The organism is Actinokineospora enzanensis DSM 44649, assembly GCF_000374445.1.
In the GTDB taxonomy this organism is placed as follows: domain Bacteria; phylum Actinomycetota; class Actinomycetes; order Mycobacteriales; family Pseudonocardiaceae; genus Actinokineospora; species Actinokineospora enzanensis.
Genome location: NZ_KB894440.1, coordinates 1 through 57,671, shown reverse-complemented (window position 1 = coordinate 57,671; position 57,671 = coordinate 1). Strand labels below are relative to the sequence as shown.

The 57,671-nt window shown below is 71.5% G+C and carries 50 protein-coding genes (1 of these 50 running past the window's edge); 34 read left to right on the top strand and 16 right to left on the bottom strand.

Going from position 1 to position 57,671, the window contains the following annotated elements:
• From C503_RS0131735 to C503_RS0131725, 3 genes are all read right to left on the bottom strand, one after another.
• Positions 1 to 289, bottom strand: partial view of a hypothetical protein gene (locus tag C503_RS0131735; RefSeq protein WP_156893649.1) — the beginning only. Its footprint begins 1,121 nt before the window's first position; 289 of the gene's 1,410 nt are visible here — the first part of the coding sequence; its start codon is at positions 287 to 289; the stop codon falls past the left edge of the window.
• Between the two features lie 76 nt (positions 290 to 365).
• Entirely contained in the window at positions 366 to 1,883 is a 1,518-nt protein-coding gene (crtI, locus tag C503_RS0131730) for a phytoene desaturase family protein (protein ID WP_018686264.1), read from the bottom strand.
• Between the two features lie 2 nt (positions 1,884 to 1,885).
• On the bottom strand, positions 1,886 to 3,007 hold the full coding sequence (locus tag C503_RS0131725; protein ID WP_425393548.1) for a polyprenyl synthetase family protein: 1,122 nt from the start codon (positions 3,005 to 3,007) through the stop codon (positions 1,886 to 1,888).
• 153 nt (positions 3,008 to 3,160) lie between these two features.
• On the opposite strand from C503_RS0131725, the gene metF reads away from it, so the two are divergent.
• Positions 3,161 to 4,045 carry a methylenetetrahydrofolate reductase [NAD(P)H] gene (metF, locus tag C503_RS0131720; protein ID WP_018686262.1) on the top strand — a complete coding sequence of 295 codons (885 nt, stop codon included), beginning with the start codon at positions 3,161 to 3,163 and terminating at the stop codon, positions 4,043 to 4,045.
• A gap of 15 nt (positions 4,046 to 4,060) precedes the next feature.
• On the opposite strand, the gene C503_RS41545 is transcribed toward metF, so the two are convergent.
• Positions 4,061 to 4,708, bottom strand: coding sequence for a DUF3153 domain-containing protein (locus C503_RS41545; RefSeq protein ID WP_018686261.1), 648 nt, complete (start codon positions 4,706 to 4,708; stop codon positions 4,061 to 4,063).
• A gap of 132 nt (positions 4,709 to 4,840) precedes the next feature.
• Here C503_RS41545 and C503_RS0131710 point away from each other — a divergent pair, with 132 nt between their 5' ends.
• A complete protein-coding gene (locus C503_RS0131710) occupies positions 4,841 to 6,523 on the top strand; it encodes a DUF885 domain-containing protein (RefSeq protein ID WP_018686260.1) in 1,683 nt (560 codons plus the stop codon).
• A 21-nt stretch (positions 6,524 to 6,544) separates the two neighbouring features.
• On the opposite strand, the gene C503_RS0131705 is transcribed toward C503_RS0131710, so the two are convergent.
• Entirely contained in the window at positions 6,545 to 7,111 is a 567-nt protein-coding gene (locus C503_RS0131705) for a GNAT family N-acetyltransferase (RefSeq protein WP_018686259.1), read from the bottom strand.
• Entirely contained in the window at positions 7,108 to 7,629 is a 522-nt protein-coding gene (locus tag C503_RS0131700; protein WP_018686258.1) for a YbaK/EbsC family protein, read from the bottom strand. The genes C503_RS0131705 and C503_RS0131700 overlap by 4 nt, the downstream gene beginning before the upstream one ends.
• A 335-nt stretch (positions 7,630 to 7,964) precedes the next feature.
• On the opposite strand from C503_RS0131700, the gene C503_RS0131695 reads away from it, so the two are divergent.
• The 6 genes from C503_RS0131695 to C503_RS0131670 all read left to right on the top strand — a co-directional run bounded on the left by C503_RS0131695 (position 7,965) and on the right by C503_RS0131670 (position 11,834).
• The gene (locus C503_RS0131695; RefSeq protein ID WP_018686257.1) at positions 7,965 to 8,375 is read left to right on the top strand and encodes an SAV_6107 family HEPN domain-containing protein; all 411 of its coding nucleotides are present in this window, start codon (positions 7,965 to 7,967) and stop codon (positions 8,373 to 8,375) included.
• Complete coding sequence (locus C503_RS0131690) at positions 8,372 to 9,154, top strand: maleylpyruvate isomerase family mycothiol-dependent enzyme (RefSeq protein WP_018686256.1); 783 nt, start codon at positions 8,372 to 8,374, stop codon at positions 9,152 to 9,154. Before C503_RS0131695 ends, C503_RS0131690 begins: the two co-directional genes overlap by 4 nt.
• Before the next feature lie 87 nt (positions 9,155 to 9,241).
• Positions 9,242 to 9,949, top strand: a complete 708-nt coding sequence (locus C503_RS0131685; RefSeq protein ID WP_018686255.1) for a VOC family protein — start codon at positions 9,242 to 9,244, stop codon at positions 9,947 to 9,949.
• A 66-nt stretch (positions 9,950 to 10,015) separates the two neighbouring features.
• On the top strand, positions 10,016 to 10,519 hold the full coding sequence (locus tag C503_RS0131680; protein ID WP_018686254.1) for a SigE family RNA polymerase sigma factor: 504 nt from the start codon (positions 10,016 to 10,018) through the stop codon (positions 10,517 to 10,519).
• The gene (locus C503_RS0131675) at positions 10,516 to 11,088 is read left to right on the top strand and encodes an META domain-containing protein (protein WP_018686253.1); all 573 of its coding nucleotides are present in this window, start codon (positions 10,516 to 10,518) and stop codon (positions 11,086 to 11,088) included. Before C503_RS0131680 ends, C503_RS0131675 begins: the two co-directional genes overlap by 4 nt.
• A 17-nt stretch (positions 11,089 to 11,105) precedes the next feature.
• Positions 11,106 to 11,834 carry a VOC family protein gene (locus C503_RS0131670; RefSeq protein WP_018686252.1) on the top strand — a complete coding sequence of 243 codons (729 nt, stop codon included), beginning with the start codon at positions 11,106 to 11,108 and terminating at the stop codon, positions 11,832 to 11,834.
• A 521-nt stretch (positions 11,835 to 12,355) separates the two neighbouring features.
• Here the strand turns inward: C503_RS0131670 and C503_RS0131665 are convergent.
• A complete protein-coding gene (locus C503_RS0131665) occupies positions 12,356 to 16,993 on the bottom strand; it encodes an ATP-dependent helicase (RefSeq protein WP_018686251.1) in 4,638 nt (1,545 codons plus the stop codon).
• 334 nt (positions 16,994 to 17,327) lie between these two features.
• Here C503_RS0131665 and C503_RS0131660 point away from each other — a divergent pair, with 334 nt between their 5' ends.
• The 9 genes from C503_RS0131660 to C503_RS0131620 all read left to right on the top strand — a co-directional run bounded on the left by C503_RS0131660 (position 17,328) and on the right by C503_RS0131620 (position 28,103).
• A complete protein-coding gene (locus tag C503_RS0131660; protein ID WP_018686250.1) occupies positions 17,328 to 19,340 on the top strand; it encodes an Hsp70 family protein in 2,013 nt (670 codons plus the stop codon).
• Between the two features lie 2 nt (positions 19,341 to 19,342).
• Complete coding sequence (locus C503_RS0131655) at positions 19,343 to 21,160, top strand: Hsp70 family protein (RefSeq protein ID WP_018686249.1); 1,818 nt, start codon at positions 19,343 to 19,345, stop codon at positions 21,158 to 21,160.
• Between the two features lie 37 nt (positions 21,161 to 21,197).
• The gene (locus C503_RS0131650) at positions 21,198 to 21,392 is read left to right on the top strand and encodes a DUF3046 domain-containing protein (protein ID WP_018686248.1); all 195 of its coding nucleotides are present in this window, start codon (positions 21,198 to 21,200) and stop codon (positions 21,390 to 21,392) included.
• Positions 21,393 to 21,557: 165 nt separating this feature from the next.
• On the top strand, positions 21,558 to 22,598 hold the full coding sequence (gene recA / locus C503_RS0131645) for a recombinase RecA (RefSeq protein ID WP_018686247.1): 1,041 nt from the start codon (positions 21,558 to 21,560) through the stop codon (positions 22,596 to 22,598).
• Complete coding sequence (locus tag C503_RS48780) at positions 22,598 to 23,794, top strand: RecX family transcriptional regulator (RefSeq protein WP_018686246.1); 1,197 nt, start codon at positions 22,598 to 22,600, stop codon at positions 23,792 to 23,794. The genes recA and C503_RS48780 overlap by 1 nt, the downstream gene beginning before the upstream one ends.
• 424 nt (positions 23,795 to 24,218) lie before the next feature.
• Complete coding sequence (locus C503_RS0131635; protein ID WP_026316899.1) at positions 24,219 to 24,500, top strand: hypothetical protein; 282 nt, start codon at positions 24,219 to 24,221, stop codon at positions 24,498 to 24,500.
• Positions 24,501 to 24,531: 31 nt separating this feature from the next.
• Positions 24,532 to 25,314 carry a hypothetical protein gene (locus C503_RS0131630; protein WP_018686244.1) on the top strand — a complete coding sequence of 261 codons (783 nt, stop codon included), beginning with the start codon at positions 24,532 to 24,534 and terminating at the stop codon, positions 25,312 to 25,314.
• A 36-nt stretch (positions 25,315 to 25,350) separates the two neighbouring features.
• Positions 25,351 to 27,261 carry a fumarate reductase/succinate dehydrogenase flavoprotein subunit gene (locus C503_RS0131625; protein WP_018686243.1) on the top strand — a complete coding sequence of 637 codons (1,911 nt, stop codon included), beginning with the start codon at positions 25,351 to 25,353 and terminating at the stop codon, positions 27,259 to 27,261.
• A gap of 80 nt (positions 27,262 to 27,341) precedes the next feature.
• The gene (locus C503_RS0131620) at positions 27,342 to 28,103 is read left to right on the top strand and encodes a succinate dehydrogenase/fumarate reductase iron-sulfur subunit (RefSeq protein WP_018686242.1); all 762 of its coding nucleotides are present in this window, start codon (positions 27,342 to 27,344) and stop codon (positions 28,101 to 28,103) included.
• Between the two features lie 46 nt (positions 28,104 to 28,149).
• Here the strand turns inward: C503_RS0131620 and C503_RS0131615 are convergent, their stop codons facing one another.
• From C503_RS0131615 to C503_RS0131595, 5 genes are all read right to left on the bottom strand, one after another.
• A complete protein-coding gene (locus tag C503_RS0131615) occupies positions 28,150 to 30,057 on the bottom strand; it encodes a multicopper oxidase family protein (protein WP_018686241.1) in 1,908 nt (635 codons plus the stop codon).
• A 253-nt stretch (positions 30,058 to 30,310) separates the two neighbouring features.
• A complete protein-coding gene (locus C503_RS0131610) occupies positions 30,311 to 31,195 on the bottom strand; it encodes an amino acid ABC transporter permease (RefSeq protein WP_018686240.1) in 885 nt (294 codons plus the stop codon).
• Complete coding sequence (locus tag C503_RS0131605; protein ID WP_018686239.1) at positions 31,192 to 31,839, bottom strand: amino acid ABC transporter permease; 648 nt, start codon at positions 31,837 to 31,839, stop codon at positions 31,192 to 31,194. Before C503_RS0131605 ends, C503_RS0131610 begins: the two co-directional genes overlap by 4 nt.
• A gap of 72 nt (positions 31,840 to 31,911) precedes the next feature.
• Positions 31,912 to 32,793 carry a glutamate ABC transporter substrate-binding protein gene (locus C503_RS0131600; RefSeq protein WP_026316898.1) on the bottom strand — a complete coding sequence of 294 codons (882 nt, stop codon included), beginning with the start codon at positions 32,791 to 32,793 and terminating at the stop codon, positions 31,912 to 31,914.
• A 91-nt stretch (positions 32,794 to 32,884) separates the two neighbouring features.
• Positions 32,885 to 33,613: an amino acid ABC transporter ATP-binding protein gene (locus tag C503_RS0131595; RefSeq protein ID WP_018686237.1), complete on the bottom strand. Its 729-nt coding sequence runs from the start codon at positions 33,611 to 33,613 to the stop codon at positions 32,885 to 32,887.
• Between the two features lie 192 nt (positions 33,614 to 33,805).
• Here C503_RS0131595 and C503_RS0131590 point away from each other — a divergent pair, with 192 nt between their 5' ends.
• Both C503_RS0131590 and C503_RS0131585 read left to right on the top strand, forming a co-directional pair.
• Positions 33,806 to 34,483: a response regulator transcription factor gene (locus C503_RS0131590; RefSeq protein WP_026316896.1), complete on the top strand. Its 678-nt coding sequence runs from the start codon at positions 33,806 to 33,808 to the stop codon at positions 34,481 to 34,483.
• Positions 34,484 to 34,518: 35 nt separating this feature from the next.
• On the top strand, positions 34,519 to 35,931 hold the full coding sequence (locus C503_RS0131585) for a sensor histidine kinase (RefSeq protein WP_018686235.1): 1,413 nt from the start codon (positions 34,519 to 34,521) through the stop codon (positions 35,929 to 35,931).
• On the opposite strand, the gene C503_RS0131580 is transcribed toward C503_RS0131585, so the two are convergent.
• Positions 35,928 to 36,869, bottom strand: coding sequence for a TAXI family TRAP transporter solute-binding subunit (locus tag C503_RS0131580; RefSeq protein ID WP_033401256.1), 942 nt, complete (start codon positions 36,867 to 36,869; stop codon positions 35,928 to 35,930). The genes C503_RS0131585 and C503_RS0131580 overlap by 4 nt on opposite strands.
• Before the next feature lie 94 nt (positions 36,870 to 36,963).
• On the opposite strand from C503_RS0131580, the gene miaB reads away from it, so the two are divergent.
• Together miaB and C503_RS0131570 are read left to right on the top strand one after the other, a co-directional pair.
• Positions 36,964 to 38,424, top strand: a complete 1,461-nt coding sequence (miaB, locus tag C503_RS0131575; protein WP_018686233.1) for a tRNA (N6-isopentenyl adenosine(37)-C2)-methylthiotransferase MiaB — start codon at positions 36,964 to 36,966, stop codon at positions 38,422 to 38,424.
• Entirely contained in the window at positions 38,421 to 38,900 is a 480-nt protein-coding gene (locus tag C503_RS0131570; protein ID WP_018686232.1) for an Rv2732c family membrane protein, read from the top strand. Before miaB ends, C503_RS0131570 begins: the two co-directional genes overlap by 4 nt.
• A 237-nt stretch (positions 38,901 to 39,137) precedes the next feature.
• Here C503_RS0131570 and C503_RS0131565 read toward each other — a convergent pair whose 3' ends face one another.
• Complete coding sequence (locus C503_RS0131565; RefSeq protein WP_018686231.1) at positions 39,138 to 40,628, bottom strand: DUF349 domain-containing protein; 1,491 nt, start codon at positions 40,626 to 40,628, stop codon at positions 39,138 to 39,140.
• Between the two features lie 238 nt (positions 40,629 to 40,866).
• Here C503_RS0131565 and C503_RS0131560 point away from each other — a divergent pair, with 238 nt between their 5' ends.
• The 3 genes from C503_RS0131560 (at position 40,867) to dapF (ending at position 44,320) form a co-directional block, all read left to right on the top strand.
• Entirely contained in the window at positions 40,867 to 41,580 is a 714-nt protein-coding gene (locus C503_RS0131560) for a class III extradiol ring-cleavage dioxygenase family protein (protein WP_018686230.1), read from the top strand.
• Positions 41,577 to 42,494 carry a tRNA (adenosine(37)-N6)-dimethylallyltransferase MiaA gene (gene miaA / locus C503_RS0131555; protein ID WP_033401261.1) on the top strand — a complete coding sequence of 306 codons (918 nt, stop codon included), beginning with the start codon at positions 41,577 to 41,579 and terminating at the stop codon, positions 42,492 to 42,494. Before C503_RS0131560 ends, miaA begins: the two co-directional genes overlap by 4 nt.
• Positions 42,495 to 43,486: 992 nt before the next feature.
• Complete coding sequence (dapF, locus tag C503_RS0131550; RefSeq protein ID WP_425393547.1) at positions 43,487 to 44,320, top strand: diaminopimelate epimerase; 834 nt, start codon at positions 43,487 to 43,489, stop codon at positions 44,318 to 44,320.
• Positions 44,321 to 44,451: 131 nt separating this feature from the next.
• Here dapF and C503_RS0131545 read toward each other — a convergent pair whose 3' ends face one another.
• The gene (locus C503_RS0131545) at positions 44,452 to 45,702 is read right to left on the bottom strand and encodes an MFS transporter (protein WP_018686227.1); all 1,251 of its coding nucleotides are present in this window, start codon (positions 45,700 to 45,702) and stop codon (positions 44,452 to 44,454) included.
• A gap of 119 nt (positions 45,703 to 45,821) precedes the next feature.
• On the opposite strand from C503_RS0131545, the gene C503_RS0131540 reads away from it, so the two are divergent.
• The 3 genes from C503_RS0131540 to C503_RS0131530 all read left to right on the top strand — a co-directional run bounded on the left by C503_RS0131540 (position 45,822) and on the right by C503_RS0131530 (position 49,027).
• Entirely contained in the window at positions 45,822 to 46,286 is a 465-nt protein-coding gene (locus tag C503_RS0131540) for an ArsR/SmtB family transcription factor (RefSeq protein WP_018686226.1), read from the top strand.
• A 109-nt stretch (positions 46,287 to 46,395) separates the two neighbouring features.
• Positions 46,396 to 47,850, top strand: coding sequence for a GTPase HflX (hflX, locus tag C503_RS0131535; RefSeq protein WP_051114989.1), 1,455 nt, complete (start codon positions 46,396 to 46,398; stop codon positions 47,848 to 47,850).
• A gap of 187 nt (positions 47,851 to 48,037) precedes the next feature.
• Positions 48,038 to 49,027, top strand: a complete 990-nt coding sequence (locus tag C503_RS0131530) for an SdiA-regulated/phytase-like domain-containing protein (RefSeq protein ID WP_051114988.1) — start codon at positions 48,038 to 48,040, stop codon at positions 49,025 to 49,027.
• Here the strand turns inward: C503_RS0131530 and lexA are convergent.
• Complete coding sequence (gene lexA, locus C503_RS0131525) at positions 49,024 to 49,674, bottom strand: transcriptional repressor LexA (protein ID WP_169514636.1); 651 nt, start codon at positions 49,672 to 49,674, stop codon at positions 49,024 to 49,026. The two genes, C503_RS0131530 and lexA, sit on opposite strands and share 4 nt — an antisense overlap.
• 358 nt (positions 49,675 to 50,032) lie before the next feature.
• On the opposite strand from lexA, the gene C503_RS43750 reads away from it, so the two are divergent.
• From C503_RS43750 to C503_RS41530, 7 genes are all read left to right on the top strand, one after another.
• Positions 50,033 to 50,509 carry a LysM peptidoglycan-binding domain-containing protein gene (locus C503_RS43750; protein ID WP_018686222.1) on the top strand — a complete coding sequence of 159 codons (477 nt, stop codon included), beginning with the start codon at positions 50,033 to 50,035 and terminating at the stop codon, positions 50,507 to 50,509.
• Positions 50,510 to 51,017: 508 nt separating this feature from the next.
• Entirely contained in the window at positions 51,018 to 51,494 is a 477-nt protein-coding gene (gene nrdR, locus C503_RS0131515) for a transcriptional regulator NrdR (RefSeq protein ID WP_018686221.1), read from the top strand.
• Positions 51,495 to 51,606: 112 nt separating this feature from the next.
• Positions 51,607 to 54,411: a vitamin B12-dependent ribonucleotide reductase gene (locus tag C503_RS0131510; protein WP_018686220.1), complete on the top strand. Its 2,805-nt coding sequence runs from the start codon at positions 51,607 to 51,609 to the stop codon at positions 54,409 to 54,411.
• Between the two features lie 95 nt (positions 54,412 to 54,506).
• Positions 54,507 to 55,661, top strand: coding sequence for a hypothetical protein (locus tag C503_RS0131505; RefSeq protein WP_018686219.1), 1,155 nt, complete (start codon positions 54,507 to 54,509; stop codon positions 55,659 to 55,661).
• Positions 55,662 to 55,760: 99 nt separating this feature from the next.
• On the top strand, positions 55,761 to 56,885 hold the full coding sequence (locus C503_RS0131500; protein ID WP_018686218.1) for a hypothetical protein: 1,125 nt from the start codon (positions 55,761 to 55,763) through the stop codon (positions 56,883 to 56,885).
• 21 nt (positions 56,886 to 56,906) lie between these two features.
• Entirely contained in the window at positions 56,907 to 57,422 is a 516-nt protein-coding gene (locus C503_RS41535; protein WP_018686217.1) for a hypothetical protein, read from the top strand.
• Positions 57,423 to 57,458: 36 nt separating this feature from the next.
• Positions 57,459 to 57,671, top strand: a 213-nt coding sequence (locus C503_RS41530) for a helix-turn-helix domain-containing protein (protein ID WP_211222442.1), incomplete at its 3' end; no start/stop codon positions are given.

The window sequence follows — 57,671 nt, the reverse complement described above, 5'->3', positions numbered from 1 at the left end:
CGTTGATGGTCATCGACCCGGCGATCTCGCCGCTGCTCGCGGCCGCCACGTCGAAGCCCACCAGGTCGCCGGAGGCGGCCGTGAGCGTGCCCTTGAACCGCAGCAGACCCGCCTCGGCCAGGTCGCGCGCCGCCTGCAGCGCCGCGTCGGACACCGTCGGCGGGGTGATCGGGGCGGGCACCGCCGCGCCGGGCACCTCGTTGCTGCAGCCCGCCACCAGGGCCGCGGCGCAGGCCAGGGTGATCACCGCCCGGACACCCGGCCGTCCTCGTCGCACTGCCCCGCGCATTCGCCGCTCCCCGTCCGCGCCCAGCTCACCGCGTCGCATTATCGCGGCAGGACAAGGCGAATACCTGCAAGTAAGTTCACAGTCCGCTTACGGATTGCCCGCGCCGCTCGGCCCCGGGCGCCCGACCGGCGATCCGCTGAGCCGCCAGTCTGCCGGAGACCAGCACCGGCGGGACGCCGACACCCGGGGTCGTGCCGCATCCGGCCAGCACCACGTTGTCCACCCCGGGCACCAGGTTCCGCGGCCGGAACGGCCCGGTCTGCGCGAACGTGTGCGCCACCGAGAACGGTGTGCCTGCCGCCAGCCCCGCCGCCGCCCAGTCCGCGGGCGTCACCAGCACCCGCGTCTCGATCGCCGCGCCCAGCCCGGTCAGCCCGCGTTCCTCCAGCACGCGCACCAGCTCGTCCCGGTAGATCGGGCCGATCCTGGCCCAGTCCACCGGGCCGGTCCGCAGGTTCGGGCACGGAGCCAGCACCGACACCTGCTGCCTGCCCTCCGGCGCCAGCCCGGGGTCGGTCGCGGTCGGCCGGGTCACCAGCAGCGACGGGTCGCTCATCAGCCTGCCCCGGCGGGTGATCTCGGCGAACGTGCGCTCCCAGGCCGCGCCGAAGAAGATCGTGTGATGGTCCAACCGGTCCCAGGACCGGGTCGTGCCGGTGTGCAGCACGACCGCCGACGGCGAGTACCGCAGCCCCAGCGGCCGCCGCGGCGTCACCCCCACCAGCCCGTACGCGGTGGGCAGGTCCGCGGTCAGCACCACCGCGTCGCACGCGATCCGCTCACCCGCCGTCGTCCGCACCGCGCGCACCCGCGCGCCCACCCGCTCCAGCCACGCCGCGCTCGTCGCATAGCGGAACCGCACCCCGGCCCGCCCGGCCGCCGCCGCCATCGTCTCGGCCACCGCGCCCACCCCGCCGCGCGGGAAGTACACCCCGGCCACGGTGTCCATGTAGGCGATCACCGCGTACGCGGCCAACGCCCGGCTCGGCGGCACCCCCGCATACAGCGACTGGAACGAGAACAGCCTGCGCAGCCGCTCGTCCCGCAGGTGCCTGCCCACCGCGGGGCCCAGCCTGCCGAACCCGCCCAGCGCGGCCAACCGGGCCAGGTCCCTGCCCAGCAGGTCCAGCGGCGAGTCGAAGTTGGCGCCGATGAACCGGTCCCGCTGCACCCGGTACAGGTCGGTCAGCCAGGCCCGCAGCCGCAGGTAGCCGCGGGCGTCGCGCGGCCCGGCCACCCGCCGCACCTCCGCGGCCATCGCCTCGGCGTCGGTGTGCACGGCGATCGTCGACCCGTCCGCGAACTGCGCCCGGTAGGCCGGGTCCAGCTTCGTCAGCTCCAGGTCGAACGGCGCGCCGACCGCCGCCAGCGCCTCCTCCACCAGCTCCGGCATGGTCAGCACGGTCGCGCCGGTGTCCACCGTGTACCCGCCGAACCGCTCCCGCCGCGCCCGGCCGCCCGGCGCCGCGGCCGCCTCCACCACGGTCACCTCACGGCCCGCGCCCGCCAGGTGCAGCGCCGCGGACAACCCGGCCAGACCCGCCCCCACCACCACGACGTGGTCGGTACGGCCCGGCACCGTGCGCGTGCCCACGCCTAGCTGGACCGGCGGGTCGCGCTGACCGCCAACCCGGCCAGCACCTCGCCCGCGGGCTCGGCCAGCTCCACCGACCCCAACGCGGCCAGCGCCGACTCGGTCAACCCGTCGATCCGCCGCTCCACCGCCGCCACCGCGCCCAGGTCCACCAGCAGCTCGCGCACCCGCGCCACCGTCGCCGAGGCCAGGTTCTCGTCACCCAGCGCCGACCGCAGCACCCGCGCGTCCACCTCCCGGCCCGCCGCGTCCGCCCGCCGCACACCCTCCGACATCAGCAGCGTCCGCTTGCCCTCGCGCAGGTCGTCACCCGCGGGCTTGCCGGTCACGTCGGTGTCGCCGAACATGCCAAGCAGGTCGTCGCGCAGCTGGAACGCCACCCCGATGTCGGCGCCGAACGCCCGCAACCCCGTCACCACCGGCTCCGGCGCCCCGGCCAACGCCGCCCCCATGTGCAGCGGCCGCTCCACCGTGTACGCGGCGGTCTTCATCCGCGCCACGCTCAGCGCCGCCTCCGCCGACTCGTCCCCCTTGGCCTGGGTCAGCACGTCCAGGTACTGCCCGGCCAGCATCTCCGCGCGCATCGCCTGCCACGGCACCAGCGCCGCCGCCCGCCGGTCCGCGGCCAGCCCGGCCGCGACGTACATGTCGTCCGCCCAGGCCAGCGCCAGATCGCCGAGCAGCACCGCGGCCGCCGCGCCGAACCGCTCCGGGTCGCCCCGCCAGCCCCGGTCCCGGTGCCGCGCGGCGAACTCCACGTGCACCGTCGGCTTGCCCCGGCGCACCGCCGAGGCGTCCATCAGGTCGTCGTGCACCAGCGCGCACGCCTGGATCAGCTCCAACGCGCTCACCGCCCGCAACACCGCGCGCGCCTGCTCGCCGTCCCCGGGACCGCCCGCGCCACGCCACGCCCACCAGGCGAACGTGGGCCGGATCCGCTTCCCGCCGCCGAGCACGAACGCCGACAGCGACGCCACCGCCGACCCGAACGAGGGCGCCATCTCGGCCATCCCCGCGTGCCGCTCGGCCAGGTACTCCGCCAGCGCCCGCTCCACATGCGCCGCCAGGGCCACGTCGATGGGTCCTTCGGTGGAGTCGGTGGGTCCTTCGGTGGAATTGTCGATCGTCTGGGTATCGCGCACAGCCCGCACGCCGCTATGGTCCGCTCCCGACGCGCGTGCCCGCCCGCCGGGGTGCGCCGATGTGACCGGTGTCCTGCGCCGCCCAGCTCCTGGGAGACCCGTCTCAGCGGGCGGACACTTCGCTACCCTGAGCACATGACGACGGTGCTGGAGCGGATCCGCGTGGGCAGGCCGGTGTTCTCCGTGGAGTTCATGCCGCCGCGCGACGAGGCCGACGAGCGACGCCTGTGGCACGCCATCCGCGAACTGGAGGGCCTCGACCCCGCCTTCGTGTCCGTCACCTACGGTGCGGGCGGCTCCAGCCGCGACCGCACCATCCGCACCACCGGCCGGGTCGCCCGCGAGACCACCCTGGTCTCCATGGCGCACCTGACCGCCGTCGACCACACCATCGCCGAGCTGCGCAACGTCATCGGCTGGTACGCCGCCCTCGGCATCCGCAACATCCTCGCGCTGCGCGGCGACCCGCCCGGCGACCCCAACGGCGAGTGGGTCGCCCACCCGCAGGGCCTGATGTACGCCGCCGAGCTGGTCCGCCTGGTCCGCGAGCTGGGCGACTTCTGCGTCGGCGTGGCCGCCTTCCCCTACGGCCACCCGCGCTCGGACGACGTCGACGTGGACACCGAGAACCTGATCCGCAAGTTCGACGCGGGCGCCGACTTCGCCATCGCCCAGCTGTTCTTCGAACCCGAGGACTTCCTGCGCCTGCGCGACCGCGTCACCGCCCGCGGCTGCGAGGCCCCCCTGCTGCCCGGCATCATGCCCATCACCACCCGCAAGACCCTGGCCAAGATGGTCGAACTGTCCGGCGCGCCGGTACCCGCCCGCATCGCCACACTGCTCGACCCACTGGCCGACGACCCCGCCGCGTTCCGCCGCGCGGGCATCGACCTGGCCACCGAGGTCAGCGAGCGACTGCTCGCCGAAGGCGTGCCCGGCCTGCACTTCTACACGTTCAACCGGTCCAAGGCGACCAAGGAGGTCGTCGGACGGCTCGGTCTCGTCCCCAGCCGCACCTGAGGCGGGCAGGCACCACTAGACCGGTTCGGTCTCCCGGCGGGCCGCGCGATCGGCTCGCCGGTGGGTGAAGTAGGCCAGGGCCAGCACCAGCAGGGCCACGCCGATCGCCGAGGAGCCGACGATCAGCACCCACTTCGTCCAGGAGACCCCGGACGTGTCGGTGTACTGGACGGTCGCGTCGAACTCGGTCACCGCGCCCGGCTTGGGCTTCCAGGTGACCGTGCCGTTGTCGTTGATGCCGTCGGTGTGTCGGATCGTGCCCGGGAACGACACCTTGATCTGCACGTCCGACCGGTCCGCCGGTAGCTCGGTGAGGTCGACCGAGCCCGCCATGGTGACCAGGTCGCCGGAGCGGCGGAAGCTGAGCCGGTACTGCTTGCCCTCGGTGATCGAGTCGCTGAGCAGGGTGATGTCGGCGAACGACAGGCCCTGGAAGGACACCGTCTGCCCCACGTAGCCGTCCGCCGTGTACAGCTGGGTGGTGACCTTGCCGTCGAGCTCCGGCGGGACCGTCAGCGTCGGTCCGGTGTCGCCCTGCTTGGCCGCCACCGAGGCGATCACCAGCTGGCCGGACACCAGGTCGTCCTCGGTCACCGCCAGCGCGGCCTGTACCCGCACGCAGCCCGACAGGGTCAACAGCGCCAGCAGCGCGAGCGGCCCCAACGCCGCCCACCTGCGCCAACCTGAGCGGGGTCGTCGAATCGCCTGGTGCACCGGGCCATCCTGCCAGTCCGGCCCGCCATGCCCGCCGCCGACTGGCGACGCCCATCCCCGACCGTTGGGTAACGTGCGGGCATGTCCTCCTCCCAGCAAGCCGGTGTGCACCACATCTGCGACACCTTCGTCGACGACTTCGCCGCCGCCGAACCCATCGTGGCGACCATCGTCGGAGTACCCGGGCACGACCGCGAGCTGCCCGACCTGTCCCCGGACGGGGTCGCCGAGCGCGCCGGGATCGCCGCCCGCGCGCTGGCCGCGGTCGCGGCGGCCGAGCCCGCGAACGACTCGGAGGCCAACGCCAAGGCCGTGTTCGCCGAGCGGATCGGGCTGCAGCTGGAACTGCACGAGGCGGGCGAGGACCTCGCCCCGCTCAACGTGCTCGCCTCCGCTCCGCAGGACCTGCGCCAGGTGTTCGACCTGATGGACACCGACACCGAGGAGGGCTGGGCCGACCTCGCCGCCCGGCTCGCCGCCGTGCCCGACTGCCTCGCGGGCTACCGGTCGGCGCTGCGCGAGTCGGCGGGCCGCGGCCGGGTCGCCGCGCTGCGCCAGGTGCGCAAGGTCGGCGAGCAGTGCCGGACCTGGGCGGGCCTGACCGACCAGCCGTCCTTCTTCACCACCAGGGTCGAGGGCGCCGAGGTGCCCGACACGCTGCGCGCCGACCTGGACGCCGCCGCCCGCGCCGCCAACCAGGCCTACGCCGACCTGGCCGCCTTCCTGGCCGACGAGCTGGCCCCGCGGGCCCCCGCCGAGGACGCCGTCGGCGAGGAGCGCTACACCCTCTGGTCCCGCGAGTACACCGGCGCCCGGCTCGACCTGCGCGAGGCCTACGCCTGGGGCTGGGAGGAGTTCGCCCGGCTGGAGGCCGAGATGGTGGAGGTGGCGGGCCGGGTCAAGCCCGGCGCCACCATGGCCGAGGCCGCCGCCGCCCTCGACGCCGACCCGCGCTACCGGCTGCACGGCCAGAAGGCGCTGGAGGAGTGGATGCAGCGCCTGTCCGACCAGGCGCTGGCCGACCTGCGCGGGGTGCACTTCGAGATCCCCGACCGGCTGATGCGGCTGGAATGCCGGATCGCCCCGCCCGGCGGGACCGTCGGCGCCTACTACACCGGCCCCAACGACGACTGGAGCCGACCGGGCCGCATGTGGTGGTCGGTGCCCGCCGACCGCGAGGACTTCGCCACCTGGCGCGAGGTCAGCACCGTCTACCACGAGGGCGTCCCCGGCCACCACCTGCAGCTGGCCACCGCCGTCCTGCAGGCCGAGAACCTCAACCGGTTCCAGCGGCTGCTCTGCTGGGTGCCCGCGCACGGCGAGGGCTGGGCCCTCTACGCCGAGCGCCTGATGCGCGAGTTCGGCTACCTGTCCGACGACGGCGACCTGCTCGGCATGCTCGACGCGCACATCTTCCGCGCCGCCCGGGTGATCGTGGACATCGGCATGCACCTGAAGCTGGAGATCCCGCGCGGCTTCGGCTTCCACGAGGGCGAGCGCTGGACGCCCGAGCTGGGCCTGGAGTTCATGCTCACCCGCACCATCACCGACCCGGCGCACGTGCACGACGAGATCGACCGCTACCTTGGCTGGCCCGGCCAGGCCGCCACCTACAAGCTGGGCGAGCGGCTCTGGCTGCAGGCGCGCGACGAGGTGCGGGCCCGCAAGGGCGCGGCCTTCGACCTCAAGGCCTTCCACCAGGACGCCCTGGAGATGGGCGCCATGGGCCTCGACACCCTGCGCGAACGGCTGGCGGCGTTGTAATTGCCTTGTGGGCGCGTGCTGTCAGAACGGCAGCGCGCGCCCCAGGACGCCGAACGGGCGCGGGTCGCCCGCGAACTGGTAATGCCGCAGCACGTCCGTGAACTCCAGCCGCCGGTACAGGTTCCACGCGCGGGACGGGCCCTCCGGCGTCGACAGCAGCACATGCGCGTTCGACGCGCCCCCGACCAGCCTGCGCAGCAGCTCGCCGCCGATGCCCTGGCCCTGGGTGTCCGGGCGCACGTGCAGCTCGGTCAGTTCGAAGTAGTCCGCCATCCACTCCTCGGCCTGCTCCAGGCCGTGCCGCTCGGTGATCCCGCGCTTCACCTGTTCGTGCCACCACTGGCCGGGCGCGCCCTGGTAGCCGTAGGCGATGCCGCACAGCCGGTCGTCGGTGTCGAACGCGCCGACGCAGCGCCAGCCCACCCGCAGGATGTGCGCCAGCCACATCGGGGCGCGCTGCTCCGCGGTGCCCCTGGGGTAGCGCATGGCCGCGACGTAGAGGGCCAGCGCCTCGCGCAGCCGGGTCCGCAGCTCGTCGCCGGTCAGCTCGGCGAAGCGGGCGACACTGGGGGAGGGAGCGGCGGTCACGTCGAGGGATCATCCTCCTCCGCGCCGACCCGCGCAGCCGTGCCCCCGGTCAGCGTCACCAGATCGGCATGGCTGGTGGGGAACACGGTCTTCGGGTGCCCGGCCGCCGCCCACACCACCGGATAGCGCTCCAGATGGCGGTCCACCAGCGTCTCCAGCGGCTCCGGGTGGCCCACCGGGGCGACCCCGCCGATGGCCTGGCCGGTGTGCGCGCGCACGAACGCCGGGTCCGCGCGGGCGATCTCGTCGGCGCCCACCAACCCGGCCACCCGGCCCGTGTCGGCCCGGTGGTCGCCGGAGGTGAGCACCAGCAGCGGCCGGTCCCCGTCCGCGCGCCGGGCCACGAACACCAGGCTGTTGGCGATCGCCCCGACCGGCACGCCGAGCGCCGCGGCCGCCGCCGCGGCGGTACGGACGTCATCGGCCAGGACCCGGATCCCGTCGGCCGCGGCGGACAGGCCCGCGGCGCGCAACGCCTCGGCGACTTCCTTGACCGCGCGGTGGTCGAGTGAGCTCACCGCACCATCCCACCATTACCCACACCCCTCCCGCCCACCCGGACATCCACCCGTCCCACCCGCCCTTCCCGCTCACCCGCCACCCGTGTGCCCACCGCTCCCGTCGACCCGACCCGCCCCGGTCGCAGATAACGGTCCACGCGTCACACCGTGGACCGCTTGAACCCCCGCCTACCACGGGTTACGCTGGCAGTGTTCGAACATCCGTTCGACATGCCCGGTGGTGGGGCGGGGGAAGCGCCTCACCACCGGGCGACGCCGGCTTCCCCTCGGCGCCGCACGTCCACCGGCACCCCCGCGTGCCGCCGTCGACGTACCCACGCGAGGAGGCCCCGATGACCAGCACGCTGGACTTCCCCGTCACCCAGGCACCGCCCGCCGCCGCGGTGCACCTGCTCCACCAGGCCGAACGCGGGTTCGCCGCGATCGACGTAGGTGCCACCCCGGCGCACCGGTTCACCGAGTCCTACCTGTGCGCGCTGCGCGCCGCCGCCGCCCTGCTCGCCCTGCGCGGCAGACCGCACCGCGGCCGCGCCAAGCCCACCAGCGTGTGGACCCTGATGTCCTCGGTCGCCCCCGAGATGCGCGAGTGGGCGGCGTTCTTCGCCTCCTGCTCGGCCACCCGCGCCGCCGTGCAGGCGGGCATCACCAGCCGGGTCGGGCCGCGCGCCGCCGACGACCTGCACCGCCAGACCGCCGAGTTCCTGCACCTCATCCGCCGTGCCGTGCACGGCGGCGGGCGGTGACCGCGCTGTCCCCGTGCACCCCGCTGATCGATCCCGACCGTCTGCTCGACGTACTGGAGACCGAGGCCACCCTGCTCGCCGCCACCGCCGAGGGCACCGACCACGACCGGCCGGTCCCCGGCTGCCCCGGCCTGACCGTCGGCGAGACCACCCGCCACCTGGGCAGCGTGCTGCGCATGGCGGTCACCTGGATCCGCTCCGGCGAACGCCCCACCCGCTGGCAACGGCAGCCCGCCGACGGCGAGACCGCGGAGAACTACCTGCGCGACGGGCTGCGCACACTGCTCGGCGAGCTGGAGGCGCACGACCCGGAGGACCCGTGCGCCACCTGGCACCCCCGGCACCGGGACTACGGCTTCTGGCGGCGCAGGCTGGCGCACGAGGCCACCGTGCACCGGGTCGACGTGCAGGCCGCGCTCGGCCTGCCGATCACCCCGGTCGCCGACGACGTCGCCATCGATGGCGTCGACGAGGCGCTCACCCTGTGGTTCACCCACCGGCTGGCCGTGCTCGGCGTCTCCGGCACCCGGCACACCACCGTCGCCGTGCGCACCGGCGGCCACACCTGGCTCGCCGAGGTCACCACCAGCCGCACCGCCGCCGTACCCGCACCGCCGCTGGCCGCCGCGACCGCCGACGCCACCATCACCGCCGACCCGCAGCGCCTCTACCTGTGGCTGTGGGGCCGGGCCGCGGTGTTCGGCGACGACATCGACCGCGAGGGCGACCTGGACGCGCTCACCCAGCTGTGGGCGCTGCTCCGGCTCGCCACCCGCTGACCCGGCCCCCGGTCCCGCCACGCGCGGGACCGGGCTGGGAAAAAGCGCGTCCCTCGGCCGAGCCACGACAGGACTACGGTGTCGGATATGTCCACCCGGTTGGCGAGCCTCGTGATCGACGCAAGCGACCCGGCGACCGCCGCCCAGTTCTGGTACATCATGCTCGGCGGCACGGCCACCCCCGGCCGCGACGGCAGCCACCGGCTGGTCGCCCCCGATCTCGGCGGCTGCGGCCTGGACCTGCTGTTCGTGCCCGCCCCCCGGGCCAAGACCGGCAAGAACCGGGTACACCTCGACCTGGCCACCGAGAGCCCGCACGAGTACCAGGTGCTCACCTCGCTGGCCGCCGACGTCGGCGCCCGCGCGGTCAACGTCGGCCAGGGCCCCGGCGTGCCGTGGACGGTGTTCCGCGACCCGGAGGGCAACGAGTTCTGCATCCTCGAACCCGGGGACCTCTACCACCACACCGGCCCGCTGGCCGCACTCGTGGTCGACGCCGTCGAACCCGCCGCCCTCGCCGGCTTCTGGTCCGCCGCCACCGGCTGGCCGCTGCTGCACGCCGAGATGAACTCGGCCGCACTGCGCGCAGGCGAGGACAGCGGCCCGTGGATCGAGTTCCTGCGCGTCCCGGAACCCAAGCGCGGCCCCAACCGGGTCCGCTTCGACGTCAGCGCCACCGAACCGGACGACGACACTGCCCGCCTGCTCGACCTGGGCGCCCGCCGCTGCGACCGGGCCCTCGCCGACCCCGAGGGCAACGAGTTCCGGGTCCTGCCCGCGCCCGTCCACACCTGATCCCGGGAAGCGTGCAGCGGATCCCGGCACCCACCCCGTCCACACGTCAGCGGCGAAAGGGTGGGGATGACCTTCGACGAGTACGTGCGGGACCAGGGGCAGTCCCTGCTGCGGTTCGCGTACCTGCTCACCGGTGACCGGCACCTGGCGGAAGACCTCGTACAGACAGCACTGCTCAAGGCCCACAGCCGTTGGCGCCTCGTCCGCGCCGCCGACCGCCCCGACGCCTACCTGCGCCGCATCCTGGTCAACGCCCACCTGGACTGGCGCCGCCGCCGCTCCAGCACCGAGACCCCCGTCGAACCCGGAGACAACTGGTTCACCCACGCCAGCACCGCCGACCACGCCGACGGCATCGCCGCGCGCGCCCAGGCCTGGGGAGCACTGTCCGCGCTACCACCCCGTCAACGCGCGGTCCTGGTCCTGCGCTTCTACGAGGACCGCGACGACCGGACGATCGCGGACATGCTGGGGTGCGCGGAAAGCACCGTCCGCTCCCAGGCCGCCCGCGCCCTGGCGACCCTGCGCACCGCGTGGGCCGAGGCCGACGAGAAGGAGCCACGGTCGTGACCGACGACGCCGAACAGCGGCTGCGCGACCTGTTCGCCGAGGGCGCGGACCACGCCCCGAGCGCCGCGGGCCTGGTCGAGGCGGTCCACCGGCGCGTCACCCGGCGTCGGCACCGTCGCATCGGGGCGGGCCTGACCGTCCTCGCCGCACTGGCGGTCGGCGGCATCGTGCTGGCACCCCTGAGCGTCACCGAGACCGCGGGCACCGCCGCGGGCGGCATGGCCGCCGAACGCCCGAACACCGCTTCCGTCGACCTGACCGGGGTGTGGGTCTCGACGGTCAAACAGACCCCGATGCCGCCGAGCCAGGTCCCCGCCAGCGTCCCACCCCCGCGCATCACCTTCACCGCCGATGGCCGCTGGGAGGCCGCGGACGGCTGCACCCGCCTGACCGGCCGCTATTCCGCCGACGGCTCGCTCTCCCCGAACCCCACCTTCGCCGCCGACTGCGCGGACAAGTCCGCCGAACCGCTCCTGCTCACCGCCGACACCTACGAACTCACCGCGGGCCGCCTGACCTTCTACGACGCCGCCCACCGAGCACTGGCGGTCTACACCCGCCCCAACTGACCGTCTACTGTCACCTCATGCCGACGCGCCTGGTCAATGTGGTCGTGGACGCCCGAGACCCGGCCACCCTGGCCAGGTTCTGGGCCGACCTGCTCGGATGGGAGATCACCCAGGGCGACGCCACCGAGGTCGACGTCACCGCCCCGGCCATGGACGGTTGGCCGCTGGACCTGACCTTCGTCCCGGTGTCGGACCCGAAAACCTCGGTCAACCCGCTGCACCTGGACCTCCCCAGCATCTCCCCGACCGCCCAGGCCGCCCTGGTGACCAAGGCACTGTCCCTTGGAGCGTCCCATGTGGACATCGGACAGGGCGAGGCCCCCTGGGTGGTCCTGGCCGACCCCGAGGGCAACGAGTTCTGCGCCCTCGACCCCCGCCCGGAATACGCCGACACGGGCGCGATCGCCGCGATCATCCTCAACGCCCTCGACCCGGGTCCGCTGGCCAACTTCTGGGCCGCCGCGACGGACTGGCCGATCGTCCGCGACGAACCCGCGTTCGCCTCGCTCCGCTCGCTCACCGGCCGTGGCCCCTGGCTCGAATTCCTCCGCGTGCCCGCGCTTCCGCCCGGCAAGAACCGGGTACACCTCGACCTTGCCCCTCGGCCCGGCGAAAGCCAAACCGCCGCCGTGTCACGCCTGCTGGCGCTGGGTGCGTCCCATGTGGACATCGAGCAGGGGGATGCGCCGTGGACGGTCCTGGCCGACCCCGAAGGCAACGAGTTCTGCGTCCTCACCCCTCGCTGACCCACGCGCTCCCCTGGTCGTCGGTGGGCTTGGCTGGTTGGCTCGGATGACTTGCTTGCCAACACGATGACCCCCAGGCCCGGCGAACTTCTCCGGCCCCGATGGGCGGTCGTGTGTAGCTGACGGCTGTCGAGGTGGACCGGGTGGTGAAGTTGGCCGGGTGGTGTGGCTGGTTCGGGCGGGAGGTGCGGTCCGTGCTGTGTTGCCTGGGGTGCTGTGTTGTCCGGGGTGCTGCGTGGTTGCTTGGGTGTGCTGGGTGGCGGCTCGGGGTGCCCGTTGGGGCGTGGTTCCTCCTTTCTGTTGGTGGGGCGGGTGGGGCGTCGAGGTGCTGGGGTGGCTTCGGCGCGCTTGAGGGGTGTGGCCCGCTTCGCCCGCACCGATTTATTAAGCGAACGCGGGTAGCCGGGTGAAACATTCCCGGTTTGGGCCATACGGTCGGGGGAATGTGGCGTTACGGGCTGGGGTCGAGGTCACTCGATGAGGGGATGAAGTGGTTGGGGGGCAAGGGAAAGGCCTCCGGCTCAGGGTCTGAGGCGGAGGCCTTGGGGGGTGGGGTGGAAACCGGCTTCGCGGAGGAGGGTGGACAGGGGGGAGGTGAGGGCTGTCTCGCCGTCTGTCTTTCGGACCGAGAGGGAGCCGAGCCAGCCGTCGTGGACGGCTTGGGTGAGGGCGGTGAGGGCGGCGCGGAGGGGTGGTTCGGCTTCGGTGAAGGTGAGGAGGGTTTTGCCGCCGCGTTCCACGTAGAGGACCGGGGTGCCGTCCACGAGTATCGTGAGGGCGCCTGCTTTGCGAGCCGGGCGGTGCTTTCCGCCGCCTACCGGGTCCGGCCAGGTGAGGGCGGCGCCGTAGGGCTGGGCTGGGTCGGCGGCGGCGAGGACCACGGCCGGTGGGGGTGGGGACTCGCGGGGGCGGGTCAGGCTCGCGGGGGTTGGCCAGCCGGGGGCCTGGACGACGTCGGTCTGCTGCATGGTGGGTTCGGGGTGGGAGTGGGCGCGGAGGCGGTCGACGGCGCCGCGGGCGGCGAACTGGGTGGCGCCCAGGCCTTCCACGACGTAGCCGCGGATGATCTGGCCGGTGTCCTCCATGGCGCGTAGCACCTTGTAGATGCCGCTGAAGCCGCCGGTGACGCGTTCGGTGTCCAGGGCGCCGCGGGTGAGGACGCCGTGGCGTTCCAGGAAGGCCTCGGCGCGGGCGTGGGCGCGGCGGGTGGGGTCGGGTTCACGCGGGGTGACCAGGGACCAGCGGCCGCCGACGGTGGGTGGGCCGGTGCGGGAGGGCATGGCGGGGCGGGCGGTGCGCAGTCGGGCGTAGCGGCCGCGGGGTGCCGTGCGGCGGGGTTTGTGGGCGGCGCCCTTGCCGGAGACCAGGGCGCGCAGGGGGGCGATGGTGTCGTTGGTGATCAGGCCGCCCCATACCAGGTCCCACAGGGCGGCTACGACGTCGGCGTCGGTGGGGGAGGGGGCGCCGCCGTCGACAAGTACGGCGGTGGCGCGGTCGGTGATCTGGCGGAAGAACAGGGCTCCGCCGTCCAATGCGGACAGTACGGCGCCGTGCAGCGGGGTGTCCGGTACGGCGTCCTCCACCTCGGGCAGCAGCAGGTCGGCCACGTCGGCGGGGGCGAGGGCGACCCAGCCGTCGCCGCCTGCCAGGGAGCCGGTGCCGCACCAGGTGACCTCGCCCGCGGTGGTGAGCTCGTCGAGCAGTGCCGGGGAATAGCCGGGCAGGCGGGCGGGCAGGATCAGCGACTCCACCGCGCTCGCAGGCAGTGGGGCGCCAGCGAGTTGTTCCACAATGGACAGTACGTCGTCCGCGGTCGGCGCGGAGCGGGTGCGGCGGCCGATGCCGTGCCAGGTGGGCAGGAAGCGGCCGAGGGCGGCGGGTTCGACGGGTTCGACCTCGGCGCGCAGGCGGGCGAGCGAGGCGCGGCGCAGGCGGCGCAGGACGTCGGCGTCGCAGTACTCGGTGTGTGTGCCGCCGGGGCGCAGTTCGCCGCGGACGAGGCGGCCGGTGGCGGACAGGCGTTCCAGCACGCCGGTCACCACCGAGACGCCCAGGCCGAAGCGGGTGGCGGCGTCCAGCGCCGGGAACGGGCCGTGGGTGCGGGCGTAGCGGGCGAGCAGGTCGCCGAGCGGGTCGACCACCGGTTCGGTGAACGCCTCCGGCACGCCCACCGGCAGCGCGGTGCCCAGCGCGTCGCGGACCCGGCTCGCGTCCTCCACGGCGATATAGCGTTCCTCGCTCGCGATGCGCACCCGCAGCACCCGGCGCGCCGCCGCCAGCTCGGTCAGCCACTCCGCGCGCACGCCCCGCTCGGCCGCCTCCGCCACCGACAGGTCGCCGAGGAACCGCAGCAGGTCGGCCGCGTCCTCGGCGTGCCGGGCGTGCCGCTGGGGATCCAGGCGTTGCAGGGAGCGTTCGACCTCGGTGAGCACCTCGGTGTCGAGCAGCTCGCGGATGGCCTCGGAGCCCAGCAGCTCTGCCAGCAGGGCGCTGTCGAGCGACAGTGCGGCCGCGCGTCGCTCGGCCAGCGGGACGTCGACGCCGTAGAGGAACATCCCGACATAGCCGAACAGCAGGCTGCGCGCGAACGGCGAGGCCGACGGCGTCTCCACCTCGACCACCCGAACCCGGCGGGCCCGCACGTCGGTCATCAGCTCGCGCAGCCCGGCCACGTCGTAGACGTCCTGCAGGCACTCGCGCATCGCCTCCAGCACCACCGGGAACCGCTCGTACTTCGCCGCCACCGACAGCAGCTGCGCCGACCGCTGCCGTTGCTGCCACAGCGGCGTGCGCCGCCGTGGGTCGCGCCGGGGCAGCAGCAGGGAACGGGCCGCGCACTCGCGGAAGCGGGACGCGAACAGCGCCGACCCGCCCACCTCGGCGACCACGATCTGCTCCACCTCCTCCGGGTTGAGCAGCACGTCCTCGACGCCCGCGACCACCTCCTGGCCCGCGTCGTCGACCGCGTCCGGCAGCCGCACCACGATGCCGTCGTCGGCGTGCGCGATCTGTGCCTCCACCCCGCGCCGCTCGCGCAGCCGGGCCCCGATGGCCAGCGCCCACGGGGCGTTGACCTGGGCGCCGAACGGCGAGTGCACCACCAGCCGCCAGTCGCCGAGCTCGTCGCGGAACCGTTCCACCAGGACGGTCCGGTCGTCGGGCACGTGCCGGGCGGTCTGCCGCTGCTCGGTCAGGTAGGCGAGCAGGTTGTCGGTGGCCCACTCGTCCAGCCCGGCGCGCGCGGCCCGCGCCCGCGCCGCCGGACCGTCCATACTGGACAGTTCGCGCACGAACGCGCCCAGCGCGCGGCCCAGTTCCAGCGGCCTGCCCGGGGTGTCGCCCTTCCAGAACGGCATCCGCGCGGGCTCACCGGGCGCCGGGGTGACGATCACGCGGTCGTGCGTGATGTCCTGCACCCGCCACGCGGACGTGCCCAGCAGGAACGTGTCGCCGACCCGGGACTCGTAGACCATCTCCTCGTCCAGCTCGCCCACCCGCGACCCGGCGCCGTTCTCGCTCGGCGGCGTGGTCACGGTGAACAGGCCGCGGTCGGGGATGGTGCCGCCGGAGGTGACCGCCAGCCGCTGCGCGCCCGGCCTGCCGCGCAGCTCGCCGCCGATCCGGTCCCAGGTGATCCGCGGTCGCAGCTCGCCGAACTCCTCGCTGGGATAGCGGCCCGCCAGCATGTCCAGCACCGAGTGCAGCGCCGAGTCGGGCAGCGCGGCGTAGGGGGCGGCCCGGCGCACCAGCCGGGCCAGCTCCTCGACCGGCCACGGTTCCAGCGCCACCATGGCCACGATGTGCTGGGCCAGCACGTCCAACGGGTTGCGCGGGTAGCGCACGGCCTCGATCGCGCCCTGCGCCATCCGTTCCGCCACCACCGCGCAGGACACCAGGTCGCCGCGGAACTTCGGGAACATCACCCCCTCGGACACCGCGCCGACCTGGTGCCCGGCCCGGCCGACCCGCTGCAGCCCGGAGGCCACCGTGGGCGGCGCCTCGATCTGCACCACCAGGTCGACCGCGCCCATGTCGATGCCCAGCTCCAGCGACGAGGTGGCCACCACGCACGGCAGCCGCCCCGACTTGAGGTCCTCCTCCACCAGCGTGCGCTGCTCGCGCGACATCGACCCGTGGTGCGCGCGGGCCACCACCGGTTCGACCATCGTGGTCAGCCCGGACTGCCCGATCGCCTGCGCCGGGAACCGGTCCAGGTCGACCGGCTGTTCCGCGGCCAGCTCGTTGAGCCGGGCGGTGAGCCGCTCGGCCAGCCGCCGCGAGTTCGAGAACACGATCGTCGACCGGTGCGCGCGCACCAGCTCCAGCACCCGGCGCTCCACCATCGGCCAGATCGACGCCTGCGCGGGCGGTTCCGGCGAGTCGGGGTCGACCGGCGCGGCCGGACCCTCGCCCAGACTCGCCATGTCCTCGACCGGCACCTCCACCCGCACCCGGATCGTCTTGCCGGTCTCCGGCTGCACCAGTGACACCGGCCGCCCGCCGCCCAGGTAGCCGCTGACCTCCTCGACCGGCCGCACCGTCGCGGACAGCCCGATCCGCTGGGCCGGGCGCTCCAGCAGCGCGTCCAGCCGCTCCAGCGACAGCGCCAGGTGCGAGCCGCGCTTGGTGCCCGCCACCGCGTGCACCTCGTCCAGGATCACCGTGCGCACCCCGCGCAGCGACTCCCTGGCCGCGGAGGTGAGCAGCAGGAACAGCGACTCCGGCGTGGTCACCAGCACGTCCGGCGGGGTGCGGGCGAAGCCGCGGCGCTCCTCGGCCGGGGTGTCGCCGGTGCGGGTGCCGACCGTGATGTCCGGTTCGGGCAGCTCCAGTCGGTGCGCGGCCTGCCGGATGCCCGCCAGCGGCGCCCGCAGGTTGCGCTGGACGTCGACCGCCAGCGCCTTCAGCGGCGAGATGTAGAGCACCCGGCAGCGGCGCTTGGCGTCCGCGGGCACCCCGTCGGCGGCCAGCCGGTCCAGCGCCCACAGGAACGCCGCCAGCGTCTTGCCGGACCCGGTCGGCGCGACCACCAGCGCGTGCTCGCCCGCCGCGGCCGCCCGCCAGGCCCCGAGCTGGGCGGCGGTCGGCGCGGCGAACGCCCCGGTGAACCAGGTCCGGGTCGGGGCGGTGAACAGGTCGAGCGCGTCGTCGGTGGTCATGCGGCCATGGTTACCCCTGCTCCCCGACAGCGCCACGGCCCGGCACCCGCCTGTGGACAACTTCGCGGCCTTGTGGACAACCGCCGGTGTGGACACACCGCAAAACGCCGTCGACGCTCCGTGTCCGCGCCGGGTGTCCACCCGCGACCCAGGGCGCGATCCGGTCTCGATTACCGGAAGGACGCGTCGGACCTGGGTACGGTTGGCGGCCCGCCGGATTTCGTTCGCGCACGCGCATATCTGGGAGACCGTGCCCACAGGGCGTATCGCGCGTGGGAGCATCTGCGAGAACACCCTGGGGGGAGCAGGTCGGGGTTGTGGTGAGGGGAGAGCAGTGAACGTCCTGTCGGTCGATCTCGGCACGTCGAACACCGTCGCCGTGCTGTCCGCGCACGGCCGCCCACCGCGGGTGGTCGACGTCGACGGCGCGTCGATGATGCCTTCGGCCGTGTTCGCGGGGGAGGACGGCAACCTCGTCGTCGGCCGCGACGCGGAACGCCGGGCCCGGCTGGACCCGTCGCGGTTCGAGCCGAACCCCAAGCGGCGGGTGGACGAGGGCACGCTGCTGCTCGGCGACGCCGTGGTGCCGGTGACCGACGCGCTGGCAGGCGTGCTGCGCCGGGTGGTCGACGAGACCTCCCGGCAGCTCAACAACAGCAAGCCGGACGAGGTGCGGCTGACCCACCCCGCGCAGTGGGGCCCGGTGCGCCGCAACGTGCTGCTGTCCGCGGCGCGGCAGGCGGGCATGGGGTCCAATCTGGTCCTGGTCCCCGAACCGGTGGCGGCCGCCGCGCACTTCGCCTCGTTCCCCGGCCAGACCCTGGCCCCGGGACAGGCTCTCGCGGTCTATGACCTGGGCGCGGGCACGTTCGACGTGGCCATCGTCGGCGCCACCCAGAACGGGTTCGTGGTCCTGGCCGAGGCAGGTCTGCCCGATCTGGGCGGTCTCGACGTGGACCAGGCGCTGTTGGAACACGTGGGCCGCCAGGTGTCCCAGCGGGACCCGGCGAGCTGGCAGCGGCTGCTGCGTCCGGAGTCGACCGCCGACCGGCGCGCCCAGCGCGCGCTGCGCGAGGACGTGAAGGCGGCCAAGGAGGCGCTGTCGCGGCACCCGCAGACCGAGGTGCCGCTGCCCGAGCCGTTCGACGACGTGCTGGTCACCCGGGTCGAGCTGGAGGGCCTGATCCGCGCGGGCATGCTGCGCAGCGTCGAGCTGTTAGCGGCCACGATCCGCTCCACCGGGATGACCCCGGACCGCCTGGTCGGCATCTACCTGGTGGGCGGCTCCAGCCGGATCCCGCTGGTGGCGACGCTGATCGCGGAGCAGCTGCGGGTGGTGCCGACGAGCCTGGACCAGCCGGAGACCGCCGTCGCCCTCGGCGCGCACCACGTGCCCCAGGAGGGCATCACCATGCGCACCGGCGACATGTCCAGCACGATCGACGCCGTCCAGCGCACCCGCGCGATGGTGCCGCCGCGCACCGGCGGGTTCAACCCGCAACAGGCGCCGCAGAACCCCCAGAACCCGAGCACCGGCGCCACCCCCGCCCAGCAGTTCCCCAACGGCGGCCCGCAGCGGGTCGTGCCCGGACCGCCGTCGCGTCCGACGCCGGTCCAGAACCCGGTCTCGGTCCCCACATCCGTGCAGGCCCCGCAGTCGGCGCCGATCCCGATCCAGAACCCACCGTCGCTGCCGACGCCGATCCAGGCGCCGCCGTCGGTGCCCACCCCGATCCAGCACGTGCCCATCCCGGTGCAGCCCGGTCCGCGCCCGCTCCCGGCCAAGAGCTCCAACCGGATGTGGTACGTCGCCACCGCGATCGTCGCCGTCGTGGTGATCGGCGTGGTCAGCCTGATCGTCGCCACCTCCGGCTCCGGCGGCGGCATGGCCGCGGACTGCTCCGACGTGACCACCGACAGCAGCGGTTTCACCCCGTGCCTGCGCGAGATCGCGGGCACGGTCGCCCAGGCGGACTGCGCCAAGGGCATCCAGCTCATGGGCGGCAGCGGAAGCGGCACCAACGTCCCCGGCGCCAACACGGTGACCTGCAAGTCGGGCAACTACACGATCCTGTACTACCAGTTCTCCAACGAGCAGATGGTCAGCCAGAGCGTGGACGCGTTCTTCTCCGCCGCGAATGCGAGCAAGGACTCCTCGGAGAGCGGCGACTGGAACGGCGGCAACAAGTCCGGGAAGTACTACAGCATCGACATCGCGGGCACCAGCAACCTGCTCGCGTTCACGGTCAAGGACACCCCGGTGATGGGCGCCGTGGTCAGCCTCAGCGGCGGCGGCAACGTGGTGACCTACTTCAAGGACCACGTGCAACCCGGGCACGGCGCCTGAGCATGCGGGTGCTGTCGGTCGACCTGGGCACGTCGAACACGGTCGCGGTGCTGTCCGCGCACGGTCGCGAACCCCGGGTGGTCGAGGTCGACGGCGCCGCCACCATGCCCTCCGCGGTCTACGCGAGCGAGGAGGGCGGGCTGGTCGTCGGCCGGGAGGCGGAGCGGCGCGCGCGGCTGGACCCGTCGCGGTTCGAGCCGAACCCCAAGCGGCGCATCGACGACGGCAACCTGCTGCTCGGCGATGTGGTCGTGCCGGTGCCCGAGGCGTTGGCGGCGGTGCTGCGGCACGTGCTGCGCGAGGTCTCGCGGCAGCTCGGCGGCGCGCAGCCGGACGAGATCCGGTTGACGCACCCTGCGCAGTGGGGCGTGGCCCGGCGCAACGTGCTGCTGTCCGCGGCGCGGTCGGCCGGGATCTCCGGGCCGCTGGTCCTGATCCCGGAGCCGGTGGCCGCTGCCGCGCATTTCACGTCCCTCGGCCACACCCTCGCCCCAGGACAGGCTCTCGCGGTCTATGACCTGGGCGCGGGTACGTTCGACGTCGCGGTGGTGTCGGCGACGCAGAGCGGGTTCGCGGTCCTGGCCGAGAACGGTCTACCGGACCTGGGCGGGGTCGACGTGGACCAGACGCTGTTGGAACACGTGGGCCGCCAGGTCTCGCACCGCGACCCGCGCGCGTGGCAACACCTGCTGCGGCCGGAGTCCACCGCCGACCGCCGGTCCCGCCGCGCGTTGCAGGAGGACGTCACCGGGGCCAAGGAGACGCTGTCGCGGCATCCGCAGACCGAGGTGCCGATGCCGGTGCCGTTCGACGACGTGCTGGTCACGCGTGCCGAACTGGAGGCGCTGATCCGGCCCAGCCTGCTGCGCAGCGTCCAGGTGCTGGCGGGCACGATCCGCCAGACCGGGCTGCCCGCTGACCGGGTCGCCGGGATCTACCTGGTCGGTGGCTCCAGCCGGATCCCGCTGGTGGCGACGCTGATCGCGGAGCAGCTGCGGGTGGTGCCCATCAGCCTGGACCAGCCGGAGACCGCGGTGGCGTTGGGCGCGCACCTGGTCACCCGCGAGGGCATCAGCATGCGCACCGGCTCGGTGTCCGCGCCGCAGCTCCCGGTCCCGCAGAGCCTGCCGGTCCCGCAGAACCTGCAGAGTCCGCAGAACTCGCCGGTCACGGGTGGGTTTCCAGTCCCTGCGGCACCCGTTCCCGGACAACAGACCGGTACCGCCGTGCCCGTGCACACCGGTCCGATCCAGCACCACTTCCCGACGCCACCGCGCGCGCCCGCGCCGGTCAAGAAACGCTCGCGCCGCACGCCGGTGCTGATCGCGGTGTCGGTCGTCGTGGCGCTACTCGCCGCCGGAGGGGGCTACCTCTACTTCAAGGGCGACAATCTACCGACCGCCGAGTCCTGTCAGAACAAGGGGACCGCGGATGGCACCGGGTTCACCGACTGTCTGCGGCAGCTCGCGGGCACGGTCGCCGACGGCGGACAGTGCCACACGGGCGAGTCCCCCGCGGACGTCACCTGCGCCCTGGCCGACTCCTACACCGTCAACTACGCCCAGTTCGGCTCGCTCGACCAGGCCAAGCAGCTGTTCGACACCGAGCTGACCCCGCTGACCGCGGGCGACCACGTGGCCGCCGACTGGCGCGGCAACGGCCTGGAAGGCGCCTACCGCGCGGGCACCGGCGACGACGGCGGCGTGCTGGTGTTCACGGTCAAAGACCGGCCCCTGGTCGGCTGGCTCACCCACGGCAAGACAGTCACCCCGGACGCGCTCGCGGACTACTTCATCGCCCACGTGCAGCCCGGGACCTAGACCGCGCCACTGGACCGCGCGCCTAGACTGCACGCCGATGCGCATCACTGCTTTCCGGGCCCGGCTCGCCGACGAGTTCGGCGCGGCCAGGGCCGAGACGATCGCCCACGACCACGTCTTCGCCGCCCTCGGCGGCCGCACCGTCGACCAGGCACTGGACGCGGGCCTGCCGACCAAGGAGATCTGGCAGGTCGTCTGCGAGGTCTACGAGGTACCACCCGAACGGCGCTGACCGGGATCGGCGTGTCGGTGCCGGGGCTCGAACACCTGTTCGCTACCCTGGCCATCCACAACGGCTGGCGTTTGTCCACAGACCGGCGGTGCCCGCCGACAATCGTCGGTCCCTGCCCGTAGCGTGCTCGCCGTGAGCACGAAACAGACCAGAGGTGGATCGAAGATGGCAGCAGCACCCGACCGGGACAAGGCGCTGGAACTCGCCCTGGCCCAGATCGACAAGAACTTCGGCAAGGGCTCGGTGATGCGGCTGGGCGACGAGGGCCGGGCGCCCATCGCCATCATCCCCACCGGCGCCATCGCCCTGGACGTGGCGTTGGGCATCGGCGGCCTGCCACGCGGCCGGGTGGTGGAGATCTACGGCCCGGAGTCCTCCGGTAAGACCACGGTCGCCCTGCACGCGGTGGCCAACGCCCAGCGCGCGGGCGGCATCGCGGCGTTCATCGACGCCGAGCACGCGCTGGACCCGGAGTACGCCAAGGCGCTCGGCGTGGACACCGACGCGCTGCTGGTGTCCCAGCCGGACACCGGCGAGCAGGCGCTGGAGATCGCCGACATGCTGATCCGCTCCGGCGCGCTGGACATCATCGTGATCGACTCGGTGGCCGCCCTGGTGCCGCGCGCCGAGATCGAGGGCGAGATGGGCGACAACCACGTCGGCCTGCAGGCCCGGCTGATGAGCCAGGCGCTGCGAAAGATGACCGGCGCGATGAACAACTCGGGCACCACCGCGATCTTCATCAACCAGCTGCGCGAGAAGATCGGCGTGATGTTCGGCTCGCCGGAGACCACGACCGGTGGCAAGGCGCTGAAGTTCTACGCCTCGGTGCGCCTGGACGTGCGCCGCATCGAGACGCTCAAGGACGGCGGCGAGCCGGTCGGCAACCGCACCCGGGTCAAGGTGGTGAAGAACAAGGTCGCGCCGCCGTTCAAGCAGGCCGAGTTCGACATCCTCTACGGCAAGGGCGTCAGCCGCGAGGGCTCGCTCATCGACATGGGCGTGGAGCAGGGCATCCTGCGCAAGTCCGGCGCCTGGTACACCTACGAGGGCGACCAGCTGGGCCAGGGCAAGGAGAACGCCCGCAAGTTCCTGCTGGAGAACCCGGACGTGGCCGACGAGATCGAGAAGCGGATCAAGGAGAAGCTCGGCATCGGCGCCAAGCTGGACGCCGACGAGACGGCCCCCGCGCCCGTCGAGTTCTGATGCCCGCGCACGCCTCCCGGGAACCGGACGACGCGACCGGCACGGCCGACTCGCGGACCGGTTCCCGGGATGGTGGGGCGGACTGGTGGCGGGAGCCCGAGGCCCCCGCCCCGGCTGATACCGGCGTGTCCTGGTGGGTCGACGGGGACGCGCCCCCGGGCCCGACCACGGTGGACTTCGCCGAGCCCGACACGTCCCCGGGGCGCCGCCCGCGCCGACCGGCGGGTGGCGGGTGGTGGGCCGAGACCGCGCCGGAGGCTCCACAGCGGACTCGGCGGCCGCCGGAGAAGTCCGAAGTGGAGGAACCGGCGCCGCGTGCCCGTCGGACCGAGACCCCGGCCGGGCAGCACCCACGCGACGGCGTGGATGAGGTGGAGGCGGTACGGCGACGGCTCGCCGAGCTGACGGCCGCTTCCGCGACGGCACAACGTGATCACGGCAGACGCCCACGGAACGCCGGGACCCGCGAGCCCGCCGTCGAACAAGACACATCCACGGACGGCGACGAACAGCGCGACCGGCGGGCACCCGGCGCCGAGCGGCAGCGGAGCGCGCCGCAGGAGAAACGGGAGCGGGCAGGCGGTCGGCGGCGCGGTGGTTCGACGCGCCGGGATCCGGAGTCGGACGCTACAGCCGTGGACGATCCGTCCCGGCACGATCTCGACGACGGCCGCGACCAGCGGGAGAACAGGCGCGAGGCCCGGCGGGCGGAGCGCGAGGAGGACCCCGCCGCCAAGGCGCGGGACATCTGCTACCGGCTGCTCACCGTCCGCGACCGCACCCGCCTGGAACTCGCCCAGGCACTGCGCCGCAAGGAGATCCCGGACGATGTCGCCGAGGTCGTGCTGGACAAGTTCGCCGCCGCGGGCCTGATCAACGACGCCGCGTTCGCCGAGAGCTGGGTGCGGTCCCGGCACACCCATCGTGGCCTCGGACGTCGGGCGCTGGTCACCGAGCTGCGCAAGAAGGGTGTGGCGGACGAGATCGTCACCGAGGCCGTGGCCGCGGTGGACGGGGACGCCGAGGTGGACCGCGCCGCCGAGCTGGTCCGCCGGAAGCTGGGGTCGGTGCGCGGCTTGGACGACCAGGTCCGGATCCGCCGCCTGGTGGCGATGCTGGCCCGCCGCGGCTACCCGGAGGGGCTGGCCTACCGGGTCGTCCGCGCCGAGCTGGACGCCGACGAGACCCTCGACTGACGCCCCTACGCCGCGTTCGTCGCCGTGTGCGCACAGTGACTCGCGGCCCGGAACCCGCGACCCCTGGGAACGGGAGTGAAACGGGTATTCCTCGGGCATCGAAATGCCCGTTCCGACCGTCCTCCGGCACCTTGAGGGCAGGCCACAGTGGTCAGTCTCACAAGAGATCATTCTTCGCGAATCCCCTTGCCGCGCAACGGTTTTACCAGCGGAGACGCTGCGCGCGACCGACGTTTGTGTGCGCGAGATCACAGGTGTTGACCACGGTTGGGCAGGGTCCGATCACCCATCGACGCGCCGCTTGTGGTACTTGTCACATCTGCTGTCGCAGGGCACAGTCGGCGACGAGCGGTGCTCCCGGGTCCACCTCGACGGCAGCCACGGGCCCGGGTACCGCGAACGGACCGAGGTACGGAGGTGCGAGATGTCGAGTACTGAGATCAGCGAGCTGCGGCGGACCATCGGTCAGCTGCGGCAGTGCGTCGGTGCGTTGCGGGCCCGGTACGGCGACATCCCGGCGGTGCGCAGGCTGGACAACGATCTCGAACGGATCGATATCGACGTCGCCGACTTCACCGCCACGCCCGCCGCGCCGGTGCCCCGGCAGGCCGAGCCCGCGGAGGTCGTGGTCGTTCCCGACACGCCCTACGACCCAGCGCTGTGGCACGGCGCCGACGACGAGGGAGTCGGCGGCTACCAGCGCTAGCCCACCACAAGATCACAACGACGAGGACACGATGACGTCAGGTGTTGGCGCCCCCACCCGGGCGAAGATCGCCGCGCGCACCCTGCGGACCGACCGGTGGTGGCTCCCGCCCCTGATGACGAACCTGGGGCTGTTGACGTTCGTCGTGTACGCGGGAGTCCGCTCGTTCATGCGGGCGGACTACTGGGTGCCCGAGTACGGGTACCTGACCCCGTTCTACTCGCCCTGTCTGAGCACGTCCTGCGCGTCGGGATCCAGCCACTTCGGCACCCTGTTCGGGGAGCTGCCCGGCTGGATCCCGCTGGGCTTCCTGGCCCTGCCGTTCCTGCTCGGCTTCCGCCTGACCTGCTACTACTACCGCAAGGCCTACTACCGCTCGGTGTGGCAGTCGCCGCCCGCCTGCGCCGTGGCCGAGCCGCACGGCTCCTACTCCGGTGAGACGCGGCTTCCTTTGATCATCCAGAACGCGCACCGGTACTTCTTCTATGTGGCGCTGATCGTCTCGGTGATCAATACTTACGACGCCGTCGTGGCCCTCACCCACGGCCTCGGCTTGGGGAACCTGATCCTGCTGGCGAACGTGGTCCTGCTCTGGGCCTACACGCTGTCCTGCCATTCGTGCAGGCACATCGCGGGCGGCAGGCTCAAGCACTTCTCCAAACACCCGGTGCGCTACCGCGCCTGGACGGTCGTCTCCAAGCTCAACACGCGGCACATGCAACTGGCCTGGACGACGCTGGGCACCCTGGTCCTCACCGACCTCTACGTGATGCTGGTGGCCAGTGGTGCCATCGCAGACTTGCGCTTCATCTGAGTTCTTGAAGCGGTTTCGCTATTTCGAGAGGAACACATGACCGAGGTCGAGCGCCTTTCCTACGACGTGGTGGTCATCGGGGCAGGCGGCGCCGGGCTGCGCGCGGTGATCGAGGCCCGCCAGCGCGGTCTCCGGGTCGCCGTGGTCTGCAAGTCGCTGTTCGGCAAGGCGCACACCGTCATGGCCGAGGGCGGCTGCGCGGCGTCTATGGGCAACGCGAACTCGAACGACAACTGGCAGGTGCACTTCCGCGACACCATGCGCGGCGGCAAGTTCCTGAACAACTGGCGGATGGCCGAGCTGCACGCCAAGGAAGCGCCGGACCGGGTCTGGGAGCTGGAGACCTACGGCGCGCTGTTCGACCGCACCAAGGACGGCCGGATCAGCCAACGCAACTTCGGCGGCCACACCTACCCGCGGCTGGCGCACGTCGGCGACCGCACCGGTCTTGAGCTGATCCGCACGATGCAGCAGAAGATCGTGTCGTTGCAGCAGGAGGACTTCAAGGAGTCCGGCGACTACGAGGCGCGGATCAAGGTCTTCGCCGAGTGCACGATCACCGAGCTGCTCAAGGACGGCGACGCCATCGCCGGGGCGTTCGGCTACTGGCGCGAGTCCGGCCGGTTCATCCTGTTCGAGGCCCCCGCCGTGGTGCTCGCCACCGGCGGCATCGGCAAGTCCTTCAAGGTGACCTCGAACTCCTGGGAGTACACCGGCGACGGGCACGCGCTGGCCCTGCGCGCGGGCGCCACGCTGATCAACATGGAGTTCGTGCAGTTCCACCCGACCGGCATGGTCTGGCCGCCGAGCGTGAAGGGCATCCTGGTCACCGAGGGGGTGCGCGGCGACGGCGGGGTGCTGAAGAACTCCGAGAACAAGCGGTTCATGTTCAACTACATCCCGGACGTGTTCAAGGGCCAGTACGCCGACGGCGAGCAGGAGGCCGACCGCTGGTACGACGACGCGGACAACAACCGCCGCACCCCGGACCTGCTGCCCCGCGACGAGGTCGCGCGCGCGATCAACTCCGAGGTCAAGGCGGGCCGCGGCTCACCGCACGGCGGCGTGTTCCTGGACATCGCCAGCAGGCTGCCCGCCGAGGAGATCCGGCGCAGGCTGCCGTCGATGTACCACCAGTTCAAGGAGCTGGCCGATGTGGACATCACGGCCGAGCCGATGGAGGTCGGCCCGACCTGCCACTACGTGATGGGCGGGGTGGAGGTCGACCCGGACACCGGGGCGGCCACCGTGCCCGGCCTGTTCGCCGCGGGCGAGTGCTCCGGCGGCATGCACGGCTCCAACCGGCTGGGCGGCAACTCGCTGTCCGACCTGCTGGTGTTCGGCCGCCGCGCGGGCCTGGGCGCGGCCACCTACGTGGAGTCGCTGACGGCCCGCCCGGCGGTCGGCCAGTCCGATGTGGACGCCGCGGCGAAGCTGGCGCTGGCGCCGTTCGAGCCGCCCGCCGACGGCGGCGAGGAGAACCCGTACACGCTGCAGAACGAGCTGCAGCAGTCGATGAACGACCTGGTCGGCATCATCCGCAAGGCGGGCGAGATCGAGCAGGCGCTGGAGACCCTGCGCGGCCTCCGGGCCCGCATCGGCAACGTGACGGTCGAGGGTCACCGGCAGTACAACCCCGGCTGGCACCTCGCCCTTGACCTGCGCAACATGCTTCTGGTCAGCGAGTGCGTTGCCAAGGCCGCGCTGACCCGCACGGAGAGCCGCGGCGGCCACACCCGCGACGACTTCCCGATGATGGACGCCCAGTGGCGCAACACGCTGCTGGTCTGCGCCACCGAGGGCGACGGCCCGGTGCCCGGGGTGAACATCACCCGGCAGGAACAGCTGCCCATGCGCGATGACCTGCTGGAGCTGTTCGAGGTCACCGAGCTGGAGAAGTACTACACCGAAGGCGAGCTGGGCGCCCATCCGTCCCGAAAGGACTGAGGTGGCCGCCGAGGCGGAGTTCGAGGCCCGGCGCGGGGACACCGACGGTGCACCCGGCGGGCCGATTAGAAAGGACTGAGGTGGCCTACGAGGCGAAGTTCAAGGTCTGGCGCGGGGACACCGATTCCGGCACCCTGCAGGACTACCGGGTGGAGGTGAACGAGGGCGAGGTCGTCCTCGACATCATCCACCGGTTGCAGGCCACGCAGGCCCCGGACCTGGCGGTGCGCTGGAACTGCAAGGCGGGCAAGTGCGGCTCGTGCTCGGCCGAGGTGAACGGCATGCCGCGGCTGTTGTGCATGACCCGGATGTCCACCTTCACCGAGGACGAGACTGTCACCGTCACGCCGATGCGCACCTTCCCGGTGATCCGCGACCTGGTGACCGACGTGTCGTTCAACTACACCAAGGCACGCGAGATCCCGTCGTTCACCCCGCCCGCCGACCTGTCCCCGGGCGAATACCGGATGAAGCAGGTGGACGTCGAGCGCTCGCAGGAGTTCCGCAAGTGCATCGAGTGCTTCCTGTGCCAGAACACCTGTCACGTGGTGCGTGACCACGAGGACAACAAGGATGCCTTCTCCGGCCCCCGCTACCTGATGCGGATGGCCGAGCTGGAGATGCACCCGCTGGACGTGGCGGACCGCGTGCCCGCCGCGCAGGAGGCGCACGGCCTCGGCTTCTGCAACATCACCAAGTGCTGTACCGAGGTCTGCCCGGAGCACATCAAGATCACCGACAACGCGCTGATCCCGATGAAGGAGCGCGTGGCCGACCGCAAGTACGACCCGGTGGTCTGGCTGGGCAGCAAGATCTTCCGCCGGTCCGGCAAGGACGGCTGAGCCCCGGTCGCCCGGGTCGCGGGGGCGACCCGGGCAACGGCCGCGGCTAGTGTCCGTGATGGTCGGTGCCCTGGTGGCGGTGGAATCTCGCCACCTCTGGCGGGTGTACGACGAACGGCCGCATCATGCCCATGTCCTCGTGTTCGAGGATGTGGCAGTGGTACATGAACTCGCCGGTCGCGCCATCGAACCGGCCCGCGATCGTGAGCCACTGGCCGGACAGCTGCGGGAAAGTGTCCTTCCAGCCTTCCTCATGCTTCTCGATCGGCGGCCCGTCGACGGGCGCGGGCAGCGGCTTGCGGGTTCCGCCCACGGTGGCGTCGAAGGCCGACAGGTCGGTCCACGTTCGCCGGGACAGCAGCTGGAACCGTGCCGTGTGGACGTGCATCGGGTGCGGGGGACCGCCCAGCTGCAGGAAGTTCCACACCACCCAGCGGCCGTGGGTGAAGAAGAAGTTCGTCGTGTCGTCGAACAGGCTCGCGGCCCTGCGGAACGTCCGCACCTTCCCGGTATCCGGGTCGGTGAGCTGGAGGACGCCCGCCGCCGGGAACGTGGTCGGCAGCTCGCCCGGGTCGGTGATCTCCCGCAGCTCCCAGATGACCGGCTCGGCCTCACCCGCCGCGTTCGGCGGCATCGACGCCACGTACACGTGGTCGTGGTCCTCGGGAAGTGTCTTGCCGTGCTCCAGCCGCACATAGGTCGACGACAGCGTGGGTGGCAGCGTGAACGGGTCGCGCCGGTCGCGGCCGTCGACCCGGAACTCCATGATGTCCGGCTCGACCGCGCTGCCGGTGTTGGTCAGGCGCAGCTTCTGCCCCTTGAACCGGCTGAAGTCCACGAGCAGGTCGACCCGCTCGGCCGAGGTGAGCACCACCCCGCTCGCGGGCACCGCCGCCGGGGCGGGCAGCAGACCGGCGTCCGTGCCCGCGATCCGGACCGCGTCGTTGTGCTTCGCCCCTGCCTCGTCGACGAGGTCCAGTCGGAAGGTCCGCGCGTTCGTGGCGTTGAGCACGCGGAACCGGTACCAGCGCCCGTCCACGTCCAGATGCGGCCAGATCACGCCGTTGACCAGGGTGAACGGCCCGGTCACCGGGATCATCGCGCCGCCCGGCCGCACCAGCGGGACCTTGTAGAGCAGCTGGCCGGTCAGCGCGCCGGTCGCCGGGTCGGTGTCCAGGTTGCGGTCGGTGATCACCAGCGGGATCTCGTGGTCGCCGCTCGGCAGCCGCAGCGCGTCCTCCTCGGCGTCCCGCACCAGGTACAGGCCCGCGAGCCCGGCGTACACGGTGAAGCGGGTGATTGCCATGGCGTGGTCGTGGTACCACAGCGGCGCGGCAGGCTGGCGGTTCGGGTACTCCACCAGCTGCGTGTTCCCCTGCGGGACACCGTTGTGCGCCCAGCCGTCGCTGCCGCCGTTGGCCACGGCCCCGTGCAGGTGCACGACGTTCCACGCGGGCAGGTCGGCCACACCTTCGAGCAGCTCCACGCCCGCGGGCAGGGTCCCGTCCGGGTTGCGGTAGCCGGGCACGTCGGCTGGTGACGGCTTCGTGTTCGGCGTCCGCACCGCCACCAGCGGGATCGTGCCCTGGAGGTCGTTGTACCAGGCCACCCGCAACCGCTTGCCGCTGCGCACCTCGATGATGGGGCCGGGAAACTGGCCCTCGTAGGTCCACAGCGCGGTCGGCGGCAGCTGCGAGTGCAGCCGGACCCGCGCGGTCTTCATAGTGAGCGTGATCTGGTCCTGGGTCGGCCACGCGTGCGGCCGCAGCACCGGCGGGATCCGCAGCGGGTCGAGGAACTTGGCAAGCCCGAACGTCGGTCCCGACGGTCCGGGTGTCGGTTCGGCCGCCGCCTCCTGGCCGTGCGGGTCGAACAGCCGCACGCCCGCGACGAGGCCAGCGGATCCGAGGACGGCCGAGGTCAGCAGCGCGCGGCGGCCGACGAAGTCGTTCATCGAGGATTCTCCTGCGTGGTCGCAGGGGAGTGCACCCGTCGCGCCGCGACGGTTCGCGAGGTCGCGCCACGATCCTGGGAACGTGCGTCGGCCTCGATGAACTCCCCTGGTCTCAGGTGCGCCGAGTTTCCCCGCTCGTCTCGCGCTTGGACCCCGTCAGCCTAAGGGGACGCCGGAGGAGCGTGAAAGGCCGACGCGGCAAGGGAATTCAACACGTTCACCGTGAAGTTGCCGCGAATGCAACGAAGTCCGGCTAGGCGGCCGCGACCTCCGCCTGCGTGGGCTGTGGAGGTGCGCTGATGTGCTTGCGACTGCGGCGTTCCCGCCGCTGCAACCGGTTCGCCAGCAGGGTCAGCAGCAGGCACAACGTGATGTAGATCGCGGCGATGACGATCGTCGTGGGCACGATCGGCCGGTAGAAGTACACCGGCGCCTCGACCGGGCCGAACGAGTAGATCGAGCCGATGTAGCGGGCGTAGTTGAGCAGCTCCTCGTAGGTGATCAGGAAGCCCAGCGCGGTGTCCTTGAGCAGCACGACCAGCTGGCTGATGATCGTCGGCAGCATGGTGCGCAACGCCTGCGGCAGCAGCACCAGCACCATCACCTGCGTCTTGCGCATGCCCAGCGCGTACGCGGCCTCGCTCTGCCCCTTCGGCAGCGCCTGGATGCCCGCCCGGAACACCTCCGCCAGCACCGAGCCGTTGTACAGCATGAGGCCCAGCACCACGGCGAAGTACGGGGTCATGTGGATGCCCGCCACCGGCAGGCCGTAGTAGAACAGGAACATCAGGATCAGCAGCGGGATCGCGCGGAACAGCTCCACCACGAACGCCGACACCACCCGCACCGCCCGGTGCTCGGACAGCCTGCCCGCGGCGAACACCGCGCCGAACACGATGGCCAGCACCGCGCCGAGGGCGAACGCCTTGACCGTGTTCAGCACCGCCCGGCCCAGGCTCTCCTGGACCTGCTTGTACTGCAGCCACTGCCACTTGCCCGCGGTGAACTGGCCGCTGTCGGCCAGCCGCCACACCACGAACGCCACCAGCCCGGCGACCGCCAGCACGCCGAGCACGCCGTAGAGCCGGTGCCGGACCCGCGCGCGGGGACCGGGGGTGTCGAACAGGACGTTGCTCATCGCGCACGGCTCCAGCGCTTCTCCAGGGCCCGCTGCACCAGCGTCAGGACCATGACCAGCAGGATGAACCCGACCGCCACCCAGATCAGCGCGAGCAGCTGGTTCTCGCCCTTCTCCGACAGCACCTGGCGGATCGCGCCCGCCTCGGCCACCGAGAAACCGGCGGCGATCGTGGAATTCTTCAACAGGGCGATCAGCGTGCTCATCATCGGCGGCGCCACCGCCCGGATGGCCTGCGGCAGCACCACCGAGCCCAGGATCTGCCCGAAGTTCAGCCCTAGCGCGCGCGCCGCCTCGGCCTGGCCGACCGGCACGGTGTTGATGCCCGAGCGCACGACCTCGCACACGAACGCGGAGGTGTACACCGACAGCGCCACCACGGCCCCGGTGAAGTAGGAGAGCTTGACGATCTCCAACAGCGGGTAGGCGAAGATGAAGAACAGGAACACCAGCGTGAGCGGGGTGTTGCGCACCACGGTCACGTACAGCGTGCCCAGCCCGCGCAGGATCGGCACCGGCGACACGCGCAGCATCGCGAGGATCGTGCCGAACACCAGCGACGCCACCGCGGCGACCGCGAACAGCAGCACGGTGGTGCGGAAGCCGCCGAGGAACAGCGGGAGGTTGTCGGTCAGTACGCCCATGGTCCTGGCTCCACCCGGGGGAACCGGACCGGCAGGCACCCGCGGCGCGGGCACCTGCCGGTCGGTGGTCGGTCAGTAGCGGTCGAGGGTCGGCTTGGTGGCCGTGGAGCCGGACTTGCCCAGCGTCGAGTCGTAGGTCGACTGCCAGGTGCCGTCGTCCAGCGCGCCCTGCAGGATGTCGTTGATCTTGTCCCGGAGCGCCTTGTCGTCCTTGGCCAGGCCGATGCCGTACGGCTCCTTGGAGAACGGCTCGCCGACGACCTTGAGCAGGTCGTTCTGCTGCGCGGCGTAGCCCTTGAGGATGGCGTCGTCGGTGGTGACCGCGTCGACCTCCTTGGCCACGAGCTTGTCCACGCACTGCGAGTAGCCCTGGAACTCGACGATGTTCGACGGCTCGGTCAGCTGCTGGTCGCGGATCCGCCCGATCGGGGTGGAGCCGGTCACCGAGCAGACCTTCTTGCCCTTGAGGGTGTCCTTGCCGGTGATCGACGAGTCGTCCTTGCGGACCAGCAGCGACTGACCCGCGATGAAGTACGGGCCCGCGAAGGAGACCTGCTGCTTGCGCTTGTCGTTGATCGTGTAGGTGCCGACGTAGATGTCCACGTCGCCGTTGATGATGGCCTGCTCGCGGCCCGCGCTCTGCACGACCTTGTAGTTGATCTTGCCGGCGTCGAAGCCCAGCTTCGCCGCCACCAGCCGGGCGATCTCGATGTCGAACCCGGAGAACTGGTTGGTCGTCGGGTCCCGGAAGCCCAGGCCCGGCTGGTCCTCCTTGACCCCGATGGTGATCTTCCCGGCCTTGGTCATCCGGTCGAACGTGGGCGACCCGGTCACGGTCACCCCGGTCGCGGCGGCGGCCGTGGTGGACGGGCCGGACGGGGCCACCTCCTTGCCGCACGCGGTCAGCGCGAGGCCGGTCGCGAGCAGCCCCACTACCAGGCTACGCATCCTCATCGTCTCTGCTCTCCCGATCTGTTGGACGGTCTACGTGTCGGCTCGGGGCCGGGGGGAACGAGGCCGGGCGCGGGAACCACCCGCGCGCGGGTCAGTGCGTGAGGATCTTGCCGAGGAAGTCCTTGGCGCGGGTGGACTTCGGCGCGGTGAAGAACGCCTCCGGGGTGCTGTCCTCGACGATCTCGCCCTCGGACATGAACACCACCCGGCTCGCGGCCTTGCGCGCGAACCCCATCTCGTGCGTGACCACCAGCATCGTCATGCCGTCGGCGGCCAGCCCGGTCATCACGTCCAGCACCTCCTGGACCATCTCCGGGTCCAGTGCCGAGGTCGGCTCGTCGAACAGCATCACCTTGGGGCGCATGGCCAGCGCGCGGGCGATCGCCGCCCGCTGCTGCTGGCCGCCGGACAGTTGCGCCGGGTACTTGTCGGCCTGGTTGGTGATGCCCACCCGCTCCAGCAGCTCCAGCGCCGACTTGCGCACCTCCGCCGCGGGCTGCCTGCGCACCTTGACCGGCGCGAGCATCACGTTCTCCAGGATCGTCTTGTGCGCGAACAGGTTGAACGACTGGAACACCATGCCGACCTCGGCGCGCAGCCTGGCCAGCTCGCGGCCCTCCTGCGGGATCGGCCTGCCGTCGACCTCGATCACCCCGGAGTCCACCGGTTCCAGCCGGTTGATCGCCCGGCAGAGCGTGGACTTGCCCGAGCCGGACGGCCCCAGCACCACCACGACCTGCCCCTTGGGCACCTCCAGGTCGATGTCCTTGAGCACGTGCAACGGGCCGAAGTGCTTCTGCACCGAGGCCATCCTGATCATGGGAGGAGCGGTGGTCGAGGCGGTCATCTTCTCCTCCGCGGACGCGAGCGTGTCGGTTTCCCGCAGGCCGTGGGCGGGTGTCGGCGGAAACTTACTCCGACTCGGTGACCAAGCACACGGTCCTTGAGCAACACTTAGGGTCTCAACTCTGTCACACGGAACGGTCATCCGGCCGCGGAAGCGAGGAACACGGTGCGAGTGCTGCTCGTGGAGGACGACGACCGGGTCGCCGACGCGCTGGTCCCGGCGCTGGTCCGGCGCGGTCTCGCGGTGCGCAGACTGGCCTCCGGGGCGGGCGTGTTGGACCTCGTCGGCGAGGTCGAGGTGGTGCTGCTCGACCTCGGCCTGCCCGATGTGGACGGGGTCGTCCTGTGTCGACAGATCCGCGCGGGCAGCGATGTCGCCATCATCGTGGTCTCCGCCCGCGGCGAGGTCGACGACCGCATCCTCGGCCTGCGCGCGGGCGCCGACGACTACCTGGTGAAGCCCTACGACGTGGACGAGCTGGTGGCGCGCGTGCACGCGGTCCGCAGGCGCCGCACCGACCGCGGCGGCGGGCCGTCCGGCGTGGTCGAGCTGTCCGGCACCCGGGTGGACTTCGACCGGCACGAGGTCACTGTGGACGGTGCGTCAATCGCCCTGTCGCGCAAGGAGTTCCAGGTGTTCGCGCTGATCGTGGCGGCGGGCGGCGCGGTGTGCGAACGGGAGCAGATCCTCGCCGAGGTGTGGGGCCGGGCGGGCGCCGCGGAGAACCGGTCATTGGACGTGCACGTGGCCACGCTGCGCACCAAGCTCGGCCGCCCGGCGCTCATCGAGACCGTTCGCGGGGTCGGGTACCGCTTGTCGGCCCAACCGGGCAGACTCGCCTAGCGGGAGCACCTACTGGCGTTCGGGGGAGGGCGGGGATGCGCACTCGGCTGCTGGGCATGGTGTGGATCGTGGTCGCGCTGCTGGTGGCCGGTCTCGGCGTGCCGCTGGCGCTCGCGGTCGCCGGTGCCGAACAGCAGAAGCTCTACCTCGACCGGCTCGCCGACACCACCCGGTTCGCCTCCATGGCGCAGCGCCCGCTCATCGACGGCACCCCGGCGTCGCTCGCCGACGAGCTGCGCCGCTACACCGACCTCTACGGCATCTCCGTGCTGATCGTCGACCAGAACGGCCGCCCCACGGTCGGTTCCGGTCCGGTGGCGGGCGCGCCGAACATCGATCCGGCCGCCGAGGGCGTGCACGACTCCATGCGTGCCGCGCTCGCGGGCCAGCGCCCCGCGCCCGGCCCGTTGTTGCTGCCGTGGGACGGGGAACCGTTGGTGCTGGCGGGTCCGGTACTGGTCGACGGCGACGTACGCGGCGCGGTGATCACGGTGTCGCCCACCGACCGGAGCCGGGACCGGATGCTGTGGTGGTGGCTGCTCATCGGCGCGGGCTGCGTTCTCGCGTTCGCGTTGGCACTGCTGCTCGCGATGCCGGTGATCCGGTGGATCCTGCGGCCCGTGCGCAGGCTGGAGGACGCGACAGGCTCGCTGGTGTCCGCGGTGGTCAGCGGCCGCGAGGCGGAACGCGTGGGTGACGAGCACGGCCCGCCCGAGCTGCGCGAGCTCAGCCGCGCGTTCGACCGGATGGCCGCCAGCGTGGGCGACACCCTGGCGGCGCAACGCGCGTTCGTCGCCGACGCCTCGCACCAGCTGCGCAACCCGCTCACCGCGCTCAAGCTGCGGCTGGTGAACCTGGAGGGTCACGTCGACCACGAGGCCGACGACCACCGAGTCGCCGCCGCGGCCGAGGCCGACCGGCTCAACCGCATCCTGGACGAGCTGCTCGCCATGGCCCGCGCGGAGAACACCGGCGGGGAGCTGGTGCCCACCGAGGTCGACCAGGTGGTCGCCGACCGCGTCGCGGACTGGCGCGTGGTCGCCGATACCCGCGACATCGCCCTCGACACCGCAGGCACGGCAGGCCGCGTACGCGCGCTGGTGCCTGCCCGGGGGCTGGACGGGATTCTGGACGCATTGCTGGACAACGCGTTGAAGTTCACGCCGCACGGTGGCGCTGTCCGGGTCTCCATCGCAGTGGAAGGCAACGGCGACGGACAGGAGCGCGTGCGTGTCTCCGTGCGTGATCACGGTCCGGGACTGAGGCCGGAGGAACTGGAACGCGCCACCGACCGGTTCTGGCGCAGCGGTTCCCACCAGAACGTGCCCGGATCCGGGCTGGGACTGGCCATCGTCAGCCGCATCGTCACCCACGCGGGCGGCGACCTCCGCCTCGACCTGCCCGACGGCGGCGGCCTCCGCGTGACAGTCGACCTACCCGCCGACTAGACTTTTTCGCTTCGGTAATAGCGAGCCGCGCCCGGGTGTAAAGGGATCGGATCGGTCTCGATCGCGGACTGGATATCTATCGACAGCGCCGCCGGGGTCACCTTCGCCAGCGCGGGCACGTCCGCGAAGAACTCCCGCACCAGCGCCTCCGCCAGGTCGTCGGACATGTCCGAGGTGACCAGCAGGAAGTTCGGCACCGCCAGGGTGTTCACCGACGGGCCGGACAGGTGGTAGGTGGACGACGGGATCGTGGCCGCGTTGTAGACCGGGTACCTCGTGCGCAGCTTGGGCAGGTCGTCGCCCAGGTCCAGCAGCCGGATCGTGGTGCTGTTCGCCAATGTCGAGATCGCGTCCGTCGGCAGGCCGCCGGACCAGAAGAACGCGTCCAGCTCGCCGCGCTTGAACTTCTCCGTCGCGGTGGTCAGCTCCATCGACTCGGTCGACACCATGCCCGGCTTGTCCAGGCCGACCACCGCCAGCACCCGCTTGGCGATGAACTCCACACCGGAGTTCCGCTGCCCGATCGCCACCCGCATGCCGCGCAGGTCGGACAGGGTCTGGATGCGCCCGTCGTCGTGCACCACCACGTGCAGGTAGTCGTCGTAGATGCGGGCCAGCGCGCGCGGCTGGGTCTTCCCGCCGGTCGGCTCCGCGGCCACGTCGGCGGCGCTGAACGCGATGTCGGCCTGCCCGCCGAGCAGCCTGCCCATGTTGTCCGGCGAGCCCCCGGTGATCATCACCTCCGGCTGCTCGGTGCCCAGCCTGGCCTGCCACGCGCCCGCCAGGTAGGTGCCCATCAGGCTGTACACGCCCTGCTGGTTGCCCGCCGCCACCCGCAGCCGCACGCTTGGGAACTGCGTCTCGCACCCGCTGAGCAGGGCGGCCAGCGCGATCACCGCGACCGCCAGCGCCCCCACCCGACGTCGTCCGCGTGCCATTGCTCGATCGTGCCAGACCCGGGGCGCCCGGTGGCCGGAAACGACCGGCGGGTGCCGACCGGTTCCCGCGCCCGGCGTACCCTCGGATCCCGAGATGAGCACGCGCACCTACCAAGTCCGCACCTACGGGTGCCAGATGAACGTCCACGACTCCGAGCGGCTGTCCGGCCTGCTGGAGGACGCGGGCTACGTCGCCGTACCCGAGGGCGAGCAGGCCGACGTGGTCGTGCTCAACACCTGCGCGGTGCGCGAGAACGCCGACAACAAGCTGTACGGCAACCTGGGCCATCTCGCCCCCGCCAAGACCGCCAACCCGGACCTGCAGATCGCCGTCGGCGGCTGCCTGGCGCAGAAGGACCGCGGCGAGATCGTCCGCCGCGCCCCCTGGGTGGACGTGGTGTTCGGCACGCACAACATCGGCTCGCTGCCCGTCCTGCTGGAGCGCGCCCGGCACAACCGGCGCGCCGAGGTGGAGATCCTGGAGTCGCTGGAGGTCTTCCCGTCCACGCTGCCCGCGCGTCGCGACTCGGCGCACTCGGGCTGGGTGTCCATCTCGGTCGGCTGCAACAACACCTGCACGTTCTGCATCGTCCCGTCGCTGCGCGGCCGGGAACGCGACCGCCGCCCCGGCGAGATCCTGGGCGAGGTGTCCGCGCTGGTCGCCGAGGGCGTGCTGGAGGTGACCCTGCTCGGCCAGAACGTCAACTCCTACGGCGTCGAGTTCGGCGACCGGCTCGCCTTCGGCAAGCTGCTGCGCGCCTGCGGCGGAATCGACGGTCTGGAACGGGTCCGGTTCACCTCCCCGCACCCGAAGGACTTCACCGACGACGTCATCGCCGCCATGGCCGAGACGCCGAACGTGTGCCACCAGCTGCACATGCCGCTGCAGTCCGGCTCCGACCGCCTGCTGCGCGAGATGCGCCGCTCCTACCGCTCGGCCCGCTACCTGTCGATCATCGACAAGGTCCGCGCGGCCATGCCGGACGCGGCCATCACCACCGACATCATCGTCGGCTTCCCCGGCGAGACCGAGGCGGATTTCCAGGCCACCCTGGACGTCGTCGCCCAGTCCCGCTTCACCGGCGCGTTCACCTTCCAGTACTCGAAACGCCCCGGCACCCCCGCCGCGTCGATGCCCGACCAGCTCCCCAAGGAGGTCGTGCGGGAACGCTACGACCGGCTGGTGGAGCTGCAGGACGACATCGCCTGGCAGCTGAACAAGGAACAGGTCGGCCGCACCGTGGAGGTACTGGTCGCCACCGGCGAGGGCCGCAAGGACGCGGACACCCGACGGATGAGCGGCCGCGCCCGCGACAACCGCCTGGTCCACTTCACCCCCGGCGACCGCGACATCCGCCCCGGCGACGTGGTCGAGGCCACCATCACCTACGCCGCTCCCCACCACCTGGTCGCCGACGGCCCCCTGGTCACCCACCGCCGCACCCGCGCGGGCGACAACCACGCGGCAGGCCTACGCCCCAAGACCCCCGGCGTCAGCCTCGGCCTTCCCGGCTTCGGCACCCCCACCCCGACCCCAGCGGGAGGCTGCGGATGACCTCCGAGCCGGACATGTCCGCCCTCCGCGAGGAAATCGACGCGGTGGAACGCCGCGCGATGCCCATGGAACTCGGCGGCCGCGCCATCGCCCTGGCCATCCTGGTCTTCGTCCTGCTGGTCGGCTACCTGCTCCCGTGGATGGGCAGCGCCGCAGGCTGGCAGGTCCTCCTTGCCACCGGCGACGCCACCGGCAAGGCAGGCGCCGTCCCCCGCCTCTTCGCCGCCACCTCCCTCGCCTTCGGCATCGGCGCCTCGGCCCTGGCCCTCACCCTTCGCCGCTGGACCCTCACCTGGATAGCCGCCCTGGGCGGCTGGTTCGCCGCCGTCGACGGCCTCCTGGCCATCTGGACTCGCCAGTCGACCGCGGGCATGACCTCGCCCGGCCCCGGCATCGGCCTGGCGATCAGCGAGGCCGCCGTCATCATCCTCGCCGCCCTCTGGCTCCGCACCGCTTGGTCCCGCCGCGACCCCTGACCGCCCCCCTGAACTCCTTCACCCGGCTCGCGCCCCCCAATCCGCCCCCTCATGCCTTCGGAAAGCAGGCCCCGCCCAACCAGGGGGCGGGCCGACTGGCAGTGGAGCCTGCCGGACTGCGCGTGTTGTCAATATCGCCCAGTCGAGAACTGTGGATAACCCAAGCCGCTGTGGACAACCCGAACAACACAATGGCCCCCGTCCACCAAGGACGAGGGCCACCGAGCAACAACAATCTCAACGACTGGCGACAGCCTGTTCCGCCGCCGCCAACCACTCACGCCACTGCGCGGCCTGAGCCTCAGCCTGCTCAGCACGCCGCTTGTCGCCCGACGCGCGGGCCTTGGCCGCTTGGGCCTCGAACTGCTGCACCCGCTCCCGGAACTGTGCGGCGCGCGCCTCGGCCTCCGGGTCGGTGCGGCGCCACTGGGCGTCGGCGGCCGTGCGGACCTTCTCCTCGACCGCGCGCAGCCTGCCTTCCAGCTCGCGGATGCGTTCGCGCGGGACCTTGCCGATCTCCTCCCAGCGTTCCTGGACGCGGTGCAGGTGGGCCCGCGCGCCGTCCAGGTCGCCCTGGGGGTTGATCTTCTCGGCCTCGGTGAGCAGGTCTTCCTTCTTGCGCGCGTTGTCCGCGTACTCCGCGTCCCGCTCGTCGAACACGGACGAGCGGCGGGCGAAGAAGGCGTCCTGGGCGGCACGGAAGCGCTGCCACAGCGCGTCGTCCGCGTCCTTGGGGGCGCGGCCCGCCGCCTTCCACTCGACCATCAGGTCCTTGTAGCGGCCCGCCGTGGGACCCCAGTCGTCCGACTCGGACAGGCGCTCGGCCTCGTCGACCAGTTCCTGCTTGCGGGTCTTGGCCGTGGCGCGCTGCCGGTCCAGGTCGGCGAAGTGCGAGCCGCGCCTGCGGTTGAACGTGTCCCTGGCCTTGGAGAACCGCCGCCACAGCTGCTCGTCGGTCTTGCGGTCGACGCCCTTGATCGTCTTCCACTCGTCCAGGATCGTGCGCAGCCGGTCGCCAGCGGACTTCCACTGGGTGGACTCCTCGGCCAGCTTCTCGGCCTCGTCGACCAGCTGCTGCTTGCGCGCCACCGAGCCCGCGCGGGCCTCCTCGCGGGCGTGCTTGGCCTTGTCCATGGCCACCGCCGCGTCCGCGATCACCTGGTCGACGCGCGCTTCCAGCGCCACCAGGTCGCCGACCACGTGCAGCTCGGCCAGGCTCTCCTTGACGTGCCGGGCGTTGGTCGAAGCCTGCTTGGGGTCGCCGGAGCCGGACGCCAGCCGGGACGCCAGCAGCTCAACCTCGGTGCGGATGTCGTCGAACCGGCGCGCGAAGTGCGCCAGGCCCTCCTCCGGCTCACCGGCCTGCCACGAGCCGACCGAGCGCTCCCCGTCGGTGGTGCGCACGTACACGGTGCCCTCGGCGTCCACCCGGCCCCAACGGCCCGGGTCGGTGGACGCGACCGGCACCTGCGCGCCGTCGGTCGGGGCCGGGACGGCGGGGGCGGCAGCGGCAGGCGCCACCGCGACCGGGCTGGGTGCCGGGACGGCGTCGGCGGGTGTCGCGTCCGCGAGCTGTTCCCCCGGCGCTGCCTCGGTCGACACCGTCTCCGCGGACACCGTCTCCGCCGCAGCCGCTTCGTCGGGGGCGGTGACCGGCACGTCCTCGGCGGGTGCCGCCGCACCGTCCTGGTCCACCGCCGCCTCGGCGCGCTCGTCCTTGTCCGTCATGGCCGACTCCTCCTGCCTGCGTGCCCGCGTCGACCGCGGGCGCCCCGCTCGCGCGGGGCCCAGCACTGTGCGAACGGCCCTCGGGCCGTGCGACTTCCGGGGTACCCGGGCGCATTCAAACAGGTCACGGGGCGCCTGGGTACTCCGGAGGGCCGCAATGGTCATCATGGTGCCGCAAAAGGCGCTGCCCGTGGGCCACGCACGCCAAGATTGTTCGACGGACAGTAATCTCGCCACCGTGATCCGCCGCGTCGCCGTGTTGCCTCATCCGCCCCTGATCGTGCCGGAACTGACCGGTGCGGGCGACCGGGACGCGGCCGCCGTCCGGGCCGCCTGCCTGGGCATCGTCCGCGGGCTCGGCCCCCGCTGGTTCGTGCTGGGCGCGGACCGCGTGCCCGGCCGGTACGGGCCCGAGGTCGCGGGCACCTTCCGCGGCTTCGGCGTGGACGTCCGCGTCGGCCTCGGCCCGGCCGCCGACCCGACCTTCGCCGACCCGGCACTGCCGTTGCCCGCGCTGGTCGCGGGTTGGCTGCGGGGCGAGGTCGGCGCGCAGGAGGCGACCGTCCGTGTCATCCCGGCCGACCTGTCACCCGCCGGGTGCGTGGCGGAGGGCGAACGGATGGCGACCGAGCTGTCCGGCCCGGACCCCGTCGACCTGCTTGTCCTCGGCGACGGCTCGCACCGGCACGGCGAACGCGCCGTGGGCAGGCCGGACGACCGGGCGGACGCCTTCGACGCCGACATCGCCGCGGCACTGGCCGCCGTCGACGTGGACCGGTTGAGCGCCATCGACCCGGACCTCGCCGCCGAACTGGGCGCGGTGGGCCGCGCGCCGTGGCAGGTGCTGGCGGAGGTCGTGCGCGCGGTGGGTGGACGTTGGCAGGCGACCGAGTCCAGCATGTCGACACCGTTCGGCGTCGCCTACCACTTCGCGGTGTGGACGGCCGCGTGACCGTCGCCGTCGCCGTGGTGGGCCCGACCGCCACCGGCAAGTCCGACCTCGGCGTCGCCCTGGCCGAACGACTGGGCGGCGAGGTCGTCAACGCGGACGCCATGCAGCTCTACCGGGGCATGGACATCGGCACCGCCAAGATCACCCCCGCCGAGCGTCGCGGCGTCCCGCACCACCTGCTGGACGTGCTCGACGTGCGCGAGACCGCCTCCGTCGCCGCCTACCAGCGTCACGCGCGGGCCACGATCGAGGACCTGCTGGCCCACGACCGGGTCCCGGTGCTGGTCGGCGGCTCGGGCCTGTACGTGCAGGCGGTCGTCGACGACCTGGAGTTCCCCGGCACCGACCCGGCCATCCGCGCCCGCCTGGAAGCCGAACTCGCCGACGTCGGCGCCGCACCACTGCACGCTCGTCTGACGCTCCTGGACCCGGTCGCCGCCGAGGCCGTGTTGCCGACCAACGGCCGCCGCGTCGTGCGCGCGCTGGAGGTCATCGAACTGACCGGCCGCCCATTCTCCGCGACGATGCCCCGCCCCGGCCCGCCCCGCTACGACCTGGTCATGATCGCGCTCGACCGCCCGGCCGAGGACCTCGACACCCGCGTCGACCTCCGCGTCACCCGCATGTTCGACGACGGCCTGGTTGACGAGACCCGAACTCTGGTCACCCACGGTCTCCGCGACGGCCGGACCGCCTCGCGAGCCCTCGGCTACCAACAGGTCCTCACCGCCCTGGACGCCGACGAGGACTTCGAGACCGCCGCCGCGGAAACCGCCCGAGCCACCCGCCGCTTCGTCCGCCGCCAACGCTCCTGGTTCCGCCGCGACCCCCGCCTGACCTGGCTCGACGCCTCCCGTCCCGACCTCGTGGCCGCCGCCTTGACGGTCATCGCCTCGCAAACTTCACCCGCCTGAGCGACACAAGTTATCCACAGCCCCGCCCCCGCGCTCTTATTCCCAAGATCCACAACCACTCCCGCCTGGTAGAATGGCCGTGGGGGGATCCCCCTTGGGAGCGGCGGGTTTTGTGGTGGGGCTGCCGTTTGCATTTCTGCTCTGTCAATGACCGCCTGCGGCTCATTCTCGGGTTTTGATCATGGCGGGTGAACTGCGTGGCCATGACCTGTGTCGATGCTGTTGATCACGCCCGAGATTCATTCCGTCGGGCGACAAGAGTTATCCACAGATAGATCGAGAACTTCCCGATGGAAGATCTTTTCGGCCCTTGGCCTGGTAAAATGGCTGCGGGGGATCCCCCTGGGAGTGGTGGGCTTTGGGTGTGGCCCGGATTGGTCGCGGGGGCTCCTGGCTCGGCCCAGGTTGCTGGTGCCGGTGTCCGGCTGTTCGCCATCTGCGGCGGCTCTGCGGCAGGCCGTTGGGGGCGCTGAGCTGGTGGCGTCGAAGGTGCCCTGGCCCAAGGAAGCGCACTGCGCGGGGCGATCTTGAGTCGTCCGAGCCCTTGCGGCTGTCTGTGGGGACTCGGTTGTCCACTCCGACCTGGCGGTCCGGGTTGGCGGACGCGACCGGTACCTGTGCGTCGTTGGCCGGGGCCGGAGATGGTCGGCGGGTGTTACCGCGACCAGGCTGGGCGACCGGGCTAGGCGTCCGGCGGCGTCGGCGGGTGTCGCGTCCGCAGGTGATGTTTGTGCGGGAATGCGGACGGACGCCGGGTGAACGGGCTGCCAGGTGGCGCGGGTACAGGGAGAGCCGGGCCGACGATCTTGATCGTGGGTGGGTGTCTGCCCTTGCCAAGTCAAGCGGAGGGTGGCGGGTTGTGGATGGATCGGCCCGTTGTGGACAAGTCGCCGGGGACCCCCGAGTTTCATTCTACCGGCAGGTGCAGGTCCTGCGCGCAGATGATGATCTTGGCTGTGGATGGGGAACGGCGGTGATGGTCGTAGGCTGTGCTGGTGGCGATCGCGTTTTGCAAGGGGCACGGGACGGAGAACGACTTTGTGTTGTTGCCCGATCCTGATGGTGACCTGGACCTGACCGACAACCGTGTCCGTGCCCTGTGTGACCGGCGGCGGGGGCTCGGGGCCGACGGGGTGTTGCGGGTGGTGCGGACTAAGGCGTTGCGGGATGCCCCGGCCGGGATCGATGGCGACGTGTGGTTCATGGACTACCGCAACGCGGATGGGTCTGTGGCGGAGATGTGCGGCAACGGGGTGCGGGTGTTCGCTCGGTACCTGCGTGATGCCGGGCTGGCCGAGGGGCCGGAGATCCCGGTCGGGACCCGGTCGGGGATGAGGCCCGCGACCGTGGACGGCGCCGGGATGGTCACTGTCGACATGGGACGGGTGCGGGTCACCGGGCGGTCGACGGCCACGGTTGGCGGGGTGGCGTTCGCCGGGCTCGGGATCGATGTGGGGAATCCGCATCTGGCGTGTGTGGTGGACGGGGTCGAGCCGTTGGACCTGACCGTGCAGCCGGGGTTCGACGGCGCGGTGTTCCCGAACGGCGTCAACCTGGAGTTCGTGCAGCCGATCGGGCCCGACGAGGTGCGGATGCGTGTTCACGAGCGGGGTGTGGGCGAGACGCGGTCGTGTGGAACCGGGACGGTCGCGGCGGCGGCGGCGCATCTGGACGCGCGGGGGCAGGGGACGGGCACGGTGACCGTGCACATTCCCGGTGGCACGGTGCGGGTGTCCATCACCGACGATGGCAGCACATTGACCGGCCCGGCCGTTTTCGTCGCCCAGGGCGAGATTTCCGACGACTGGTGGGCGGCCCACGCCTGAGGCAGGGGTATGGCCAGCCGCGAGCCCGGCTCGTTAACCCCCTGAACCGTTAACCCCCTGAACCGTTGTCGCCGACCGGCAGCGAGTGAGTTGGTAGCTCGCCGCGACCGGGTGTCTCGCGAACCGGGGCCTCAGGACTCGGCCGCCGTGGGTAACGCGTCCACCGGCAGGTCGCGGGTCGTGCGCAGTGGGGACAGCAGTACCCACAGGCAGGCCGATATCCAGCCGAGCACCGCGACCCACAGCGTGGAGCGGACGCCGAGCCATTCGCCGAGGGCGCCGCCCAGCAGGCCGCCCAGGGGCATGGTGCCCCAGACCAGGAAGCGGACGCTGGCGTTCATCCGGCCCAGCAGGTGGTCGGGGCACAGTGCCTGGCGGAAGCTGACCTGGGCGACGTTGTAGATCACCGACGCGGAGCTGACCGCGAGGAAGCCCACGACCAGCAGGGACACCGACCAGCCCGGCCGGGCCAGTGGGGCGACCAGGCTGACCAGCGCGCTGCCGGTGGTGACCACCCAGATGGTCCTGGCCTGGCCCAGCGCGCGGATGACCCGGGCGGAGACCAGCGCGCCGAGGACGCCGCCGACCCCCATGCTGCCGATCACCAGGCCGATCGCGGTCCCGCCGAGCCGGAGGTCGTGCACCAGGAACAGCATGAGCACCGCGTTCTGCACACCGAAGAACAGGTTCCACGTGGCCGTGCAACCGACGATGGCGCGCAGGCGGGTGTCGGCGAACACGAACCGCAGCCCCTCCAGCACTTCCGCGCGCAGGTTGGGGTTGGCGGGGCGTTCCGGAGCCGGTTCGGGGGTGGTGATCCGGGACAGGAAGAACGCCGACGACAGGTAACCCACACTGGTGACAAGCAGGCTGGACACCGCGCCCACCAGCTGGGTGAGGACGCCGCCCAGCGCCGGGCCGCCGAACATCGCGACGGACTGGCTGGCCTGGAGTCGGGCGTTGCCCTCCATCAGGTGTTCGCGGCCGATCAGCGACGGCAGGTACGACTGGTAGCCGACGTCGAAGAACACCGTGCAACCGCCTACCAGCAGCGCCACCACGACCAGCTGCGGGAAGCCGAGCACGCCCAGCCAGCCCGCCACCGGCACGCTGAGCAGCAGGGCCGCGCGGGCCAGGTCCATCCGGATCATCAGCGGCCGCCGCCGCATCCGGTCCACCCAGGCGCCTGCGGGCAGGCCGATGAGCAGGAACGCGGCTGTCTCGGCCGCGGTGAGCACACCCATCTCGGCCGGGGTCGCGTGCAGCACGCCGACGGCCAGCAGCGGCAGCACGACCTGGCCGATGGCCGTGCCGAACTGGGCGATTGTGTCGCCGGTCCAGAGCCGCCGGAAGCCGGGGTGGGTGCGGAGTGTGGTGGTCACGGCGCAAGGATCCGGGAGTGATTGGAAACTGTCAATCACTTTATCCACCGCCGTAGGCTGGGCCGGTGAGCACGCCCAGTCCCGCCCGCCGCGCGGCGACCCCTGCCGAGATCGAGGCCATGGGGTCGGCGATCCGGTTGCGGATCATCCGGTTGACCCACCAGCGCGCACTCACCAACAAGGAGATCGCCGAGCGCCTCGACAAGGACCCGGCGACCACGCTGCACCACATCCGCAAGCTGGTCGCGACCGGTTTCCTGGAGGCGCAGCCCGCCCGGCGCGGCAACCGGGGTGCCAAGGAGATCCCCTACCTGAGCACCGGCCTGTCCTGGCGGCTGAGCGCCGGGCACGGCGGCCCGCGGGTCTCCATCGCCGAGGCGATGCTGCAGGCCTACCTGACCGAGGTCTCCGACGCCGGGCTGGCCGCGATCGACCAGTCCCGCATGGTCGTGCAGGTCGACGCGGCGGCCCGGCTGGAGCTGATGGACCGGATGGGCGCCCTGCTCGACGAGTTCGCCGCCCGCCCGCCGGATCCGGACGTACAGCGCACGGCCGTGTATGTCGCGTTCTATCCCGGGGAATAACCGGATCGATTCGTCCGCTTCATCGTGGGACGATGGCGGAACGGATACCGACGGGGTACCGAGAGTCTCGCAACCGAACGAAGGACGGGTTCACCACGTGACAGAGGAAATCAACCGGCACGAGTTCGACCGGACGTCGACGTCGCGGGCATGGTCCGAGCCGGATGACCTCTCCCTCGGTGAGCTCGAACTCGAAGAGCGGTCGTCGCTGCGGCGCGTCGCCGGGCTGTCCACCGAGCTGCAGGACATCACCGAGGTCGAGTACCGGCAGCTGCGCCTGGAGCGGGTCGTGCTGGTCGGCGTGTGGACCGGGGGCTCCGCGCTGGAGTCCGAGGTCTCGCTGGCCGAGCTGGCCCGGCTGGCCGAGACGGCGGGCTCGGAGGTGCTGGAGGGGCTCGTGCAGCGGCGCGACCGTCCCGACCCGGCCACCTACATCGGCTCCGGCAAGGTCGCCGAGCTGGGCGAGGTCGTCCGCGCGACCGGCGCCGACACGGTGATCTGCGACGGCGAGCTGTCGCCGTCGCAGCTGCGGCAGCTGGAGGCCCGGCTCAAGGTCAAGGTCATCGACCGCACCGCGCTGATTCTGGACATCTTCGCCCAGCACGCCCGGTCCCGGGAGGGCAAGTCCCAGGTCGAGCTGGCGCAGCTGCAGTACCTGCTGCCACGCCTGCGCGGCTGGGGCGAGACGCTGTCCCGGCAGGCCGGCGGCCGCGCTGGCGGCGGCAACGGCGGTGTGGGTCTGCGCGGTCCCGGTGAGACGAAGCTGGAGACCGACCGCAGGCGCATCCGGGCGAAGATCTCCAAGCTGCGCAAGGAGATCGCGGGCATGGGCACGGTCCGCGACACCAAGCGCGGCCGCCGCACGGCCAACGAGATCCCCAGCGTCGCCATCGCCGGCTACACCAACGCGGGCAAGTCGAGCCTGCTCAACGCGCTGACCGGGGCGGGCGTGCTGGTGGAGGACGCGCTGTTCGCCACCCTCGACGCCACCACCCGGCGCACGCGGACCCCGGACGGGCACACGTACACGCTCACCGACACCGTCGGGTTCGTCCGGCACCTGCCGCACCAGCTGGTCGAGGCGTTCCGCACCACGCTGGACGAGGTGGCCGACGCCGACCTGGTGCTGCACGTGGTCGACGGTTCCGACCCGATGCCGGAGTGGCAGGTCAACGCGGTGCGCGAGGTGCTGGCCGAGATCGGGCAGCGGCGCGACCGGGCGATGCCGCCGGAGCTGGTGGTGGTCAACAAGGTCGACGCCACCACCGAGTTCGGCCTGGCCCGGCTGCGGCACCTGCTGCCGGGCGCGGTGTTCGTGTCCGCGCACACCGGCGCGGGCATCGAGGCGCTGCGCGAGAAGCTCGCCGAGCTGCTGCCCCGGCCGGACCAGGAGATCGACGTGCTGGTGCCCTATGCGCGCGGCGAGCTCGTCGCACGCGTGCACCGCGAGGGCGAGGTACTGCGCGAGGAGCACACGGCGGCGGGCACGGCGCTGCGCGCGCGGGTCAAGCGCGACCTGGCGGGCGTGCTGGAGGGCTTCGCGGTCAACGGCACCTCGGCGTAGCACGACATACGCGAGGCCCCGGCGAGACACACGTCTCGCCGGGGCCTCGTCGTGTCGCGCCAACCCCGGTCGCGGCGCGGACGTCCTACCGGGGACACGGCTACGGTGGTCGGGGAGACGGGGGAGGTGGCGCGTGCGGAGGTCGACGGCCTCGGTGCTGGTGGGCGTGCTGGTCGGGGGCATCGCGATGACGGGCGCGCCGGTCGCGGCGGCCGACCCGCCCGCCCCGGTGGACGCGTGCGTGCAATCCGACAAGCGCCTGTCCGAGCTGTCCGGCCTGGTCGCCGACGCCGACCACTGGTACGCGATCAACGACGGCGGCACGAAGTCCACGGTGTTCGTGCTGGGCAAGGACTGCGCCATCCAGAAGGTGATCAACGGGCCGACCGACCCGTACGACGTGGAGGACCTGGCCCGGTCCGCCGACGGCACGTTCTGGCTCAGCGACACCGGCGACAACAACAAGAAGCGGCCCACCGCCGCGCTGATCGAGCTGACCCCCGCCGGGAAGACCACACTGCACCGGTTGAGCTATCCGGACGGTCCACACGACACCGAAGCGTTGTTGTTGGACAAGAACAACGTCCCCTACCTGGTGACGAAGAACCCGTTCGGGGTGGGCGAGGTCTACCGGCCGACCGGGCCGCTGGCCACCCCCGGCCCGACCCCGCTGGAGAAGGTCGGCGAGGTCGACCTGCACAGCACCGACACCCCCGGCGGGCCGATCAACTCGATGATCGGCTCCATCGTCGTGACCGGTGGCGCGACCAGCGCCGACGGCACCGTCGTCGCCCTGCGCACCTACACCGAGGCCTACCTCTACCCGGCCCCCGACGGCGACATCGCGGCCGCCCTCAAGCGCGAACCCGTGCGGATCCCGCTGCCCAACGAGAAACAGGGCGAGGCCATCGCGTTCGAGCCCGACGGCACCCTGGTCTCCGGCTCCGAGGGCGTCGGCACCCCCATCCGCGTGGTCAAGGGTGCCACCGGCCTGCTCGCGAACGCGCCCCAAGCCACGTCCGACAGCGCACAACCCGGCACACCCGCTGCCACCGGCGGCGGAGCCGCGCCCGCGGGAAAGTCCGACGGTTTGGGCACGCTGCCCGCGATCGGCGTGGCCGTGGTGGTCGTCGGCGGCGTCCTGCTGCTGATGCACCGCCGCTCGGCCAGGCGCTAGAGCCTGCGCAGCACGGCGACGACCTTGCCCAGGATCGTGGCCTCGTCACCGGGGATCGGCTCGTACGCGTCGTTGTGCGGCAGCAGCCAGACGTGGCCGTCGCGGCGCTTGAAGGTCTTCACCGTGGCCTCGCCGTCGATCATGGCCGCGACGATGTCGCCGTTGTCGGCGGTCGGCTGTTGGCGGACCACCACCCAGTCGTCGTTCGCGATCGCCGCGTCGATCATCGAGTCGCCCGCGACCTTCAGCATGAACAGCGAGCCCTCGCCGACCAGCTCCTTGGGCAGCGGGAACACGTCCTCCACCGCCTGCTCGGCCAGGATCGGGCCACCGGCGGCGATCCGGCCGACCACCGGCACGTAGGTGGGCACCGGGCCCGCGTCGGACTGCCCCACCAGCACCGGGGAGCCCTGCTCGCCGCGCAGCTGCGCGGGGGAGGCGTCGGCGGACAGCACGCCGATCGCGCGCGGGCGGTTCGGGTCGCGGCGCAGGTAGCCCTTGTCCTCCAGGGCGCGCAGCTGGTAGGCGACCGAGGAGGTGGACGTGAGGCCGACCGCCTCGCCGATCTCGCGCACGCTCGGCGGGTAGCCGTGCCGCTGCACCCAGGAGCGGATCACCTCCAGCACCTGCCGCTGGCGTACCGGCAGGTCGGCGACGTCCGCGGTCTGCGCCTGCTCGGGGAAGCCGCGGACGTTGTCGCCCGCCGCGGGCTTCCGCTTCGCTGCCCCCGAGGGCTTCCGACCACTCGTGCCTGACACCGCACTGCCTCCCTGCGCCTACCGGGACGGCCTCTCGCCCCGGTGGTGGAACCACTTCGATCTTTCCGTCAGCCCGACGTTAGCCCGCCGACCTGCGCAGATCAAACACCTGTTCGAGCGACACGCCGGGCGGGTCTCGATTTTGTCGGTGCGTGGTGGTAGACATTCGCACGGGCGTTCGATCGAACGACAGTTCGATTCACGAGCACGGCGGGCGCCCTGATGAGCAGGTAGCTAGGAGGTTGCGGTGGCGGCTCCGTTGGCGACGCGGCTGGTCTCCGACCCGGTCGAGCGGGATGAGCGGGTCGAGCGGCGAGTATCGCGGGTGGCGACCCCGGTGGCGCCCGCGCGGCGGTCGGGCGCGGGCAGGCTGCGACCACCGACCCGCAGGCGGGTGCCGGGCGCGCCGCATGTGGTGGCCGCGCCGGAGTGCGAGCCGCGCCGGGCGCCGGTGCCGGTGGCCGTGCTCGCCGGGTTGGCCGCCACCGTGGCGCTGGCGATCTACGGGCTGGGCGCCGCCGCCGACTCGGCCGCCGAGGCGACCGTGCCAACGGACACCGCGGTGGTGCGGCTCATGGCAGGCGAGAACCTGTCCCAGCTGGCCGCGCGGGTGGCCCCGGGGGCCGATGTCGACGCCGTGGTGGACCGGATCGTCGCGCTGAACGGCCTGGACGACGAGCCGCTGCAACCCGGTCAGCCACTGCAGGTGCCGGTCTCGCACTGAGGCCCCGCCCGCGCCGGTGATGATCATCCCACCGTGCGCCTGATCACTCGCTTGAGTGAGATTCGTTCCTGAGCCGTCGGCGGCCGTGCGCGATCCGCGTGCGCGTGATGGCCCTCCGTGTTCGGCGGTCCGGACACGCCCCGGGCGGGTTTGGGCGTCGCGCCGGCGGGGGAGCCGGGGGACATGTCGCCCAATGGTTCATACGGACGAGTGATACCGGCCGGTCACCCGGTCGTCGCAACCGCACCGTGCGCCGGTGACCACGCGCCGTGGTGTGACTAGCCACCCCGGCGTGTCCGAGTTGCGTCCATGTAGGGTCTCGGAATACGGTCCACCCCAACATCTTGTGGTTACGTCAATGTAGTTTGTCCACAGGTTGGGGCGGGTTATCCACCGTCCATCCACTGGTTATCCACAGTTCGATCAACATGTCGATCACCATGCGTGGTGGTCGGCGCTACGCCGGTCGGTGGGCGGTGCGACACGGCGAGCAGGGAGGGGTCGGGGCATGCGCTGTCCGTTCTGTCGGAACTCCGATTCGCGGGTCGTGGACTCGCGGGAGGTCGACGACGGACAGGTGATCCGCCGCAGGCGAGCGTGCGCGCAGTGCAGCCGCCGGTTCACCACGGTCGAGGAGGCCGTGCTCGCGGTGGTCAAGCGCTCCGGGGTCACCGAGCCGTTCAGCCGCGACAAGGTCGTGCGCGGCGTGCGGCGCGCCTGCCAGGGCAGGCCGGTCGACGAGGACCGGCTGCAGCAGCTGGCGCAGAAGGTCGAGGAGACGATCCGGGCCACCGGCAGCGCCGAGGTGCCCAGCCACGAGGTGGGGCTGGCGATCCTCGGCCCGCTGCGCGAGCTCGACGGGGTCGCCTACCTGCGGTTCGCCAGCGTGTACCGGTCGTTCTCCTCGGTGGAGGACTTCGAGAAGGAGATCGCCGACCTGCGGGCCGCGATGGCGCGACAGGCGGCGGAGACGGATGAGCAGTAGGCGACAGGCGCGGCGGCCCCGGGGTGGGGACCGCCGGTACAGGCTTCGGCCGCAGCGGACGGGGAGCCCGGACGTGGCCACACCAGCACAGAACGAGGGAGAGGGACCGGTCATGACCGAGACCGTCGGGACCACCGCGGCCGAGGTGGCGGGCACACCGCGACCAGGCCTGCGGGTGGAGCGTGTCCACACCACCGCGGGCGTGCACCCCTACGACGAGGTGACCTGGGAGCACCGCGACGTGGTGATGACCAACTGGCGGGACGGCTCGGTCAACTTCGAGCAGCGCGGCGTGGAGTTCCCCGACTTCTGGTCGGTCAACGCCACCAACATCGTCACCAGCAAGTACTTCCGCGGCGCGGTCGGCACCCCGGTCCGCGAGCACTCCCTGCGCACCCTCATCGACCGCGTCGTCACGACGTACGTCGCCGCGGGCGTCAAGCACGGCTACTTCGCCACCGACGCGGACGCGGAGATCTTCGAGCACGAGCTGACCTGGATGCTGCTGCACCAGGTGTTCAGCTTCAACTCCCCGGTCTGGTTCAACGTGGGGACGAGCTCTCCGCAGCAGGTCAGCGCGTGTTTCATCCTGGCCGTCGACGACACGATGGACTCGATTCTCAACTGGTACAAGGAAGAGGGGCTGATCTTCAAGGGCGGCTCCGGCGCTGGCCTGAACCTCTCCCGCATCCGCTCCTCCAAGGAGCTGCTCTCCTCCGGCGGCACCGCCTCCGGCCCGGTGTCCTTCATGCGCGGCGCGGACGCGTCCGCCGGGACGATCAAGTCCGGGGGGGCGACCCGGCGGGCGGCCAAGATGGTCGTGCTCGATGTGGACCACCCCGATGTCGAGGAGTTCATCGAGACCAAGGCGCGGGAGGAGGAGAAGATCCGGGTCCTGCGCGACGCCGGGTTCGACATGGACCTGGGCGGCTCGGACATCGCCTCGGTGCAGTACCAGAACGCCAACAACTCGGTGCGGGTGTCCGACCAGTTCATGCACGCGGTCGAGTCGGCCGGGCAGTTCGGGCTGCGGTCGCGGACCTCCGGTGAGGTGATCGAGCGGGTCGACGCGAAGAACCTGTTCCGGAAGCTGGCGAAGGCGGCGTGGGAGTGCGCCGACCCGGGCATCCAGTACGACGACACGATCAACGCCTGGCACACCTGCCCCGAGTCCGGGCGGATCACCGCGTCCAACCCGTGCAGCGAGTACATGCACCTGGACAACTCCAGCTGCAACCTGGCGTCGCTGAACCTGATGAAGTTCCTCGCCGCCGACGGCACCTTCGACGCGGAGACGTTCGTCAAGGCCGTCGAGCTGGTCATCACCGCGATGGACATCTCGATCTGCTTCGCGGACTTCCCGACCGAGCCGATCGCCGACACCACGCGCAAGTTCCGGCAGCTGGGCATCGGCTACGCGAACATCGGCGCGCTGCTGATGGCCACCGGCCACGCCTACGACTCCGAGGGCGGCCGGGCGCTGGCCGCGGCCATCACCTCGCTGATGACCGGCACCGCCTACCGTCGCTCCGCCGAGCTGGCGGGCGTCGTCGGCGCGTTCGACGGGTACGCCCGCAACGCCGACGCGCACCAGCGGGTCATGCGCAAGCACGCCGCGGCCAACGACCTCGTCCGCACCTACCACGCCAACGACGCCGCCGTGCAGCGCGTCGCCACCCGCGAGTGGCAGGCGGCGCTGGAGATCGGCGCCCGGCAGGGCTGGCGGAACGCGCAGGCCAGCGTGCTCGCGCCGACCGGCACCATCGGTCTGATGATGGACTGCGACACCACCGGTATCGAGCCGGACCTGGCGCTGGTCAAGTTCAAGAAGCTGGTCGGCGGCGGCTCCATGCAGATCGTCAACCAGACCGTGCCGCGCGCGCTGACCGCGCTGGGCTACCAGGGCGAGCAGGTCGAGGCGATCGTCGAGTACATCTCCGAGCACGGCCACGTGGTCGACGCGCCGGGTCTGCGGCCGGAGCACTATGAGGTGTTCGACTGCGCCATGGGCGAGCGCTCGATCGCGCCGATGGGGCACGTGCGGATGATGGCGGCGGTGCAGCCGTTCATCTCCGGCGCGATCTCCAAGACGGTCAACATGCCGGAGTCGGCGACCGTGGCGGAGGTCGAGGAGATCTACTTCCAGGGCTGGAAGCTGGGCTTGAAGGCGCTGGCCATCTACCGCGACAACTGCAAGGTCGGCCAGCCGCTGTCGGCGGGCAAGGGCGCCAAGGCCACCGCCAAGGCGGAGCCGGAGAAGGTCGTCGAGTACCGCCCGGTGCGCAAGCGCCTGCCGAAGAAGCGCCCATCGCAGACGGTGTCGTTCACCGTCGGCGGTGCCGAGGGCTACCTGCACGCTGGGTCGTACCCGGACGACGGCCTCGGCGAGATCTTCGTCAAGCTGGGCAAGCAGGGCTCGACCCTGGCGGGCGTGATGGACGCGTTCTCCATGTCGATCTCGGTGGGCCTGCAGTACGGCATCCCGCTGGAGTTCTACGTCTCGAAGTTCCAGAACCTCCGCTTCGAGCCCGCCGGCATGACCGACGACCCGGACGTGCGCATCGCCACCAGCGTCCTGGACTACCTGTTCCGTAGGCTGGCCCTGGACTACCTGCCCTACGAGAAGCGCGCCCAGCTCGGCGTCTTCACCGCGGACGAGCGCTCCGCCCAGGTCGCTGCCGACTACAGTGGACAGTCCGATGTGGACCTGGAGGGCCTGCGCACCTCGGTCGACGCCGGCCCGCGCGCCGAGGTCGAGGCCGCCCCCGCCGAGGCGCACAGCTCGACGGAGCTGCTGGAGCTGCACCTGGGCAAGGCGGCCGACGCCCCGCTGTGCATGACCTGCGGCACCAAGATGCGCCCGGCCGGTTCCTGCTACGTCTGCGAGGGCTGCGGCTCGACGTCCGGCTGCAGCTGACCCACCAGATACTCGACGGGGTGTCCGCTTCATCGGCGGGCACCCCGTCCTGCTTGACTGCGCTTGTCACCGGCAAGCCTGGTCGAGGGGGAACGATGGATCATGCCGAGGAACAAGAGCGGCTCTTACGGTCGTTACGGGAGGAACTTGCCCGTGCGCGGGAAGATCCCGCGGCCTGGGCCGAGCTGGCGTTCGATCCGGGCAGGCACGACGATGGGCGCGCGTTCGACCGCAACTGGGTGGCCCGGTTCCGGGTGTTGTGGGCGATGCAATACGACCGTCGCGAGCAGGATCTACCGCTGTTGCGTTACCTGATGGAACAGCAGATCACGTACTACCGAGAAGTGGTCCGCTGGGGGATGGGCACGGATCTGGCCCTGCCCGGTTTCCTGCTCGCCGAGCACCGGCGCGTCGAGGATGTCTGGTTGCATTGGCAGGCCAGGGAAACCAGCTTCGACACCAACCTGGGTTATCGGGCTTTCCACCTTCTCGCTGCCGGTGTCGAAACCACGACTGAGGCGGTACGGGCGAGTGCACATCCCGACCGTGAACGTCTGCTCGACGCGCTCGGGTCGCCCCGCTGTACAGCGGTGGCGTTCGAGGAATGGTTGGTCAAGGAACGGCGGAAGTTTCCCGTCGACCCTGTCGACGAGGATCTGCGGACGTGGGCTCGTCGCACTGCCTCGCTGGGGGAATGCGAGCTGTCCCGGCTGTTCATGCACGGCTGGTCGGAAACCCAGCCCCGCACGAAGTTCACCCTCGAACAGCTCCGTTTCCACCTTGCGGATCTGGACTATCTCGACGAAGCTGTGCGATTGCAGAAGGACATCATCGCGCTGGATGGACAGGGCTCGCGGTCGGAGCTTGAAACCCTGGCGGAACTGGAACGACGGGCAGGCAACTTCGACGGCGCGTTGCACGCGCTCCGGGAAGCCGAGCGCTTGATGCCCGGCGCGAAAGATGGCAGTTGCCAAGGGATCTGGCGGCATTTCATCCGGGACTACTTCGCCCTGGTCCCGTTGGCGCCGGACGAGCACACGGCCCGGGAGCTGTTCGCCACGGCCGACCGGCACCTGCTGGGCGTCGTCCGGCTGTGGATGGACTCGGTTCTCGGCGCGGGTATGGCGGCGGCCGAACATATCGGGGACCCGGAACTCATCCGTCGTTACCGGGGTCTGCGGCTGGCCGCCGACTACGAGCGGGAAGAGGATTCCCGACGGTCGCTGCAAGGGTACGAGACCGGCCGATAGCGAGCCTCCTGCGCGGTGACAGAGAGGAGGGTTGCTGACGGCGGTGTTCGGCCGGCATGCTTTGGGCATGATCGAGAGAAACGAGACCATCGCACGCCGGTGAACGTCGTCCCCGAGCCTGGATTGCTCGGATCTCAGCAGACCCTCTATGACCACGCGCTCCGTCTGCACCGGTTGGCGCCGGACTCGCCATTGGACAATGAGGGCGCCCCATTTCCCGACGAGGAGCGGCATCGGGAGCGTGGGCCTGGCTGGCCCAGGGACAAGACGCTGGTCGGTGCCGATGTGGCGCGGGTTCTCCGGGAGTACTTCGCCGATCCCGGTGCCGGGCCCGACAGTCTGCACGATGCGTTCCACGGCCTCCTGATCCCCATCTACCCCAACGAGAACATCACCGCCGTCGCCGAGCAGGCCGATCCTGAGCTGGTCAGGGCGACTGGTCGATGGCTCGTACGGCACGGCACCGACCGTTGTCCGGCCACCGTCGGGCTCGCGCTTCTCGCGGTCGCGGGCACTGTCGACGACATTCCGCTCATCCAGATCGTCGGGCTGATGTCCGACAGTTTCGGTGTTCTGGCCGCCGAGGCGTTGAAACGCCTGAACGGAAACGCGGCCACGTTGATCTGGCTGGCCGATCGGGTCATCGGTTGGGGGAGGGTACGGGTCGTCGAGACGTTGTGCGGTATCGACGATCCGGCGATAAGGCCGTGGCTGCTTCGGCGCGCTATCAATGGTGATGCCCTGAATGGCTACTTCGCGGCCCGGGTCGCGCGGGTGGCGGTGGTGCATGAGGCGATCGAGGACCCGGGCGTCGATGAGGACGTGGTCGACCACACGGGCAGTCTTCTGAACGTGATCTGCCATACCACCTACGGCATGGGGATGCCGCTTGAGATGTACAAGCATGGGGCGAGCGTCATGTACGCCCATGCGCGGCACCTTCGAGCACTGAAGCCGACGGGCCTGCGTTTCGCCATCAGTGTGTCGCTGCTCCACTACGTGACCACGAACGCCGACGGACTTGACTGGCCATCCGAACTGCTTCAACGGATCCGGGAAACCTACTTCTCGGTTCTGGTTCGTGAGGACTGGTGCGAGGCCGCCCGCCGTGCGGTCACGCATGGCGATGAGCAGTTGAATCCGAGGTTTCTCCGTTGGGTCGCAGGCGAGTTGGCTCCACAGTTGGGACTTCGGGCGTTCGAAGGTCTCGAACTTCCCGCGTGACAACCGGATAGAGTGTCCGCCATGGATGACTACCTGCTGGTCGGCTATATGGGCGTCCTCCGGACATACATGGACGTCCCCTCGATCAGTCACTGTGTGGTGGACCTTGCCCCCGCCAACGAGTTCGACATGTGGTTCGAGGACCCGGCGGCCGTTCCGGTAGGTGTGCCGGTGCTGGCCGTCGGGTTCGCCGCGACCGACGTCGCGCCACAGGTGGACGAGATGGCTCGGCAGGGGTTCGATGCGGTTCGCTTGCACGGTAAGGGAAAGATGCCGGGCGGTGTGTTGCTGGGATTCGAGCCGGTCGGTTTCGACACCGGTACCTGGCACACCTGGCGTTGTATCGGCGACCTGGTGACAGATGTCGCCACCGCGACCGGCATCAGGCCGGGACCGTACGGGCTGATCGTGGACGAGCCAGACGCGCGGCGGGCGGCCGAGTGGTTGAACATTCCGGAGAATGGCGACGAGAAAGTGGCCAGGTGGACCTCGGTGGCCCTAGTGTTCCGTGATTCTGGTTGTTTTACGCAGGTCTGATGGATCTTGGTGTTGGCTGTGCCGGTGGAGTTGACGGTGGATCAGCTGGGCGAGTTGCGGGCACTGGTGAACAGGTCGGACGTGTCCGGCACGATCGCGACCAGGGCTCGGATCGTGTTGTGGTGTGTGGAGGGCAGGCGGAAGAAGGAGGTCGCTGTGCTGGCCGGGGTGTCGCGGCCGACGGTGGACCTGTGGCTGCGTCGCTATGCCTCGGACGGAGTGGCGGGGCTGGGCGACCGGTCTCACGCG

Coding starts and splice junctions, on each gene's coding strand:
- C503_RS0131630 (WP_018686244.1), top strand. CDS start 24,532: ATGACGTCAGGTGTTGGCGCCCCCACCCGGGCGAAGATCGCCGCGCGC.
- C503_RS0131665 (WP_018686251.1), bottom strand. CDS start 16,993: ATGACCACCGACGACGCGCTCGACCTGTTCACCGCCCCGACCCGGACC.
- C503_RS0131710 (WP_018686260.1), top strand. CDS start 4,841: ATGTCCTCCTCCCAGCAAGCCGGTGTGCACCACATCTGCGACACCTTC.
- C503_RS41535 (WP_018686217.1), top strand. CDS start 56,907: ATGGATGACTACCTGCTGGTCGGCTATATGGGCGTCCTCCGGACATAC.
- nrdR (WP_018686221.1), top strand. CDS start 51,018: ATGCGCTGTCCGTTCTGTCGGAACTCCGATTCGCGGGTCGTGGACTCG.
- C503_RS0131540 (WP_018686226.1), top strand. CDS start 45,822: ATGGGGTCGGCGATCCGGTTGCGGATCATCCGGTTGACCCACCAGCGC.
- C503_RS0131505 (WP_018686219.1), top strand. CDS start 54,507: ATGGATCATGCCGAGGAACAAGAGCGGCTCTTACGGTCGTTACGGGAG.
- C503_RS0131695 (WP_018686257.1), top strand. CDS start 7,965: ATGACCAGCACGCTGGACTTCCCCGTCACCCAGGCACCGCCCGCCGCC.
- C503_RS0131580 (WP_033401256.1), bottom strand. CDS start 36,869: ATGGCACGCGGACGACGTCGGGTGGGGGCGCTGGCGGTCGCGGTGATC.
- recA (WP_018686247.1), top strand. CDS start 21,558: ATGGCAGCAGCACCCGACCGGGACAAGGCGCTGGAACTCGCCCTGGCC.
- C503_RS48780 (WP_018686246.1), top strand. CDS start 22,598: ATGCCCGCGCACGCCTCCCGGGAACCGGACGACGCGACCGGCACGGCC.
- C503_RS0131650 (WP_018686248.1), top strand. CDS start 21,198: ATGCGCATCACTGCTTTCCGGGCCCGGCTCGCCGACGAGTTCGGCGCG.
- C503_RS0131605 (WP_018686239.1), bottom strand. CDS start 31,839: ATGGGCGTACTGACCGACAACCTCCCGCTGTTCCTCGGCGGCTTCCGC.
- C503_RS0131570 (WP_018686232.1), top strand. CDS start 38,421: ATGACCTCCGAGCCGGACATGTCCGCCCTCCGCGAGGAAATCGACGCG.
- C503_RS0131610 (WP_018686240.1), bottom strand. CDS start 31,195: ATGAGCAACGTCCTGTTCGACACCCCCGGTCCCCGCGCGCGGGTCCGG.
- C503_RS0131615 (WP_018686241.1), bottom strand. CDS start 30,057: ATGAACGACTTCGTCGGCCGCCGCGCGCTGCTGACCTCGGCCGTCCTC.
- C503_RS0131655 (WP_018686249.1), top strand. CDS start 19,343: ATGCGGGTGCTGTCGGTCGACCTGGGCACGTCGAACACGGTCGCGGTG.
- C503_RS0131565 (WP_018686231.1), bottom strand. CDS start 40,628: ATGACGGACAAGGACGAGCGCGCCGAGGCGGCGGTGGACCAGGACGGT.
- C503_RS0131680 (WP_018686254.1), top strand. CDS start 10,016: ATGACCTTCGACGAGTACGTGCGGGACCAGGGGCAGTCCCTGCTGCGG.
- metF (WP_018686262.1), top strand. CDS start 3,161: ATGACGACGGTGCTGGAGCGGATCCGCGTGGGCAGGCCGGTGTTCTCC.
- C503_RS0131635 (WP_026316899.1), top strand. CDS start 24,219: ATGTCGAGTACTGAGATCAGCGAGCTGCGGCGGACCATCGGTCAGCTG.
- miaB (WP_018686233.1), top strand. CDS start 36,964: ATGAGCACGCGCACCTACCAAGTCCGCACCTACGGGTGCCAGATGAAC.
- C503_RS0131685 (WP_018686255.1), top strand. CDS start 9,242: ATGTCCACCCGGTTGGCGAGCCTCGTGATCGACGCAAGCGACCCGGCG.
- C503_RS0131510 (WP_018686220.1), top strand. CDS start 51,607: ATGACCGAGACCGTCGGGACCACCGCGGCCGAGGTGGCGGGCACACCG.
- C503_RS0131595 (WP_018686237.1), bottom strand. CDS start 33,613: ATGATCAGGATGGCCTCGGTGCAGAAGCACTTCGGCCCGTTGCACGTG.
- C503_RS0131625 (WP_018686243.1), top strand. CDS start 25,351: ATGACCGAGGTCGAGCGCCTTTCCTACGACGTGGTGGTCATCGGGGCA.
- C503_RS0131670 (WP_018686252.1), top strand. CDS start 11,106: ATGCCGACGCGCCTGGTCAATGTGGTCGTGGACGCCCGAGACCCGGCC.
- C503_RS0131530 (WP_051114988.1), top strand. CDS start 48,038: ATGACGGGCGCGCCGGTCGCGGCGGCCGACCCGCCCGCCCCGGTGGAC.
- C503_RS0131600 (WP_026316898.1), bottom strand. CDS start 32,793: ATGAGGATGCGTAGCCTGGTAGTGGGGCTGCTCGCGACCGGCCTCGCG.
- C503_RS0131585 (WP_018686235.1), top strand. CDS start 34,519: ATGCGCACTCGGCTGCTGGGCATGGTGTGGATCGTGGTCGCGCTGCTG.